At 62.8% G+C, this 55,095-nt stretch carries 57 protein-coding genes, 1 tRNA gene and 1 pseudogene; 11 read left to right on the top strand and 48 right to left on the bottom strand.

The genetic code is table 11. The features are described 5' to 3' along the window. Positions 1-885: 885 nt before the first annotated feature. The 11 genes and pseudogenes from ACIPZ8_RS14660 to ACIPZ8_RS14610 form a co-directional block, all read right to left on the bottom strand. Complete coding sequence (locus ACIPZ8_RS14660; protein WP_400724238.1) at positions 886-1,137, bottom strand: hypothetical protein; 252 nt, start codon at positions 1,135-1,137, stop codon at positions 886-888. Continuing rightward, the gene (locus ACIPZ8_RS14655; RefSeq protein ID WP_400724235.1) at positions 1,134-1,427 is read right to left on the bottom strand and encodes a hypothetical protein; all 294 of its coding nucleotides are present in this window, start codon (positions 1,425-1,427) and stop codon (positions 1,134-1,136) included. Before ACIPZ8_RS14655 ends, ACIPZ8_RS14660 begins: the two co-directional genes overlap by 4 nt. A gap of 54 nt (positions 1,428-1,481) precedes the next feature. Beyond that, a complete protein-coding gene (locus ACIPZ8_RS14650; RefSeq protein ID WP_400724232.1) occupies positions 1,482-1,760 on the bottom strand; it encodes a hypothetical protein in 279 nt (92 codons plus the stop codon). A gap of 171 nt (positions 1,761-1,931) precedes the next feature. Further along, positions 1,932-2,144, bottom strand: coding sequence for a hypothetical protein (locus tag ACIPZ8_RS14645; protein WP_400724229.1), 213 nt, complete (start codon positions 2,142-2,144; stop codon positions 1,932-1,934). A 119-nt stretch (positions 2,145-2,263) separates the two neighbouring features. Beyond that, positions 2,264-2,548 carry a helix-turn-helix domain-containing protein gene (locus tag ACIPZ8_RS14640; protein ID WP_207936971.1) on the bottom strand — a complete coding sequence of 95 codons (285 nt, stop codon included), beginning with the start codon at positions 2,546-2,548 and terminating at the stop codon, positions 2,264-2,266. A 131-nt stretch (positions 2,549-2,679) separates the two neighbouring features. Next, positions 2,680-3,006: a type II toxin-antitoxin system RelE/ParE family toxin gene (locus ACIPZ8_RS14635; RefSeq protein ID WP_400724227.1), complete on the bottom strand. Its 327-nt coding sequence runs from the start codon at positions 3,004-3,006 to the stop codon at positions 2,680-2,682. A gap of 655 nt (positions 3,007-3,661) precedes the next feature. Beyond that, positions 3,662-3,868, bottom strand: a complete 207-nt coding sequence (locus ACIPZ8_RS14630) for a hypothetical protein (protein ID WP_400724225.1) — start codon at positions 3,866-3,868, stop codon at positions 3,662-3,664. 124 nt (positions 3,869-3,992) lie between these two features. After that, positions 3,993-4,573 (bottom strand): annotated as a pseudogene (locus tag ACIPZ8_RS14625) (DNA adenine methylase); the annotation flags it as partial. A 315-nt stretch (positions 4,574-4,888) separates the two neighbouring features. Next, a complete protein-coding gene (locus tag ACIPZ8_RS14620; RefSeq protein ID WP_400724223.1) occupies positions 4,889-6,322 on the bottom strand; it encodes an efflux transporter outer membrane subunit in 1,434 nt (477 codons plus the stop codon). Further along, on the bottom strand, positions 6,306-7,472 hold the full coding sequence (locus tag ACIPZ8_RS14615; RefSeq protein ID WP_400724220.1) for an efflux RND transporter periplasmic adaptor subunit: 1,167 nt from the start codon (positions 7,470-7,472) through the stop codon (positions 6,306-6,308). The genes ACIPZ8_RS14620 and ACIPZ8_RS14615 overlap by 17 nt, the downstream gene beginning before the upstream one ends. After that, entirely contained in the window at positions 7,465-10,662 is a 3,198-nt protein-coding gene (locus tag ACIPZ8_RS14610) for an efflux RND transporter permease subunit (RefSeq protein WP_400724217.1), read from the bottom strand. The genes ACIPZ8_RS14615 and ACIPZ8_RS14610 overlap by 8 nt, the downstream gene beginning before the upstream one ends. A gap of 182 nt (positions 10,663-10,844) precedes the next feature. On the opposite strand from ACIPZ8_RS14610, the gene ACIPZ8_RS14605 reads away from it, so the two are divergent. Continuing rightward, positions 10,845-11,255 (top strand): hypothetical protein, encoded by a 411-nt coding sequence (locus ACIPZ8_RS14605; RefSeq protein WP_400724214.1) that lies wholly within the window; start codon positions 10,845-10,847, stop codon positions 11,253-11,255. 515 nt (positions 11,256-11,770) lie between these two features. Here ACIPZ8_RS14605 and ACIPZ8_RS14600 read toward each other — a convergent pair. From ACIPZ8_RS14600 to thrS, 9 genes are all read right to left on the bottom strand, one after another. Continuing rightward, positions 11,771-11,847 (bottom strand) — tRNA-Pro (locus ACIPZ8_RS14600). 115 nt (positions 11,848-11,962) lie between these two features. Further along, positions 11,963-12,319 carry a MerR family transcriptional regulator gene (locus ACIPZ8_RS14595; protein WP_008100384.1) on the bottom strand — a complete coding sequence of 119 codons (357 nt, stop codon included), beginning with the start codon at positions 12,317-12,319 and terminating at the stop codon, positions 11,963-11,965. Next, positions 12,300-12,602: an integration host factor subunit alpha gene (gene ihfA / locus ACIPZ8_RS14590; RefSeq protein ID WP_003250679.1), complete on the bottom strand. Its 303-nt coding sequence runs from the start codon at positions 12,600-12,602 to the stop codon at positions 12,300-12,302. The genes ACIPZ8_RS14595 and ihfA overlap by 20 nt, the downstream gene beginning before the upstream one ends. Positions 12,603-12,606: 4 nt before the next feature. Next, positions 12,607-15,000, bottom strand: coding sequence for a phenylalanine--tRNA ligase subunit beta (gene pheT, locus ACIPZ8_RS14585; RefSeq protein WP_400724211.1), 2,394 nt, complete (start codon positions 14,998-15,000; stop codon positions 12,607-12,609). A gap of 33 nt (positions 15,001-15,033) precedes the next feature. Continuing rightward, positions 15,034-16,050, bottom strand: a complete 1,017-nt coding sequence (gene pheS / locus ACIPZ8_RS14580; RefSeq protein WP_054887103.1) for a phenylalanine--tRNA ligase subunit alpha — start codon at positions 16,048-16,050, stop codon at positions 15,034-15,036. Positions 16,051-16,159: 109 nt separating this feature from the next. Then, positions 16,160-16,516 carry a 50S ribosomal protein L20 gene (gene rplT, locus ACIPZ8_RS14575; RefSeq protein WP_003250671.1) on the bottom strand — a complete coding sequence of 119 codons (357 nt, stop codon included), beginning with the start codon at positions 16,514-16,516 and terminating at the stop codon, positions 16,160-16,162. A 27-nt stretch (positions 16,517-16,543) separates the two neighbouring features. Further along, complete coding sequence (gene rpmI, locus ACIPZ8_RS14570; RefSeq protein WP_003250667.1) at positions 16,544-16,738, bottom strand: 50S ribosomal protein L35; 195 nt, start codon at positions 16,736-16,738, stop codon at positions 16,544-16,546. A 62-nt stretch (positions 16,739-16,800) separates the two neighbouring features. Beyond that, positions 16,801-17,352, bottom strand: a complete 552-nt coding sequence (gene infC / locus ACIPZ8_RS14565; protein WP_400724208.1) for a translation initiation factor IF-3 — start codon at positions 17,350-17,352, stop codon at positions 16,801-16,803. Then, positions 17,352-19,274: a threonine--tRNA ligase gene (gene thrS / locus ACIPZ8_RS14560; protein WP_400724205.1), complete on the bottom strand. Its 1,923-nt coding sequence runs from the start codon at positions 19,272-19,274 to the stop codon at positions 17,352-17,354. The genes infC and thrS overlap by 1 nt, the downstream gene beginning before the upstream one ends. 335 nt (positions 19,275-19,609) lie before the next feature. On the opposite strand from thrS, the gene ACIPZ8_RS14555 reads away from it, so the two are divergent. Then, a complete protein-coding gene (locus ACIPZ8_RS14555) occupies positions 19,610-19,915 on the top strand; it encodes a hypothetical protein (protein WP_152953859.1) in 306 nt (101 codons plus the stop codon). Positions 19,916-20,078: 163 nt separating this feature from the next. Then, positions 20,079-20,291, top strand: coding sequence for a cold-shock protein (locus ACIPZ8_RS14550; RefSeq protein ID WP_003250656.1), 213 nt, complete (start codon positions 20,079-20,081; stop codon positions 20,289-20,291). 100 nt (positions 20,292-20,391) lie between these two features. Here ACIPZ8_RS14550 and ACIPZ8_RS14545 read toward each other — a convergent pair whose 3' ends face one another. Then, positions 20,392-20,712 carry an I78 family peptidase inhibitor gene (locus tag ACIPZ8_RS14545; protein ID WP_400724202.1) on the bottom strand — a complete coding sequence of 107 codons (321 nt, stop codon included), beginning with the start codon at positions 20,710-20,712 and terminating at the stop codon, positions 20,392-20,394. Positions 20,713-20,972: 260 nt separating this feature from the next. Between ACIPZ8_RS14545 and ACIPZ8_RS14540 the strand changes: the two genes are divergently transcribed. Continuing rightward, positions 20,973-21,185: a hypothetical protein gene (locus ACIPZ8_RS14540; protein ID WP_103446789.1), complete on the top strand. Its 213-nt coding sequence runs from the start codon at positions 20,973-20,975 to the stop codon at positions 21,183-21,185. On the opposite strand, the gene ACIPZ8_RS14535 is transcribed toward ACIPZ8_RS14540, so the two are convergent. From ACIPZ8_RS14535 to ACIPZ8_RS14505, 7 genes are all read right to left on the bottom strand, one after another. Continuing rightward, positions 21,157-22,164, bottom strand: a complete 1,008-nt coding sequence (locus ACIPZ8_RS14535) for a nucleoside hydrolase (RefSeq protein WP_400724199.1) — start codon at positions 22,162-22,164, stop codon at positions 21,157-21,159. The two genes, ACIPZ8_RS14540 and ACIPZ8_RS14535, sit on opposite strands and share 29 nt — an antisense overlap. Before the next feature lie 154 nt (positions 22,165-22,318). Continuing rightward, complete coding sequence (rbsD, locus tag ACIPZ8_RS14530; protein WP_400724196.1) at positions 22,319-22,717, bottom strand: D-ribose pyranase; 399 nt, start codon at positions 22,715-22,717, stop codon at positions 22,319-22,321. After that, positions 22,714-23,622: a ribokinase gene (gene rbsK / locus ACIPZ8_RS14525; RefSeq protein WP_400724193.1), complete on the bottom strand. Its 909-nt coding sequence runs from the start codon at positions 23,620-23,622 to the stop codon at positions 22,714-22,716. Before rbsK ends, rbsD begins: the two co-directional genes overlap by 4 nt. Before the next feature lie 9 nt (positions 23,623-23,631). Next, on the bottom strand, positions 23,632-24,654 hold the full coding sequence (locus tag ACIPZ8_RS14520) for a LacI family DNA-binding transcriptional regulator (RefSeq protein WP_400724191.1): 1,023 nt from the start codon (positions 24,652-24,654) through the stop codon (positions 23,632-23,634). A gap of 4 nt (positions 24,655-24,658) precedes the next feature. Continuing rightward, positions 24,659-25,654, bottom strand: a complete 996-nt coding sequence (locus ACIPZ8_RS14515) for an ABC transporter permease (protein WP_400724188.1) — start codon at positions 25,652-25,654, stop codon at positions 24,659-24,661. Beyond that, positions 25,651-27,204 carry a sugar ABC transporter ATP-binding protein gene (locus tag ACIPZ8_RS14510; protein ID WP_400724185.1) on the bottom strand — a complete coding sequence of 518 codons (1,554 nt, stop codon included), beginning with the start codon at positions 27,202-27,204 and terminating at the stop codon, positions 25,651-25,653. Before ACIPZ8_RS14510 ends, ACIPZ8_RS14515 begins: the two co-directional genes overlap by 4 nt. Before the next feature lie 20 nt (positions 27,205-27,224). Next, positions 27,225-28,181, bottom strand: a complete 957-nt coding sequence (locus ACIPZ8_RS14505; RefSeq protein WP_400724182.1) for a sugar ABC transporter substrate-binding protein — start codon at positions 28,179-28,181, stop codon at positions 27,225-27,227. A 405-nt stretch (positions 28,182-28,586) separates the two neighbouring features. Here ACIPZ8_RS14505 and ACIPZ8_RS14500 point away from each other — a divergent pair, with 405 nt between their 5' ends. Then, positions 28,587-29,675, top strand: coding sequence for an asparaginase (locus ACIPZ8_RS14500; protein WP_400724179.1), 1,089 nt, complete (start codon positions 28,587-28,589; stop codon positions 29,673-29,675). Positions 29,676-29,803: 128 nt separating this feature from the next. Here ACIPZ8_RS14500 and ACIPZ8_RS14495 read toward each other — a convergent pair whose 3' ends face one another. Beyond that, the gene (locus ACIPZ8_RS14495) at positions 29,804-29,965 is read right to left on the bottom strand and encodes a hypothetical protein (RefSeq protein WP_400724177.1); all 162 of its coding nucleotides are present in this window, start codon (positions 29,963-29,965) and stop codon (positions 29,804-29,806) included. Here ACIPZ8_RS14495 and ACIPZ8_RS14490 point away from each other — a divergent pair. Next, positions 29,964-30,146: a hypothetical protein gene (locus ACIPZ8_RS14490; RefSeq protein ID WP_400724174.1), complete on the top strand. Its 183-nt coding sequence runs from the start codon at positions 29,964-29,966 to the stop codon at positions 30,144-30,146. The two genes, ACIPZ8_RS14495 and ACIPZ8_RS14490, sit on opposite strands and share 2 nt — an antisense overlap. 5 nt (positions 30,147-30,151) lie before the next feature. Here ACIPZ8_RS14490 and ACIPZ8_RS14485 read toward each other — a convergent pair whose 3' ends face one another. The 14 genes from ACIPZ8_RS14485 to ACIPZ8_RS14420 all read right to left on the bottom strand — a co-directional run bounded on the left by ACIPZ8_RS14485 (position 30,152) and on the right by ACIPZ8_RS14420 (position 45,954). Continuing rightward, positions 30,152-30,997, bottom strand: coding sequence for a sugar phosphate isomerase/epimerase family protein (locus ACIPZ8_RS14485; RefSeq protein WP_400724171.1), 846 nt, complete (start codon positions 30,995-30,997; stop codon positions 30,152-30,154). A 75-nt stretch (positions 30,998-31,072) separates the two neighbouring features. After that, a complete protein-coding gene (locus tag ACIPZ8_RS14480; RefSeq protein ID WP_400724169.1) occupies positions 31,073-32,194 on the bottom strand; it encodes a tyramine oxidase subunit B in 1,122 nt (373 codons plus the stop codon). A gap of 34 nt (positions 32,195-32,228) precedes the next feature. Continuing rightward, entirely contained in the window at positions 32,229-33,503 is a 1,275-nt protein-coding gene (locus ACIPZ8_RS14475; protein WP_400724166.1) for a phosphopyruvate hydratase, read from the bottom strand. A gap of 1 nt (position 33,504) precedes the next feature. After that, entirely contained in the window at positions 33,505-34,911 is a 1,407-nt protein-coding gene (locus tag ACIPZ8_RS14470) for a glycerate kinase (protein ID WP_400724163.1), read from the bottom strand. Between the two features lie 167 nt (positions 34,912-35,078). After that, positions 35,079-35,954: a shikimate dehydrogenase family protein gene (locus tag ACIPZ8_RS14465; RefSeq protein ID WP_400724160.1), complete on the bottom strand. Its 876-nt coding sequence runs from the start codon at positions 35,952-35,954 to the stop codon at positions 35,079-35,081. Between the two features lie 78 nt (positions 35,955-36,032). Beyond that, a complete protein-coding gene (locus ACIPZ8_RS14460) occupies positions 36,033-37,064 on the bottom strand; it encodes a proline racemase family protein (protein ID WP_400724157.1) in 1,032 nt (343 codons plus the stop codon). 6 nt (positions 37,065-37,070) lie between these two features. Further along, entirely contained in the window at positions 37,071-38,402 is a 1,332-nt protein-coding gene (locus ACIPZ8_RS14455) for an NAD(P)/FAD-dependent oxidoreductase (RefSeq protein ID WP_400724154.1), read from the bottom strand. 44 nt (positions 38,403-38,446) lie between these two features. Further along, positions 38,447-39,112 (bottom strand): amino acid ABC transporter permease, encoded by a 666-nt coding sequence (locus ACIPZ8_RS14450; RefSeq protein ID WP_400724151.1) that lies wholly within the window; start codon positions 39,110-39,112, stop codon positions 38,447-38,449. A 13-nt stretch (positions 39,113-39,125) separates the two neighbouring features. Continuing rightward, on the bottom strand, positions 39,126-39,797 hold the full coding sequence (locus ACIPZ8_RS14445) for an amino acid ABC transporter permease (protein WP_400724148.1): 672 nt from the start codon (positions 39,795-39,797) through the stop codon (positions 39,126-39,128). A gap of 8 nt (positions 39,798-39,805) precedes the next feature. Beyond that, the gene (locus ACIPZ8_RS14440) at positions 39,806-40,636 is read right to left on the bottom strand and encodes an amino acid ABC transporter ATP-binding protein (RefSeq protein WP_400724145.1); all 831 of its coding nucleotides are present in this window, start codon (positions 40,634-40,636) and stop codon (positions 39,806-39,808) included. Between the two features lie 44 nt (positions 40,637-40,680). Next, positions 40,681-41,514 carry a substrate-binding periplasmic protein gene (locus ACIPZ8_RS14435; RefSeq protein WP_400724142.1) on the bottom strand — a complete coding sequence of 278 codons (834 nt, stop codon included), beginning with the start codon at positions 41,512-41,514 and terminating at the stop codon, positions 40,681-40,683. Positions 41,515-41,581: 67 nt separating this feature from the next. Further along, positions 41,582-42,070: a RidA family protein gene (locus ACIPZ8_RS14430; protein WP_400724141.1), complete on the bottom strand. Its 489-nt coding sequence runs from the start codon at positions 42,068-42,070 to the stop codon at positions 41,582-41,584. 79 nt (positions 42,071-42,149) lie between these two features. Further along, the gene (locus tag ACIPZ8_RS14425; RefSeq protein WP_400724138.1) at positions 42,150-43,856 is read right to left on the bottom strand and encodes a hydantoinase B/oxoprolinase family protein; all 1,707 of its coding nucleotides are present in this window, start codon (positions 43,854-43,856) and stop codon (positions 42,150-42,152) included. 16 nt (positions 43,857-43,872) lie between these two features. Then, positions 43,873-45,954, bottom strand: coding sequence for a hydantoinase/oxoprolinase family protein (locus ACIPZ8_RS14420; RefSeq protein ID WP_400724135.1), 2,082 nt, complete (start codon positions 45,952-45,954; stop codon positions 43,873-43,875). A 368-nt stretch (positions 45,955-46,322) separates the two neighbouring features. Between ACIPZ8_RS14420 and ACIPZ8_RS14415 the strand changes: the two genes are divergently transcribed. Continuing rightward, positions 46,323-46,526: a 2-hydroxymuconate tautomerase gene (locus ACIPZ8_RS14415; RefSeq protein WP_400724133.1), complete on the top strand. Its 204-nt coding sequence runs from the start codon at positions 46,323-46,325 to the stop codon at positions 46,524-46,526. Positions 46,527-46,607: 81 nt separating this feature from the next. On the opposite strand, the gene ACIPZ8_RS14410 is transcribed toward ACIPZ8_RS14415, so the two are convergent. From ACIPZ8_RS14410 to ACIPZ8_RS14400, 3 genes are all read right to left on the bottom strand, one after another. After that, complete coding sequence (locus ACIPZ8_RS14410; RefSeq protein ID WP_400724130.1) at positions 46,608-47,339, bottom strand: GntR family transcriptional regulator; 732 nt, start codon at positions 47,337-47,339, stop codon at positions 46,608-46,610. 153 nt (positions 47,340-47,492) lie between these two features. Continuing rightward, positions 47,493-48,509 (bottom strand): 4-hydroxyproline epimerase, encoded by a 1,017-nt coding sequence (locus ACIPZ8_RS14405; RefSeq protein ID WP_400724127.1) that lies wholly within the window; start codon positions 48,507-48,509, stop codon positions 47,493-47,495. 67 nt (positions 48,510-48,576) lie between these two features. Next, positions 48,577-49,410: a substrate-binding periplasmic protein gene (locus ACIPZ8_RS14400; RefSeq protein ID WP_400724124.1), complete on the bottom strand. Its 834-nt coding sequence runs from the start codon at positions 49,408-49,410 to the stop codon at positions 48,577-48,579. A gap of 418 nt (positions 49,411-49,828) precedes the next feature. Between ACIPZ8_RS14400 and ACIPZ8_RS14395 the strand changes: the two genes are divergently transcribed. Further along, the gene (locus tag ACIPZ8_RS14395; protein ID WP_400724121.1) at positions 49,829-50,617 is read left to right on the top strand and encodes an SDR family NAD(P)-dependent oxidoreductase; all 789 of its coding nucleotides are present in this window, start codon (positions 49,829-49,831) and stop codon (positions 50,615-50,617) included. Positions 50,618-50,652: 35 nt separating this feature from the next. Here ACIPZ8_RS14395 and ACIPZ8_RS14390 read toward each other — a convergent pair whose 3' ends face one another. Further along, positions 50,653-51,423: an SDR family NAD(P)-dependent oxidoreductase gene (locus tag ACIPZ8_RS14390; protein WP_400724118.1), complete on the bottom strand. Its 771-nt coding sequence runs from the start codon at positions 51,421-51,423 to the stop codon at positions 50,653-50,655. A gap of 68 nt (positions 51,424-51,491) precedes the next feature. Further along, positions 51,492-52,325, bottom strand: coding sequence for a transporter substrate-binding domain-containing protein (locus ACIPZ8_RS14385; RefSeq protein ID WP_400724115.1), 834 nt, complete (start codon positions 52,323-52,325; stop codon positions 51,492-51,494). A gap of 290 nt (positions 52,326-52,615) precedes the next feature. Here ACIPZ8_RS14385 and ACIPZ8_RS14380 point away from each other — a divergent pair, with 290 nt between their 5' ends. From ACIPZ8_RS14380 to ACIPZ8_RS14370, 3 genes are all read left to right on the top strand, one after another. Next, a complete protein-coding gene (locus ACIPZ8_RS14380; RefSeq protein WP_400724112.1) occupies positions 52,616-53,128 on the top strand; it encodes a heme-degrading domain-containing protein in 513 nt (170 codons plus the stop codon). 101 nt (positions 53,129-53,229) lie between these two features. After that, complete coding sequence (gabP, locus tag ACIPZ8_RS14375; protein WP_400724110.1) at positions 53,230-54,621, top strand: GABA permease; 1,392 nt, start codon at positions 53,230-53,232, stop codon at positions 54,619-54,621. Positions 54,622-54,676: 55 nt separating this feature from the next. Further along, a partial coding sequence (locus ACIPZ8_RS14370; protein ID WP_400724107.1) for a PEP/pyruvate-binding domain-containing protein occupies positions 54,677-55,095 on the top strand: 419 nt, incomplete at its 3' end.

Here is a 55,095-nt window from a genome sequence, read left to right as displayed (position 1 = left end):
TTCTTGAAATACTTTTCACAACCCGACGAACGGTATGCAACTAAGCCCATACCCCCATCAACGACTACCGCGCCACCGAAGAAGTCATCAAAGAAGTTTACCGATAGCGGTTAACACCTCACAAAAGCCCCTGAATTCAAGGGTTTCGCATCGAACGTCGAAAAACGTCCGTTTCGCAGGCACATTCCGGCCGATTCGCAATGATTCCGCATGATTCATCGTAAAGTTCCTCGAATCAGCGTTATTCAAATTTGAATAAGCGTCAGCGGCCGGCCGCGCATATTGCGCGCAAACGGGTGCCACCTTATAGTCTTATCCGAGTGCTTCAGTACGCCGCCGGCCGGGCCTCTCATCCCGCCGGCCAGATAGCCGCCTTCTCAGGGCGGCTTTTTTGTGCCCGGCGTTTACCGCCACTGCCCGTCAGCATACCCGATCTTTCGCCAGAGCAAGCCCGGCGGAATCCTGGTCGGCCTCATTTTTCGGTCGATTTTGCGGTTATCCATCCCACGCCAGGATAACCGCCTTTCCGGTGCGCTGCTGACCGTGACCAGTGCATAAAATGAAATGCACCACAGGCGCCGATAAAACCGCCGAAGCCAACCGCCGAAAATCCCCGGCCGGCCGAGCCGGCACAGTGTCAGCCACGTCGGTGCCGACCCGCTCAATGTTGCGCGATACCGGGTAGAGAATACCACGGTGCCAATCACCACTCCGCGCAAGGTGTCAGCCCACTTCCACAAACACACCGCCGGCCCGCTCACCTGGGAATGGGTTACACGCAACTATACCCGCTGCAGGTCCGCCAAAATCTTCGCCGGCGGAGACTCTGCACGCTGGCCGGGCACGCCCGCCGGTCCGCGCCCACCCGCAACCTGCCGGCCGCAGCTAAAGCTCGATGCGCAGGCCGTCCAGGCCGCAGTCCTCGGCGAACTTGACCAAGGTTTCCAGGCTGGCCCAGGTCTTCACCGCCTCGCGCTTGGAACGCACCGGAATGAGCCACGCCGTGGGGCCGCCGATGCGCACGCCCAGCGTCCACTGGCTGCGGTCGTCCTCATGGCGGCCGGCCACGGCATCGCGCACCTGGCGGGTGCTGGCCAGCACCCGCCAGGTGCTGAGGTCGATGGCCTGGCCGATCATTTGCCTTGCCCTTGCCCTTGCCCTTGCCCTTGCCCTTGCCCTTGCCCCTGCCCCAGCTCCAGAAGGCGCGCCGTGGCCGCGTCGACCACCAACTGATACAGGCGCTCGATGCGCCCGCTGTCCAGCGCCTGGACCAGCTCCAGGGCTTCCACCATGCCCTCAGCGCGGGCCTGGGCGATCAGGCAATTGACCACCGTATCGGCGTTATCGACCTCGGTCAGGCGCTTGCGCAGCACGCCGTGATAGGCCGCCGGCAGGACCAGCCCGGGCAGATATTCATCGTTAGGCATAACGCTTCTCCTTGGGCGCCTGCGAACCAGCGCGGTTACGGTAACGGCGCACCACTACCAATCCTCCCGGGCCTGGGCGGCGGCATCGTGAAACAGCTGTTCAAGGTCGGTCTGCTGGTCGTCATCAATGACGTTGGCCATGTTAAGGCCCAGAGCCAAGCCGATACCCTTGCCTTCGCCATAGTCGATCATATTGAGATCGCCCGAGGCCAGCAGCTGGCTAAGCAAGTGCGCCACCATGGCCTGCACCGTGTCGGGCAAGTCGAGGGCCAGCAGTTGGTGGGTACTCGGGTGATTGGCGCCCAGGGTAATGCCGAGATCGGGGAGGCTCACTTGGTGTTCCTTGTGCTGAGGGTAAGGTGCGCGAAAAACACTCTAGCGCTTTTGGTTGCCCAGTTTGCTGGTTTTGGGTGACGGCCGGGCAAAAAGAAACCCCCGGTCCTGGCGGACTGGGGGTGTCGATTGAACATAGCACCACTTACGCGCAGGGCGCCGGTACCGCCGTCACGCCTTGGCGGCAGCCTCTTCCTCGGCGGTCGTGCTGCACCAGTCACAGGTATCGCCATAGCTCGGGTCATAGCTTTTCTGGGTCACGATCTGGCGATTCTCGCCGGCCTGGCTGTCCTCGGCCACGCAGTCGTCGCACAGCGGTACGGTCGGGTATTGCTCGGCGGCGCTGTCGGCCTGCATGTCACCGTATACGGTACAGGTTTTCATCGGTGCTGCTCTCCTTGCTTGGATGGTGGCCTAGTGTAATCGAGACCAAGACCTTACGGTCACGCACAAATGAAAAGGGCCAGCCCGAAGGCCAGCCCTTTGCTGTAAGCCGCCTATGGTCAGGCCGCTTTCTTCTTCACGGTGATATCAATCTCCAGATCGGCGCTGGCCAGCAGGTTCACCAGGGCATCCAGGGAAAACTTGTCGATTTTCCCATTTAGCAGCTCACTCAAGCGAGGCTGTGTCACGTGCAGCCGGCGGGCCGCATCCTTTTGTGGGAGATCCCAAGCCTTCACGGTCTTGGTCAATACCCTCATGAGCTGGGAGCGCAGCCGAAGGTTTTCGGCTTCTTCTGGCGAATCAACCAACGCATCCCACACGGAGGTAGAGCGTTCGTTTGCCATCATTAAATCCCTCTGTTACATCCTTTCTTAGAAAATATCGAGTCGGACTCGAATAAGCCGATCCCCGCACTGTCCGGTGTGGGATCGTCCTTTACCCCCTTACCGAGCGGTAAGGGGGATTTACTTCTGTTTCAGTCCAGCGACTTCAACCGATCTTTGGCCAAGTCGATGTCGCGCTTTTCCGTCTTTTCAGTGGTCTTGCGGAAGGCGTGCAGCACGTAGATTGCTTCCGGTCGGTTGACCACATAAAACACGCGAAAAGCCCCGTCTTTGCACTTGATGCGGATTTCCCGCACCCCCTGCCCGACACTTTCCATCGGTTTCCAGTCGGCGGGGTCTTCCCCATCCTGGATCAGCTCCAGCTGATACCCAGCACGCTGCCTGGCTACCGGCGGAAAATCCCGCAGGTCTTCCTTACTGCTGCCCAACCACTCGATGGGCTTGAGATCGTCTTGCATATTCCAGATTCCTTCTAAGTAGTAGAGATCTTTTCACGGTGCAGTTCATGGGGTGCTTCCTCTCTGTGGTGGGTTTTGCTGATGTACCCGCGGGCCTCACATCGGGCTTTTTTGACGGGGTTTACGACACCAACGGGGTAACAATATCTCGATATCGATATATCGTCAAGCGAATGACGAAAAATTATTTCGAAATCGATATGTGACAGAATATGGTTACTCAGCGCCTTTCTAAGGGCCACCGAGTTGGCTCTTGCCTTAGGTGCTCAGCAGTGCAGGCTGAGCTGTAATGTAGGGTCATGCTGCACCCTGACCTACAGCGTTACCCGTAACGCCGAAATCGACGGCAATCTCCTGCAGGCCGGCCTGCAAGCGCTGAATCTCGGCCTGTGCCTGCGCTACCTGCTGGGCGAGGTCGCGCTTCTCATCCGGGAGCCCAGGCAATCGCGATTCAGCTGCTCGCGCTCGGCCTTCTCGACCTCACACCAGCGGCGCAGGTCGTCGCGCTCATCGAACACCGATTGCCCGGCGGAGTGCCGCTCCAGCTATTCGGACACCTCCTCGGTGCAGAAGCCGCGCAACGGGGTCGGGTTCCAATACCTCTCCGCGCCCGTATGGCGCTACTTACGCGCAGGGCGCGGCCCTATGCCATCACTCAGCGCAGGGCGCCTGGGTTGATCGCCGGCGCCTTGACCCGCTCCAGACCCGGCAGCGGCTCGCTGCCCTTGGCCCGACCCAGCACGTAATCCGGGCCGCTTTCGCCGGCGACCACGGCTAGCAGGGTCCAGCCTTTGCCCAGCAGCTGGTTGGCGGCGGTGGTGGTGCGCGCCTGGATCACTTCGGTCACGTCTTCAAACTTCATGGGTACTCCTTGTAAGGGTGGGCGGAAGCCGCAGTGTACCGCCTTTACGCGCCCATGACGCCGCAACAGGAATTTAACAACAATTTTCGGTGGGGTTCAGTTCGTGACATCTGCAATCTCTCGCTTAGAACAAGCCACCCAACGAGTATGTCTGCCAGCCCATGATGACCAGCTCGCCAGTCATCCCAGCCTTAACCTGTCGCTGATTTGTAACGGTGTAGCGAATTATCCAGGTACTCGAAGTGGAAGCCGCCGAAGGCGCGCCGGATGTCCGGGTGATCGTTAATGCTGACCATCACCCTCCCCTTGCACCGCTGCATGAAGTCGGCCATCGCTCGTACTCTTCAAAAGGGAAATGCACGCCATAAACGGCTGTCTGCCATTAGGGCGGATCCATGTAGAAGAACGTGTGTGCTCGATCATAGCGCTCGGCGCAGGCGAGCCAGGACAGATTCTCGACATAGGTGCCTGCGAGGCGCTGCCACGATGCGGATAGGTTCTCCTCGATGCGCAGCAGGTTGACGGCCGGACCGGTTGCGGCGGTACCGAACGTCTGCCCGTGACCTTGCCACCGAAGGCGTGCTGCAGCAGGTAGAAGAAGCGTGCAGCACGCTGGATGTCGGTCAGGGTTTCAGGGCGCGTCATCTTCTGCCACTCGAAGATCTGCCGGGAGCTGAGCGCCCACCTGAACTGGCGCACGAGACCTCCCAGACAACGCTGCGAGTTTTCGGGGAGGCCAACTGAGCCAGCTTCCGCTTGAGAGGCTCCCCGAAAGCAATAAGACGCTCAGGGTGAAGGGTCGCCGTTCAGCGGAAAATCTGCAGAAATCCACCGAAAGCCAGAGGCCAAAGGATGGGCTGGAGGATGGGCTGAGATACTGAAGGCATAAAAAAGCCCTGAAATATCAGGGCTTTAATAAAAAATTGTGGCGGAAGCGTAGGAGTACTAACTCAGTGACATTTCGCTTGACTGCAGCTTAGCCTCCTGCTTCCGCCCCCTTACTGTGTGATAATGCAGCATTCATTGATCCTCGATGAAGTCGCCCTCTGGAATACTCCAACCGCCACCCAGCGACACCATCAACCCTATCCGCGCTTCCAACTGCTGGGTCTGCAGCTCCTGCCACTTCTGCTTCTCCTGCAACGCATCGATCTGCGCCGTCAGCACATCCAGCAAACTCACTGCCCCTTGCCGATAGCTTTCGAGCGCAATCTGCTCGGCACTCCCCGCAGCCTGCGCCGCCTGCCCCACATCCCCTGCCTCCTGCGCCAGGTCACGCACCTGTGCCAGGCTGTCCTCGACCTCGCGCACGGCCAGCAATACTTTGCCGTGATACTCCGCCGCCGCCGCCTCCAATTCGGCCCTGGCCCGGCGTTCGTCCGCCGAGCGGCGGCCGCCATCGAGCAGAGGCAGCTGCAACACCGGACCAACTGCCCAGTAGCGATTGGCCGCCGCCAGCAGGTTGCCGGCGCCCTGGGTCTGCCCGCCGAGAATCGCGCTCAGACTGAAGTCCGGGTACCAGGCGGCCCGCGCCACACCGATACTGGCGTTGGCGGCGAATACCCGGCGTTCGGCGGCCGTCACGTCCGGCCGCTGCAACAGCAGCTTGCCCGGCAGCTCATTCGGCACCTGCGGGGCACTGAGGGGGGCCGGATCCGGCGCCAACGCAAAATCGCTGGGCAAGGCGCCCACCAACTCGGCCATCGCATGCTGGGCCAAGTTGCGCTGGGCGACCACGTCATCCGCAGCCGCCTTCGCTTCCGACAGCCTAGCCTTGGCACGATCCAGGTCCAGCTCGGAGGCGATGTTGCCCTTGTAGCGGTCCTGGATCAGTGCCAGCAACCGCGCACGATCATTCACCGCGCTGTCGAGCAATTGCCGCTGAGCATCTAGCCCTCGGGCACGCACATACAGCAACGCCAACTGCCTTTGCAGGCTAAGGCGCGCGCCGGCCAGGTCATCCGCCGAGGCTTGCGCGGTGGCATCGCCGGCGGCCACCTGGTTGCGCAGCTTCCCCCACAAGTCGAGGTCGAAATTCAAGCTCAGCCCAGCGGTGTCGCTGTTGTAGACCGAGGGCTGGGTATCGCCGCGCAGAGGCCGATGGTCCGACTGGCGCTGGCGCAGCGGCACGGCACTGGCGCTGGCCTGCGGCCACAGCCCGCCGTGCAGGCCCTGGGCATAAGCCGCCGCTGCATCGTTGTGCGCGACTGCGGCAGCGAGGTTCGGGTTGGACGCCAGCAGCCGTGCCTGGAGCGCGTCGAGACGCGGGTCGGCAAACAGCGCCCACCACTGCGCAGGCAACCGCGCTTTCGCGTCGACGATCTGCCAATCGCCTACCCGCTCGCCGTAATGGGCCGGCAAGTCCACCACAGGCGCCTGGTAATGCGGCGCCAGCGAGCAGCCTTGCAACACCAGGCACAACGCCAGCCCGGCGCGCTTAGACCGACGGCGCATGGGCACCTCCCGGGGTCACGCTGCGCACCGCGTCATTGTCGCGCAGGGCGTCGGACGGGTTGTCCACCACCTGGTCCTTCAGGCCCAGGCCACGGTCGACAATCAGTTTGCTGCCCAGGTCCTGGGCGATATGGATGCTGCGCAGGTGCGCGCGGCTCTGGGCGTCGAGCACCGCCACCTGCGGCCCCTGGGCGCGGAAGATCAGCGCGCTGGACGGGATGCTCACCGCCGCAGCATCGCTGCGCAGGGTGATGCGGGCGCTGGCGTAGTCGCCTGGCAACAAGGCACCGCTGGCGTTCTCCACCGCATACTGGGCCAGCAGCGTGCCCGAGGCCTGGTCGACTGCCGTCGAGGTGCCCATCAAGGCTGCCAGGTAATGCTGGCCGGGTCGCTCCGGCACCGACAGTTGCACCTGCATGCCGGGCAAGATCTGGCTGGCGTAGTTCTGCGGCACCGGCACGTAGAGGCGCAGGCGGCGGGTGTCGGCGATGTCGAACAGCGAGCTGGCGCTGTCGCTGTCGGCCTTGATCAGCTGGCCGATCTGCGCGTGGCGGGCTGTGATGGTACCGGTGAACGGAGCGCGGATGACCTTGTACGCGGCCAGGTCCTCGAGCCGTGCGTAATCGGCTTGCGCCGCCTCGGCATCGGCACTGGCCACGGCGGCGGCAGCGACCTTTTCATCGACCTCCTGGCGCGACACCGAATGGCTGGCGAACAGGTGCTGCCAGCGGGCGGCGGTGCTCCGCGCCAGCGACGCGCTGGCCTGGTGCTGGGCCAGCCGCGCCTTGGCCTGAGCCAGTTGCTGGTCGAGCTCGGGGCTGTCGATCTCGGCCAGCGGCTGCCCGGCCTTGACCGTGGTGCCGATGTCCGCCTGCCAGCTTTTCAGGTAACCGCTGACCCGGGCGTTGACGCGCGCCATGTTCCAGGCCTGCAGGTGCGCGGGCAGGCTCAGGGTTTCGCCGGCGGCGTTCATCGATGGGTTGAAGGTCACCACCGCAGGCAGAGCCCGGCTTTCGGTCCAGGCCTGCACAGCAGCGGCTTGGTGCTGGCGGGCATACACCCCCAGCGCGACGACCAGGGCCGCCAGGCCCAGGCCGGCGCCCCCCATGAGCTTCAGGCGCCGACGATCAGCTACGGAACGGCTAGGCATGCAGGTTTTCTCCAACGACAGCGTGAGGGGTTGAGCGGCGGTGGGCCAGGCTGAACACGACGGGGACGAACAACAGAGTCGCGCAGGTGGCGACGATCAGGCCGCCGATCACCGCCCGGCCCAGCGGTGCGTTCTGCTCCTGGGACAGGGCCAGCGGCAGCATGCCGATGATCATCGCCAGGGCGGTCATCAGCACCGGCCGGAAGCGGGTGAAGCCAGCCTCCATGGCGGCCTTCACGGCATCGCCGTGCTCGGCCAGGCGCTCGCGGCAGAAGCTCACCACCAGCACCGAGTTGGCGGTGGCCACGCCCATGCACAGGATTGCCCCGGTCAGCGCCGGCACCGACAGCGTGGTGCCGGTGACGAACAGCATCCAGACGATCCCGGCCAGCGCGGCGGGCAAGGCGGTGATGATCACGAACGGGTCGACCCAGGACTGGAAGTTGACCACGATCAGCAAGTAGATCAGCACCACCGCGCCCAGCAGGCCGAGGCCCAGGCCGTGGAAGGCTTCGTGCAGCGCGGTGACCTGGCCGTGCAGGCTCACGGTTGCGCCTTTCGGGCGCAGGTGCGCGGTGTCGTCGATGACCTTCTGGATGTCTGCGGCGATGCCGCCCAGGTCACGGCCCTGGACGTTGGCATACAGGTCCAGGGTCGGGGTGATGTTGTAATGGCTGACCACGTCGGCGGTGTTGGTCCGCGCCAGGCTGGCGATGCCACCTAGCACGGCGGTGTGCCCGTTGCTGCCGGTGATCGGCAGTGCCTCCAGCTGGGCAATGCTGCTCATCTTGTACTGCGGGGTCGAGCCGACCACGGAATAGGACACACCATTGGCCGGGTTGAGCCAGTAAGTCGGCGCGGTCTGCGAGGTGCCGGCCAGCGAAGCGCCCAGGCTGGCGGTGACATCGCGCTCGGTGATGCCCAGCTCGGCGGCGCGCTTGCGGTCGACGTTGACCTGCAGCGACGGGTAGCTTTCCGACTGCTGCAGGCGCAGGTCTGCGATGCCTGCAACATGCTGCAGTCGGCGCATCACTTCGGCGGCGTAGGCACGGTTGGCGGCATCGTTGGGGCCGGAGATCTTCACGTCCAGCGGTGCCGGCGAGCCGAAGTTGAGGATCTGGCTGCTGATGTCCGCTGGCAGGAAGGCGAAGCTGGTGCCGGGGAAGCTGTCCGGCAGTACCTCGCGCAGGCGCTTCACGTCATCGGCGGTCGGGCCATGGCCGGCCTTGAGCGACACCTGGATGTCGCCATCCTGCGGACCGACCGTACCACTGGTGTTGTAGGCCATGTCGATGCCGCTGATGGGCAGGCCGATGTTGTCGATGATCGACTCCACCTCATCGGCCGGCAGCACTTCGCGGATACGGCTTTCGATCCGGTCGAAGGCCGCCGCGCTTTCTTCGATGCGCGTGCCCAGTGGCAGGCGCACATGCAGCGCCATTGCCCCGGCATCGGTCTCGGGGAAGAAGTCCTCACCCAGCGTCGGCAGCAGCGCGAAGCTGGCCAGCACGCAGCCCAGGAAGCCGAGCAGGAAGCGCTGGCGGTTGGCCAGGGCCAGTTCCAGCAAGCCCTGGTAGCCGTCGCGTAGCCGCGAGAAGCTCGCCTCGAAGCCGGCCTGCAGGCGCACCAGCGGGTTGGCCGCCTTGTCACCTTCGTGGTGGTTGAGGTACGCGTCCTCCGGGTGCCGCCCCTCGCCCTGCTCCAGCCGATGCGGCTTGAGCAGGAACATGGCCAGGGTCGGCACCAAGGTGCGCGACAGAATAAAAGAGCTCCCCATGGCGAACATCACTGCCAATGCCATGGGCCGGAACAGGTATCCGGCGATGCCCTGGAGCATGAACATCGGAACAAATACAACGCAGATGCACAACAGCGCCACGAACGCAGGGCCGACGATCTGTTTGGCGCCATCGAGGATCGCCGCCCTGACCGTCTTGCCTTGTTCGAGGTGCCAGTTGATGTTTTCGATGGTCACCGTCGCGTCGTCGACCAGGATGCCCACAGCCAGCGCCAGGCCGCCGAGGGTCATCACGTTGAGGGTCTGCCCGCTGACCGCCAGCAAGGCGATCGCCGACAGCACCGCCAGCGGGATCGAGGCGGCGATGATCAGTGTCGAGCGCCAGCTGCCGAGGAACAGCAGGATCATGGCGCTGGTCAGCAGCGCGGCGATGATGCCCTCGCGGGCGACGCTGCCGACCGACGCCTTGACCACCGTCGAGGCATCGCCGAGCAGCGAGGTCTTGAGCTCAGGCGGCAGGGTTTCGTTGATCCGCGGCAGCATGCTGCGAATGCCGTCGACGATCGACAGGGTCGAGATGTTGCCGTTCTTCAGTGCCGGCATCAGTACCGCGCGGCGGCCATCGACGCGCACGATGTTGGTTTGCGGCGGTGCGCCGTCACGCACGTGGGCCGCCTGGCCAATGGTGATCTGCGCGCCGTCGACCACCTTGACCGGCAGGTCGTTGAGTTCATCGATGGCGCTGGGGCTGTTGTTCAGCAGCACGGTGAACTCATTGCGGCCGATCTTCGCCGTGCCCACCGGGATGATCTGGTTCTGCGCGGCCAGTGCATTGGCCACGTCCTGGGCCGACAGGCCCTTGGCGGCCAGGGCCTGGGGGTCGAGGTCGAGGGTGATCTGGCGCTGCTTGCCGCCCATGGGGGTCGGCATCGACAGGCCAGGCACCGAGGTCAACGGCAGGCGGATGCTGTTCTGCACCAGGTCGCGGATGCGCGCCTCGGACAGCGTCGGGCTGGAGAACGCCATCTGCAGGATCGGCACGGTGGAGGCGCTGTAATTGAGGATCAGCGGCGGCGTGATACCGGCCGGCATCTGCTTGAGCACCGTCTGCGAAACGGCGGTGACCTGGGCGTTGGCGGTGCGGATGTCGACGCTGGGCTGGAAGAAGATCTTGACGATGCCCATGCCCGGCAAGGACTGCGACTCGATGTGTTCGATGTCGTTGACCGTGGTGCTCAAGGCCCTTTCGTAGGTGTAGATGACCCGGCCCGACATGGCATCCGGCGCCAGCCCTGCGTATTGCCACACCACAGCAATGACCGGTATGCCGATGTCCGGGAAAACATCACTTGGCGTGCGCACGGCCGCCAATGGACCGACGATGCAAATCACGATCGCCAGCACCAGGAAAGTGTATGGTTTGTGCAGTGCCGTTTTGACCAGCGCGAGCATGCTGTGCCCCTGAAAGTTGAACGGTGCGCAGTCTTCCACGGACTTACTAGGGGGTCGGTTAAACCTCCATTAAAGTATTTTAAGGAAAAGCATCTAGCGTCTTCACTTGCAGCCAAGCGGGTTGCTGGCATCCTATGCGAATCATTCACAGCTGCAATCAGAGATGTTTTATGCGGACTAATATGAGTACTAAATGGAAGGTGATGTTACCGCTTCTCGGAGTACTCGGAGTGCTTAGCGGCTGCGCCGGACCAATGCCAAAAGCCAGTTCGGACGCGGCCTGGGTAAGCCTGAAAGAGGAACCAACAACTACCTTGATGGCGGAAAGTCTGGATGGCAAGCGGCTCAACGACGGGCGCTACTTCGAAGTACCCACAGGAAAACATACGTTAGGTGCGGCGCTGTTCGTTGAAGGGGATGGTGACAGTAACGGATCTACATGCAACGCTAACATCAGCTACAACGATTTCAAACCAGGAAGACGCTATACGTTAGATGAAAGCAGTCTCGGTCACTCATATACACTGAACCTTTATAACGAAAACGAGAAGCTGCTAGCACATGTAGATAACATCAATTGCCCACTGGGATAAAAATTCGGAACTTTTCATAATTAGCCTCCACAATAATCATAAAAGGGGCGACCCCAAACGTTCAGCTCAACGAAGTTCAGACTATTGCCCCTATCCGCATCACAAAAAACTAAAACCTTAAATTCAGAACGCTTTTCACCTGGCTGTGACTGGCAGCTCAAAATCTTCCCATTCTCCCTACGGCTGAGTCTTGGCCAGATAAATTCAGCCGGCGGTGTCGCCGATCCGGATGCAGAGCTTCACCAAACAATTGCCAGCGCATGCTCAGCGTTGTGATGAGTTGATCGGAATTGCCACTCGCAGCCACCGACACTCAGGAGCAGCAGCTAACCGCAATCCAGCTTGATCAGAACGTCCACCCCAGAAAGATGCGGTTGGTAGCTCCTTGATCGGGCAACCGGGACATGAAAAATCGCGGTGGGGTAAAAAGTGGGGTAAAAAAGCCAAGGGAGAAGAATGCCTCAGCCATAAAAAAATCCAGTCACCTCTAAGTGACTGGATTCTTTGGAGTTATTTGGTCGGGACGGAGTGATTCGAACACTCGACCCCTTGCACCCCATGCAAGTGCGCTACCGGGCTGCGCTACGCCCCGACTGGGCTTGAAGCATGTTCTCAATCTTGCCGAGAACGTTGAAGAATGTACCCTAACCTCCTGATAAATGAAACCTTTTTCTCAAAAAATTTTCCATTCACCAAAACCGCAAAGGTCACTTCTTCAACACCACCAACACATCCTCCAATTCAACAATCATCTGCCGAATCAGCTGCTTGTACTGGCTCGATTCATCCTTCACCTCATCACTGGAGAGCCGCAACCGCGCCCCGCCAATGGTGAACCCCTGGTCATACAGCAGGGCCCGGATCTGGCGAATCATCAGCACGTCTTGCCGCTGATAATACCGCCGGTTCCCCCGCCGCTTCACAGGGTTGAGCTGAGGAAACTCCTGCTCCCAATACCGCAGCACGTGTGGCTTTACGGCACACAACTCGCTCACTTCACCGATGGTGAAGTAGCGTTTGCCCGGTATGGGGGGCAGTTCGTCGTTATGGCTTGGTTCCAGCATAGGCCTCAACCCGGGCCTTCAACTTCTGCCCTGGACGAAAGGTGACGACGCGCCGTGCAGTGATCGGGATCTCTTCCCCAGTCTTGGGGTTGCGGCCCGGCCGCTGGCGTTTGTCGCGAAGGTCGAAGTTGCCGAAACCGGACAACTTGACCTGCTCGTTCTCTTCAAGTGCGTGCCGAATTTCTTCAAAAAACAGCTCGACCAGCTCCTTGGCCTCACGCTTGTTAAGCCCCAGCTCCTCGTACAGCCTTTCGGCCATCTCAGCTTTCGTCAGAGCACCCATGCCGTTATTTCCTTAACGTGGTGTTCAACCTTTGTTCGAGCGAGGTGAGGATGTTTTGCAGGGTAGTGTTCACCTCATCGTCGTTAAGAGTGCGCGATGGATGCTGCCAGGTCAAGCCGACGGCAAGGCTTTTTCTATCAGGATCAATGCCTTTACCTTGGTAGACATCAAACAGCCTGAGGTCTGTGAGCCATTCGCCTGCATTGTCACGAATTACTTCAAGCACGTCTTGAGAAGCTACATCACGTCCTGCGATCAAGGCCAGGTCGCGACGGGTTTCCGGGAACTTGGAGAGTTCGCTGAATTTCGGCAGGCGGCCTTCGACCACATCACCCAGTACCAGCTCGAAGACGAACACCGGGCGGTCCAGGTCCAGGGCTTTGGCCAGCTCTGGGTGGATGGCGCCGAGGTAGCCGACGTCCTTGCCGTCGCGCTGGATCACAGCGGTCTGGCCAGGGTGCAGGGCTGGGTGTTTGCCGGCGGCGAAGGTGAAGTCGCTCAGGGCGCCGCTGTAGCCCAGCAGGGCTTCCACGTCGGCCTTGACGTCGAAGAAGTCGATGGTGTCGCGGCCGTTGGCCCAGCCTTCTGGCAGGCGGCTGCCGGTGACGACGCCGGCGATCATGGGCTGCTGCTGCAGGTTACCGAGCTGGCCGACGAAGCGCAGGCCGCTTTCGAACAGGCGCACGCGGTCTTGCTGGCGGTTGAGGTTGTGCTGCAGTGCCTTGACCAGGCCCGGCCACAACGAGGCGCGCATGGCGGCCATGTCGTTGGAGATCGGGTTGGCCAGCAGCAGCGGCTCGACGCCTGGGCTGAACAGCTCGAACAGTTTCGGGTCGATGAAGCTGTAGGTGATGGCTTCCTGGTAGCCGCGGGCGACCAGCAGGCGGCGCAGGTTTGGCAGCTCGCCGCGGGTTTCCGGGCGGGCTTGCGGCGCGAGGCGGGCTTGCGGGTAGCGCACTGGCAGGTTGTTGTAACCGTACAGGCGGGCCAGTTCTTCGATCAGGTCGACTTCCAGGCTGATGTCGAAGCGGTGGCTTGGGACGTTGACGGTCCACTGCACTACACCAGTAGAGCCGCCATTCGCCTTGGTGGCCAAACCGAGGTTGTTGAGCAACTGCTCGACCTGGGCCGGGTCCATCTCCATGCCGAGCATCTGGGTGATGCGGTCGGCGCGCAGGGTGACCGGGGCGACGTTTGGCAGGTGCTGCTGGCTGACGGCTTCAACCACCGGGCCGGCTTCGCCGCCGACGATGTCGAGGATCAGCTGGGTGGCTCGCTCCATGGCTTCGCGGGCCAGCTGCGAGTCGACGCCGCGCTCGTAGCGGTGCGAGGCATCGGTGTGCAGGCCGTAGGAACGGGCTTTGCCAGCGACGGAGATCGGCTCGAAGAAGGCGCTTTCGAGGAACAGGTCGCGGGTTTTTTCGGTGTTCACACCGCTGTGCTCGCCACCCATGACGCCGGCGATGGCCAGGGCGCGGGTGTGGTCGGCGATCACCAGGGTGTCGGCACGCAGGGCCACTTCCTGGCCGTCGAGCAGGACGAGTTTCTCGCCCTCTTCGGCCATGCGCACGCGGATGCCGCCGTTGATTTCGGCGAGGTCGAAGGCGTGCATCGGCTGGCCGAGTTCGAGCATCACGTAGTTGGTGATGTCGACGGCGGCGTCGATGCTGCGCACGTCGCTGCGGCGCAGGCGCTCGACCATCCACAGCGGGGTCGGCTTGCTCAGGTCGACGTTGCGGATGACGCGGCCCAGGTAGCGTGGGCAGGCAGCCGGGGCACTGACTTCGACCGGGCGCACTTCGTCATGGGCAGCGGCAACGGCTGGCACCACTGGGCGGGTGACCGGGGTGTCGTACAGGGCGCTGACGTCGCGGGCCAGGCCGGCGATGGACAGGCAGTCACCGCGGTTCGGCGTCAGGCCGATTTCGATGCTGGCGTCGTCCAGGCTCAGGTACTGGCGGATGTCGTCGCCCACCGGGGCGTCGGCAGCCAGTTCCAGCAGACCGTCGTTTTCTTCGCTGATCTGCAGCTCGGCGGCCGAGCAGAGCATGCCGAACGACTCAACGCCGCGTAGCTTGGCCTTCTTGATCTTGAAGTCGCCTGGCAGTTCGGCGCCGATCATGGCGAACGGGATCTTGATGCCTGGGCGGGCGTTAGGCGCGCCGCACACGACCTGGAAGGTTTCCTGGCCGTTGCTCACCTGGCACACGCGCAGCTTGTCGGCGTCCGGGTGCTGTTCGGTGGCGAGGATCTCGCCCACGACGATGCCGCTGAACTGGCCGGCAGCGGGGGTGACGCTGTCGACTTCGAGGCCGGCCATGGACAGGCGGGCGACCAGTTCGTCACGGGAGACTTGCGGGTTTACCCAACCGCGCAGCCACTGTTCACTGAATTTCATGCTGTTCTCCTGAAAGTTGCGTCGGGCATTGACCTAGCGGAATTGCGCGAGGAAGCGCAGGTCGTTGTCGAAGAACAGACGCAAATCGTTGACGCCATAGCGCAGCATGGCCAGGCGCTCGGCGCCCATGCCGAAGGCAAAGCCCTGGAATTCTTCAGGGTCGATGCCGGACATGCGCAGCACGTTCGGGTGCACCATGCCGCAGCCCATGACTTCCAGCCAGCCGGTCTGCTTGCACACGCGGCAGCCCTTGCCGGAACACATCACGCACTGGATGTCGACTTCGGCGGACGGCTCGGTGAACGGGAAGAACGACGGGCGGAAGCGCACGGCCAGTTCTTTTTCGAAGAACACGCGCAGGAATTCTTCGATGGTGCCCTTGAGGTCGGCGAAGTTGATGCCGCGGTCGATCAGCAGGCCTTCGACCTGGTGGAACATCGGCGAGTGGGTGATATCCGAGTCGCAGCGGTAGACGCGGCCCGGGCAGACAATGCGGATCGGCGGCTGGGTGGACTCCATGGTCCGCACCTGCACCGGCGAGGTGTGGGTGCGCAGCAGCATGTTGGCATTGAAGTAGAAGGTGTCGTGCATCGCCCGGGCCGGGTGGTGGCCAGGGATGTTGAGCGCTTCGAAGTTGTGGTAGTCGTCTTCGACCTCAGGGCCTTCGGCGATGCCGTAGCCGATGTGGGTGAAGAACTGCTCGATGCGCTCGAGAGTACGGGTGATCGGGTGCAGCCCGCCGGTGGTCTGGCCACGGCCTGGCAGGGTCACGTCGATGCATTCGGCGGCCAGGCGAGCGCTGAGCTCGGCTTCTTCGAAGGCTGCCTTGCGTGCGTTGAGCACGACGGTGACGCGCTCTTTGGCGTCGTTGATCAGCGCACCGACTTTCGGGCGCTCATCGGCTGGCAGGTTGCCCAGGGTCTTCATCACCTGGGTCAGTTCGCCCTTCTTGCCGAGGTACTGAACCCGGATCTGTTCCAGGGTATTGATGTCTTCAGCGCGCTCGACGGCCTCCAGGGCTTGTGAGACCAGCGCATCCAGGTTTTCCATGTACAGACTCCAGATACGAAAATAGGGGAAGAGCTTTGAAGGCTCTTCCCCTATCGATGACGTTCAATGCCCGGCGCCGCAAGCGCCGCCGGGTGATTGTCGCGGGTACTTAAGCCAGAACGGCTTTAGCTTTCTCGACAATCGCAGCAAACGCCGCTTTTTCGTTCACTGCCAGATCGGCCAGAACCTTACGGTCGATTTCGATCGAAGCCTTTTTCAGGCCAGCAATCAGACGGCTGTAGGACAGACCGTTGGTGCGGGCACCGGCGTTGATACGAGCGATCCAGAGTGCGCGGAACTGACGCTTCTTCTGACGACGGTCACGGTAGGCATATTGACCAGCCTTGATGACAGCCTGCTTGGCAACGCGGAATACGCGCGAGCGTGCACCGTAGTAGCCTTTAGCCAGTTTCAGAATTTTCTTGTGACGCTTACGAGCGATGACGCCACGCTTAACACGAGCCATGAGTAACTTCCTCTATCTAAACCAGAATTAACGTACGCGCAGCATGCGCTCGACTTTTGCCACGTCAGACGGGTGCAGCAGGCTGGCACCGCGCAGTTGACGCTTACGCTTGGTCGACATTTTGGTCAGGATGTGGCTCTTGAAAGCGTGCTTGTGCTTGAAGCCGGAAGCGGTCTTCAGGAAGCGCTTCGCAGCACCGCTCTTGGTTTTCATTTTTGGCATGTTGGAACTCCGCATTCGATAAAAATTACACAATAATCATCAGGCCTGCCGTGCCCGGGAGATTACTTCTTCTTTTTGGGGGCGATGACCATCATAAGCTGGCGTCCTTCCATCTTAGGATGCTGCTCAACGGTGCCGAATTCGGCGAGGTCGGTTTCGACCCGCTTCAACAGCTCCATGCCCAGCTCCTGGTGGGCCATCTCACGGCCGCGGAATCTCAGAGAGATCTTGGCCTTGTCCCCATCGGTAAGGAAACGTACCAGGTTGCGTAGTTTTACCTGGTAATCCCCTTCTTCCGTCCCTGGACGAAACTTGATTTCTTTGATCTGGATCTGCTTCTGGTTTTTCTTGGCTTCGTTGGCCTGCTTCTTCTTCTCGAAGAGGTGCTTGCCGTAGTCCATCACCTTGCAGACAGGCGGTACCGCGTCTGCAGAGATTTCCACCAGATCCAGCTTCGCTTCTTCAGCGATACGAAGCGCTTCATCAATCGAGACGATGCCAACCTGCTCGCCATCAGCGCCAATTAACCGAACCTCGCGGGCCGAGATATTCTCGTTGATCGGGGCCTTCGGTACAGCACGCTTATCGTTTCTCATTTCACGCTTAATAGTCATTACTCCGATTCTTGGCGACCACGCCGGGAAACCGCTTGTGTCAGAAGCTCAGCGAACTGGGCGACGGGCATGGAGCCCAGGTCTGCGCCTTCGCGAGTACGCACAGCGACGGTTTGCGTTTCGACTTCGCGATCCCCTATAACCAAAAGGTACGGGACCTTGAGCAAAGTATGCTCGCGGATTTTAAAGCCGATCTTCTCATTTCTCAAGTCCGACTTGGCACGGAAACCGCTACCGTTCAGGGCATTTTCCACTTCGAGGGCGAAATCGGCCTGTTTGTCGGTGATGTTCATGATCACCGCCTGGGTCGGTGCCAGCCACGCCGGGAACACGCCAGCGTAGTGCTCGATCAGCATGCCGATGAAGCGCTCGAACGAGCCGAGGATCGCACGGTGCAGCATGACTGGGCGAACCCGGCTGTTATCTTCGGCGATATAGCTGGCATCCAGACGCTCTGGCAGGTTCGGGTCGTACTGCAGGGTACCGCACTGCCAGTTACGGCCGAGGCAGTCGCGCAGGGTGAACTCGATCTTCGGACCGTAGAACGCGCCCTCGCCCGGCTGGTATTCCCACTCCAGGCCCGACTCGTTCAGGGCGTCGGCCAGTGCGCCTTCGGCACGGTCCCACAGCTCTTCGGAGCCGACACGCTTGGCCGGACGAGTGGACAGCTTCATGGCGATGTCGGTGAAGCCGAAGTCCTTGTACACATCCAGGGTCAGCTTGATGAAGTCGGCGGCTTCTTTCTTCACCTGTTCTTCGGTGCAGAAGATGTGCGCGTCGTCCTGCACGAAGCCACGCACGCGCATGATGCCGTGCAGGGCGCCGGATGGCTCGTTGCGGTGGCAGGCACCGAACTCGGCCAGGCGCAGCGGCAGGTCGCGGTAGCTCTTCAGGCCCTGGTTGAACACCTGCACGTGGCACGGGCAATTCATCGGCTTGACCGCGTAGTCACGGCTTTCCGACGACGTGGTGAACATGTTTTCGGCGTAGTTCGACCAGTGGCCGGAACGCTCCCAGAGGATGCGGTCGACGACCTGCGGGGTCTTGATTTCCAGGTAGCCGTTGACGCGCTGAACCTGACGCATGTACTGCTCGAGCACCTGGTACACGGTCCAGCCGTTGGCGTGCCAGAACACCATGCCCGGGGCTTCTTCCTGCAGGTGGAAGAGGTCGAGCTGCTTGCCGATCTTGCGGTGGTCGCGTTTTTCGGCTTCTTCGATGCGCTGGATGTAGGCGGCCAGCTGCTTCTTGTCAGCCCAGGCAGTGCCGTACACGCGCTGCAACTGTTCGTTCTTGGCATCGCCACGCCAGTAGGCGCCGGACAGCTTGGTCAGCTTGAATGCCTTGAGGAAACGCGTGTTCGGCACGTGCGGGCCACGGCACATGTCGACGTATTCTTCGTGGTAGTACAGGCCCATGGCCTGCTCGTCCGGCATGTCTTCGACCAGGCGCAGCTTGTAGTCTTCGCCACGGGCCTTGAACACGTCGATGACTTCGGCGCGCGGGGTGACCTTCTTGACCACGTCGTAGTCTTTTTCGATCAGCTCCATCATGCGCTTTTCGATGGCGGCCATGTCTTCAGGGGTGAAGGGGCGCTCGTAGGCGATGTCGTAATAGAAGCCTTCGTCGATCACCGGGCCGATCACCATCTTGGCGGTCGGGTACAGCTGTTTCACCGCGTGGCCAACCAGGTGGGCACACGAGTGACGAATGATCTCCAGTCCCTCTGCATCTTTAGGGGTGATGATCTGCAGGGTGGCGTCGTTGTGGATCAGGTCGCAGGCGTCGACCAGTTTGCCGTCGACCTTGCCGGCCACGGTGGCCTTGGCCAGGCCTGCGCCGATGGAAGCGGCGACGTCGGCGACGGATACGGCGTGATCAAACGAACGTTGACTGCCATCGGGAAGAGTAATAACGGGCATGGCGCCTCCTCTCCTAGTGGTGACCCCTACCAAAGGTCACGTGGGTTGGGATGAGCCAGTACAAGATCCGACCTGCCTTCCCTGCGGGGAAGCCTGCCTCACAGTGGCAGAAGCCTTTCGGCTTGCCAGGGACGAACCAGAGTGACTGGAAAATGAAAAAAGCTGCGAGCTGCAAGTGGCTAGCTGCAAGCCGAGCATGCTAGCACGCGGGTTGTGCGGCTCGTAGAAATATTTGGAAATTACGCAGCCCCGGTGAACTATCCCGGAAAAATTCCTATCAGACCTTGGGAAGCAACCTACTCTTGTTGAGACCTTAACCCAAGGAGTAACTGGTTATGCGAGTACCGTCTCTTCTGGCCCTGGCGGCCGCTGGCGCCCTGCTGCTGCCGATGGCTGCCAACGCTGGCAACTTCCCTGCCGGGAAGGAGGCCCACTACATGACCCAGTGCCAACAGGTGGCCAGCGGCCAGGGCGTTGATGCTGCGACTGCGAAAAAGCACTGCGACTGTGGTGCCCAGGCCATCAAGAAGAATTTCACCGACGCGGAGATTGCCGACCTGGACAGCACCGATGGTGTCGATGCCAAGTTGATGCAGAAGGCGCAAACCGTTGTGAAACAGACCTGCGCGCCAAAGAGCTGAAACCTTAAAGCCGGGGCTTGCCAGGCATTATTTGCCCTGGATCAATATCCTGCGAAGGTAAAAGGCGCTAGATGCGCAGAAATCGACTATGATGTCCCCCGTGCTCCGTAGCCTCGGCCGCATTGCACCACTGAAAAATCTAAATGTTCTGGAGATTCACCTCATGTCCAATCGCCAACAAGGCACCGTCAAATGGTTCAATGATGAGAAAGGCTACGGCTTCATCACCCCAGCAGGCGGCGGCGACGACCTGTTCGTACACTTCAAAGCCATCGAATCCGACGGCTTCAAGAGCCTGAAAGAAGGCCAGACTGTTTCCTTCGTCGCCGAGCGCGGCCAGAAGGGCATGCAGGCTGCGCAGGTTCGTCCGGAGTAATTCGGGCAGCTGTAAAAAAACCCGCCCTCGTGGCGGGTTTTTTATGGGCGCTTCTCAGGCCCACACGCTCGCTTTTTTGCAGGAGCGCGCTGCAGCAGGGTCAACCGCAGTTGACGCGGGTTACCACACCCTGCTCGTCCACATTCAGGTTCAGGCGCTCGGAACGGTACTCCAGGGTCACTACGTCGTGCGGCTTGAGAATGCGCGCCATCTGCGAACCACTGGCCTTGCGCGCCTGCTCCAGCAGGTCGGCGCTGCCCGGCTTGCCAATGGCGAAGTCGGCACCGCTGGCCTGGCAGCGGCCATCGTTGCCGGCCGACGCCTCAGGCGCCTTGCCAACCCCGGCGTTACCGCCAGTGCTGCAACCAGCCAGGACAGCAGCCACCGCCAGGGTTGCCAGGAAAGCACGGGTACGGAACATGAATCCTCCTAAAATCGATCTGGGAACTGTCTGATCCGACAGCTCCGCCAAGAGTTTGTTGCAAAACCGGGAAAGTCTGCCTGATCCGACCTGCAGGGGCCAAAGGCAATCGTGACCGAATTTTACCGCTCAACCGACGAGTCGCTTGGTTTGCGCCGCAAAGTCATGATTTACTTTAGGAAGTGAAGGCATAGTGCCTCCTTCGAACGCCAGGATCCGGTGTTCGCCCCTCCGCCCCGGGCCCGCAGCGAGAGCCTTTCATGAGCAGCCACAGCATCGACGCCGATATCAAGGTCAAATGGGCCGAAGGCCAGAGTGCCTACAGCCCCAGCACGCCCGAAGAGTTGCTGTTGATCGCCATCGACCTGCTGGTGCGCGACCGCGGCGGCGAGGCAGCGCGCAGCTTCATCGACCAGGTGTTCGAGCGCTACGCGCCGCACACCGCTATTGCAATCGAGCCAGGCGCGCGCTGAGCAGGTCGAAAAAGCCCTGGGCGTCACCCTCGTTCACCCACAGCACATTGGCCGGCTGCTCGAGCACGCCGTACCAGTCGGCAATGGTCTGGCCAAAGGTCGGGCCTTCGCGGCTGTCGACGCTCATGTGGATGCGCCGGCCGCTGAACAGCTCGGGTTTCAGCAGGTAGGCGATGACGCTGGCGTCATGCACCGGGCCACCGGGCATGCCGTATACGTCCATGTCGTGCTTGACGTAGGTTTCGAGGATATCAACCACTTTTTTGCTGGCGTGGTTGTTCACGGCGGCCAGCTGCTTGAAGCGCGTGTCGCTGGTGATGATCTTGTGGGTGACATCCAGCGGCAGGTAGGTCAGCTGCACCCCGCTGGCCAGCACCACTTCGGCGGCATGCGGGTCGGCGTAGAGATTGAACTCGGCCACCGGGGTCATGTTGCCGCCGTTGAAGTGGGCACCGCCCATGACCACCACTTCCTTGATACCGTTGGCGATCTCAGGCCGCTGGATCAGCGCCAGGGCCAGGTTGGTCTGCGGCCCGAGCATCGCCAGGGTGATGCTGTGGGGTTTGGCGCTACCCAAGGTGTCGACCAGGTATTGCACGGCGTTGCCCTGGGCCAGGGGCATTTTCGGTTCGTGCACCTGGATACCGGTCAAGCCTTCTTCGCCATGCACGTCGGCTGCGTAGATCGGCGCACGCACCAGCGGCCGCCCTGCCCCGGCGTATACCGGGATGTCTTCACGGTTGGCCCATTCGCGGGCCAGGCGGGCGTTGCGCGAGGTCTTTTCCAGGCGCACGTTGCCGGCGACGGTAGTGATCGCGCGGATGTTGAGCTCTTCGGGTGAGGCCATGGCCAGGAACAGCGCGACCACGTCGTCGGCGCCGGGGTCGGTGTCGATGATCAGGTCACGGGGTGCGGCCTGGAGGCTGGTGGTGGCGGCTGCGGCCATGAGGGTGAGTCCTTGTAGCAGGGGTTTGAGCATGGGGGCACTCCTGTTGCCTGGGTGGTGTTTTCTGGGGCCGCTTTGCGGCCCAATCGCAGGCAAGCCAGCTCCCACAGGTAATTCACAGGCCCCGAGGGCATCACAGCACTTGTGGGAGCTGGCTTGCCTGCGATCGAGGGCGCAGCCCTCGCCTTCAAAAGGTGACGCCGGAAATCAGGGCGATGTTGCTGTAGGGCTGGCATTCGCCGGTGCGCACAATCGCCCGCGCATTGCGCGACAATTCCTTGAAGGCTTCATGGCTCAGCCATTCGCGCTTGCCCAGCTTGCCCTTCAAGCGCTCGACCTCGACCAGCGCCGGCGGCACCACCTGCTGCATCTCTTCGGCCAGCACATGCCGCTCCACCTGCAGCTCGCTCAACACCGCGCGCAGCACACTGGCAAAATCCGGTATCCCCGCCGTCAACGCCAGGTCGATCAGTTCGACACCTGGCGGCACCGGCAACCCGGCATCGCCGATCACCAGGATGTCGCCATGGCCCATCCCGGCGATGGTCCGCGACAGCGCGACGTTGAGCAGCGTGGTCTTCTTCATGGGGTCAGCTCCGCCAGGTAAGGAATCGACGGCTGAGCACCGGCACGGGTGACGGACAAGGCCGCGGCGCGCTGGCCGAAAACGATGGCCTCGCCCTCCCCTTTACCCTGCACCAATGCAGCGGCAAAACCGCCGATGAACGTGTCGCCCGCCGCCGTGGTATCCAGCGGCTGCACCTGGGGCGCCGGGAAGTGCTGGCTGCCGTCGCGGCTGACGAACAATGCCCCCTGCGCACCCAAGGTGACGATTACCTTGCCTGCACCCAGCTGCAGCAAACGCTGGCCAGCACGGCGGGCGCTTTCCAGGTCATTGACCGGCTCGCCCGTCAACGCCTCGGCCTCGCTTTCATTGGGGGTGAGGTAGTCGATATGGGCGAACCAGCCCGCCGGCAGCGGGCCGGTGGCCGGCGCCGGGTTGAGGATCACTTGCTTGCCCAGCTCGCGCCCCCTGGCCAGGGTCCAGGCCACGGTCTCGGCCGGTACCTCGAGCTGGCAGATGATCACCTCGGCCGCCTGCAGCAAGGCATCGAAACGCTGCACCGACGCGGGCGTCAGCAGCCCGTTGCCACCGGGAATGATGACGATGCAGTTCTGGCTGGCAGCGTCCACGGTAATCAGCGCCACACCACTGGACACGCCCGGGCACACACTGACCGCCTGGCAATCGATGCCTTCCACTTCCAGCGCCTGGCGCAACTGCTGGCCGTAGGCGTCATCGCCGACATTGCCCACCATCGCCACACTGCCACCCAGGCGCGCCACCGCCACCGCCTGGTTGGCGCCCTTGCCACCGGGCACGGTGAAAAAACTGTCCCCGGCCAGCGTTTCGCCGGCCCGCGGCAGCCGCTGGGCGCGGGCCACCAGGTCCATGTTGAGGCTCCCGACCACCACTACCTTGGCATGCATGGCAATTCCTTAGCGGTAATCATTGAACAGGTCCGGGCGCGGCCCGGTGGATTCGCGCAGCACAATGCGCGGAGCGACAATGCGCTGCTCGGCCGCATCGCGACGTGGCGTGGCGATCCGCGACAGCAGCAAGGCGGCAGCATTCTCGCCCAGCTCGCGAATCGATTGGCCTACCGTGGTCAGCGGCGGATACACATAGCGGCTCAGTTCGATGTCGTCGAAGCCGATCACCGACAGCTCGCCTGGCACGTTGATGTTGCGCTCGGCAGCGGCGCGCAACACGCCAAAGCCAATCATGTCGTTGCCGGCGAAGATGGCGGTCGGCCGCTCGCCATCGAGCAGCTGCGCGGCGGCGGCATGGCCACCCGGGCTGGTGAAGTCGCAATGCAGCACACGGCCAGCCAGCACTTCGGCCTCGGCTTCGGCCATCGCCCGACGGTAGCCGCTCAGGCGCAACTGGGTAACGCCGGTTTCGGCCGGGCCACCGATGTAGGCGATATCGCGATGGCCCAGCTCCAGCAGATGGCGCGTCGCCAGGTAGGCACCGTGTTCGTGGTCGATGCGCACCAGGTCGGCATCGACGCCCTCCAGCTCGCGGTCGACGATAACCATCGGCGTGCGCACATGGGTCAGGCTCTGCAGCAGGTCGGCATCTTCGCCCACCGACGCCACCACCAGGCCATCGATGCGCTTTTCCAGCAGCACGCGCAGGTAGCTGCGCTGCTTCTGCGGGTTGTCGTCGGAGTTGCACAGGATCACGCAATAGCCGTTGCGCTCGCAGGCATCCTCGATGCCCCGGGCCAGCTCGGCGAAGTACGGGTTGACGCTGTTGGGCACCAGCAGGCCGATGGTGGCCGTGCTGCGCGCCTTGAGCGAGCGCGCCACGGCGCTGGGCACGTAGTCGAGCTCAAGGATGGCCGCTTCGACCTTGAGCCGTACCTGCTCGCTGACCGGGCGGGTCTTGTTCAGGACATGGGACACCGTGGTGTAGGAAATGCCCGCGAGGGCAGCGACGTCTTTGATGGTTGCCATGTTGTCAGTTCCGCCGGCCTGCACGCCGGCTGCGATAAGTGTCGAGCACCACGGCGATGACGATGACCGCCCCGGTGATGATGCGTTTGGTGGGTTCCGACGCGCCGATCTGCGCAAGGCCTGCGGCCAGCACGGAAATGATCAACACGCCGAAGAAGGTACTGATGACCGAGCCGCGCCCGCCCATCAGGCTGGTGCCGCCGATCACCACGGCAGCGATCACCTGCAGCTCCAGGCCGGACCCGGCATTGGGGTCGGCGGCTTCCAGGCGCGAAATCTGGAACAGCGCGGCCAGGCCGGCGAGCAGCCCCATCAGGGCGAACACCAGCACCTTGTAGGGGCGCGGGTCGATGCCGGCCAGGCGCACGGCCTCTTCGTTGGTGCCGATGCCGATCAGGTAACGGCCGAACACCGTGCGGGTCAGCACCAGCTGGGCCAGCACGATCACCAGCAAGGCAATGATGAAGGCCGGCGAGATGCCGAAGGCGACCGGGTTGGAGAACCAGGCGTAGGCATCGCCGATATAGGCGGTGCGCGAGTCGGTGAACTGGTAGGCCAGGCCGCGGGCCATCTCCAGCACGCCGAGCGAAACGATGAACGACGGGATGCGCCAGGCCACGGTGACGCCACCGGTGATGCTGCCAGCCAGGGCGGCGACGGCCATGCCGAGCAAGGCCGCTGGGAGCACGCCCCAGCCCCAGCCGAGGATCGCCACGCTGACCGTGGAAGCCGCCAGGGCCAGCACCGAGCCGACCGACAGGTCGATGCCGCCGATGATCAGCACGAAGGTCATGCCCACGGCCAGCACCATCAGGTCGGGGATCTGGTTGGCCAGGGTGCTGAAGGTGGCGTACGACCAGAAGTGGCTGCTCAGGAACGAGAACAGCACGATCATCGCCAGCAAGGCGCCGGCCAGGCCCAGGTAGGTGCCCAGGCCGAAGTAGCTACTGCTGCGGCGCACGGGCGCGCCGCTCGGGGTGTCGAGGGGTGTGGTCTTCATGCATCCATCCTGGGCGCTGCGTCATGCAGCAGGGCATCACGTTTCTGGTAGCCGGCGAAGGCCGCGGCCAGGAGCTGGTCCTGGCTCCAGCGCTCGCGGTCGAAGGTGTCGATCAGGCGGCCGGCGGAAAGCACCGCAATGCGGTCGCAGATCAGCATCAGTTCGCGCAGGTCGCTGGACACCACCACCAGGGCCTTGCCCTGGCGCGCCAGCTCGGCCAGCAGGCCATAGATGTCGAACTTGGCGCCGACGTCGATCCCGCGAGTGGGTTCGTCGAACAACAGCACCTGGCAGTCGCGCTCCAGCCAGCGGCCGATCACCACCTTCTGCTGGTTGCCGCCGGACAGCTCGCCGACCGCCTGCGCCGGGCCAGCGCTGCGAATGCGCATGGCGCTGATCTGGCGCTCGGCCAGGGCCTTCTCCGCCTCGCCGTCGAGCACCCCGGCGCGGGACACGGCGGGCAGGTTGCCCAGGGCAATGTTGGCGCTGATCGATTGGGTCAGCAGCAAGCCTTCACCCTTACGGTCTTCGGTGATCAGGGCGATACCAGCTTTGACCGCCGCCTTGGGCGAATCGATGGTGACCGGTTTGAGCGGTTGGCCGATCTCGATGCTGCCGCTGTCGGCGCGGTCGGCACCATAGATAAGGCGCAGCAGCTCGGTGCGCCCGGCGCCGATCAGCCCGGAGATGCCAAAGATCTCCCCGGCCCTGACCTGCAGCGATACCTCGCGCACCTTGTCGCCACGGCACAGCTTGTCTACCTTGAGCAACGGCGCGCCGATCGTGCGCCGGCCCAGGTCGATATGCTCGCCCAGTTCGCGGCCCACCATCAGGTTGACCAGCTCGGCGCTGCTGTAGCGCTGGATCGGCTCGTCGCACACCAACTGGCCGTCGCGCAGCACGACGATGCGCTGGGCCACGCGCTGCAACTCTTCTAGGCGGTGGGAGATGTAGACGATGGCTACTCCGCGCTGGCGCAACCGCTCGATCTGGGTGAACAGCAGTTCCACTTCGCGAGCGGTGAGCATCGCCGTGGGCTCGTCGAAGATCAGCACATGGCAGTCGCCGATCAGGTTGCGGGCGATCTCGACCATCTGCTGATGGCCGATGCCCAGCTCGCCGACCGGGGTGTCCGGGTCGATGGCATCCAGGCCGACCTGGGCCATGGCGGCCGTGGCCAGCTGGCGCAGGCGCTTTTGACTGATCCAGCCGAAGCGGCTGGGCAGGTTGTCGAGAAACAGGTTTTCCGCCACGGTCAGGGTCGGCAGCAGGTTCAGCTCCTGCATGACCATGCGCACGCCAAGGCGCTCGGCCTCGCTGCGGCTGCCCGGCGCGTAAGCCTGGCCGCGGTAGGTCATGTGCCCGGTGGTGGGCGCTTCCAGGCCGCAGATGAGCTTGGACAGCGTGCTCTTGCCCGCCCCGTTCTCACCGGTCAGCGCCAGCACTTCGCCAGCGCGCAGGGCCAGGCTGACCTCGGCCAGCACCGGCTGGGCGTAGCGCTTGCCCAGGCCGCTGGCGGCAAGCACGACTTCATTGGCCGATGCAGACATGGCCATCTCTCCTGCTGGGGTCAGGGCTTGGTGATCAGTTCGACCGGGGTCTGGATGACGTTGTCGGCATCCACGTCCGGCTTCTCGCCCTTGAGCACTTTCAGCGCAGCCTGAATGCCGTACACCGCCTGCTGGCTGGCGGCCTGGTCGAGGGTGGCGAGCACGCGGCCATCCTTGAGCATCGGCTTGATGGCGTTGATGTTGTCGTAGCCCACCACCTGCACCTGCCCCGTCTTGCCAGCGGCGCGCACGGCCGAGACGGCACCCAGGGCCATGCTGTCGTTACCGGCCAGCAGCGCCTTGAGGTCGGGGTATTCGTTGAGCATGGAGGCGGCAACGGCGTTGCCCTTGTCGATTTCCCAGTTGCCGGACTGCACCGAGACGATCTTCATCTTCGCGGCTTCCATGGCGTCCTTGAAGCCCGCGGTACGCTGCTGGGCATTGGTGGTGGTCGGCACGCCTTCGATGATGCCGACCTGGTCACCGGCCTTGAGCTTCTGGTTGGCCAGGTAATCACCGACCAGGCGGGCGCCCTTGCGGTTGTCAGGGCCGACGAAGGGCACGCTGATGCCTTTGCTCTTGAGCAGTTCAGGGTCCAGGCGGTTATCGATGTTGATGACGATGACGCCCTGGTCCATGGCCTTCTTCACCGCCGAGACCAGCGCCTTGGAGTCGGCCGGCGCGATCACCAGGGCCTTGGCACCTGAATTGGCCATCTGCTCGACGATGCGGATCTGTTCACCGGTATCGGTTTCGTTCTTGATGCCGTTGGCCACCAGGTCGAAATCGCCAGGGTGGGCTTTCTGGTAGTCCTTGGCGCCGTCTTCCATGGTGCGGAAGAATTCGTTGGCCAGCGACTTCATCACCAGTGCGACCTTGGGTTTTTCTTCCGCGTGGGCGGCAGACAGCGGCATGGCGAGGGACAGCGAGGACATGACGGCGAGCGCCAGCAGACGACCGGGGAACGGCAGTTTCATGGGGGATGACTCCGAATCTTGTGTTTTTTATCGGATCGCAAACGTTTGCGTTGGGTAACTATGGAAACAAGACCTGGTTTTGTCAAATCCGTTTCGCTGGCGGGGTCGGGACGCGGCTGGTGCTGATTATCCGGAATTTTTCCGAAAAACCGAACACCTTTTCCTATGCTTGTTCGGGGTTCCGAATGGAAGCCGCGCTTGTAGGAGCGGCCTTGTGTCGCGAAAGGGGTGCGAAGCGCCCCCGGGATTTCAGCTTCGCCGCCTGAATTGCCGGGGCCGCGCTGCGGCCCTTTCGCGACACAAGGCCGCTCCTACACACCTGACCGCGCAGGAATGGTACGGAATCTGCCTGTCGTCCTGTGCGACACAGCAACCATCTCATTAGGAAGAGAGAGAACAATAATTATGAATGCTGCACTGAAGTCATTCGCCCCCAGCGCCCTGGCGCTGCTGCTGATCCTGCCCGTCACCGCCTCGGCGAAGGAAGCCGAAACCCAGCAGAAACTGGCCAACGTGGTCATCCTCGCCACCGGCGGTACCATTGCCGGCGCCGGCGCCAGCGCCGCCAACAGCGCCACCTACCAGGCCGCCAAGCTCGGCGTCGACAAGCTGATTGCCGGCGTGCCGGAACTGGCCGACCTGGCCAACGTGCGCGGCGAGCAGGTGATGCAGATCGCCTCCGAAAGCATCACCAACGACGACTTGCTGAAACTGGCCAAGCGCGTCGCCGAGCTTGCCGACAGCAAGGACGTCGATGGCATCGTCATCACTCACGGCACCGACACCCTGGAAGAAACCGCCTACTTCCTCAACCTGGTCGAGAAGACCGACAAACCGATCGTGGTGGTTGGCTCCATGCGCCCGGGCACGGCGATGTCTGCCGACGGCATGCTCAACCTGTACAACGCCGTGGCGGTGGCCAGCGACAAGCAGTCGCGCGGCAAGGGCGTGCTGGTGACCATGAACGACGAGATCCAGTCCGGCCGCGACGTGAGCAAGTCGGTCAACATCAAGACCGAAGCGTTCAAGAGCGCCTGGGGCCCGATGGGCATGGTGGTGGAAGGCAAGTCGTACTGGTTCCGCCTGCCGGCCAAGCGCCATACCACCCAGTCGGAGTTCGACATCAAGCAGATCAGCAGCCTGCCGCAGGTGGACATTGCCTACAGCTACGGCAACGTGACCGACACGGCCTACAAGGCGCTGGCGCAAAGCGGCGCCAAGGCGATCATCCATGCTGGCACCGGCAATGGCTCGGTGTCGTCGCGGGTGGTGCCGGCGCTGCAGGAACTGCACAAGAACGGCGTACAGATCATTCGCTCGTCCCACGTCAACCAGGGTGGTTTCGTACTGCGCAATGCCGAGCAGCCGGATGACAAGTATGACTGGGTCGTGGCCCATGACCTGAACCCACAGAAGGCACGGATCCTGGCCATGGTGGCGATGACCAAGACCCAGGACAGCAAGGAGCTGCAACGCATCTTCTGGGAATACTGACAGCGACGCGCTGAAGACCGGTGCCTTCGTCGACACCGGCCTTCAGTGCTTCAATCAACCTGGCAGTCCACTGCAGCCTTCGGTGAACAAAGCCGCTTGCCCTGGATGAGCGCCAACGCACCGTCGGCCTATAGCGCAATCAGCAACGACATCAACGCACTGCCGGCGAACATCAGGCTGACCACGTGATTCTGTTCCCAGCGGTCCATCTTCAGCCCCACGCTGAAATCACCGACCGCCCCACCCAGCTGCAGCACCGCCCCGATGATCGCGGCCTGCGACAGGGTCATGCCCGCTGATTGCGCGGTGATCGGCAGCCATCATCGTGTCGAAGCCATCCAGCACCAGGATCAGCAGCCCCAGCACAATCACCCGCCATTGCTGCCGGCCTATGGGCCGGGCATCCAGAAACGCGTGCACATCCACTACATTCGACGGGGTCATGGCGTTGTCCTCAGCATGACGCAATGAGTGGGCTAGCGAACGCGCGGGCCAACGAAGGGCGCGCAGCGCTGGATTCCGGCCCGCACGGTTTCCTCCGGTGCACGCCGCCACCAGTCCAGCTCCGAGAACAGTTCAAGTTCGAACGGGCCGTCATAGCCGATCTCGTCGAGCACGCTGCGCAACCGGGCGAAATCGATCACGCCATCCCCCACCATGCCGCGGTCCCTGAGGTTGCGGGTTTCTGCCAGCCAGTCACACAGGTGGAAGGTGCTGAGCCGTTGCTTGCCGGTGCGGCGCAGCTCACTTTCAAAGTCGGGGTCCCACCAGCAGTGGTAGGCATCGGCGACGATACTGGCGTCGTCACCCAGCCAGTCGCATAGGTCGTTGGCATCTTTCATGCGGTTCAACACGCTGCGGCTTCCTGCGTACATCGGGTGCAGCGGCTCCAGGCCGAGCTTCACGCCTACCTCGCGGGCATGGGGCGCAAGCTCCCCCAACGCGTCGCGAATGCGCGCGCGGTGCCCGGCGATGTCCTTCTCGCCGTCCGGCATGGCACCGACCACCATGACCACGCAGGGGGCGCCAATCTGCGCCGCCTGGTCGAGTATCGTGCGATTGGCAGCGATGCCTTTGCTGATGCCGCCCGCCGCAGCCGCATCGTTGAACCAGGCACTGGTGCACAGCGAAGCGACCCACATGCCTGCATCTTTCAAGTGGCGGGCCGTCTGGGCGACCCCGTAGTCATCCATGAAATGCCGCCACACGGCGATGCCGCTTACGCCCTCGCGGGCGTACCCATCGATGGCCTGGGGCATCGACCAGGAAGGCGTGGTGATCTGATTGATGGCAAAACGCGATAGATCGAGCTGCTGGTTCATTCGAGCGGTCCCTTTTTGGCGTTCAAGTCCGGCACACGTGCAGATGCCGCAGCCTTGGCTGCGGCACCGGCCTGGTTATCCCTGATGCGGCACGTCCCACAAATTGAGCCTGGCGCCGATACCTTTGCCGTTGGCGGTCTGCAGCACTTCATAGCCCCAGCTGATATCGAACACCGCCATCCCGCAGGCAATGAACATCACCCGGTCGGCGGCATCCGTGCGGCCGGTCTTGTTGCCGTTGACGATGTCGCCCAGGCCGGTGGATTCGGTCAGCGCAGGCAGCTTGCCGGCGTCGATCAGGCGATACAGCGGGCCACCGATCACGCCACTGTAGTAACCGTCCTTGTTGCCAGAGGCGACCGCGTCTTCCACATAGGCCTCGTGCAACTGGGTGTGGTCATAGACGATGCGCGCGCTGGTGAGGAAGGATTCATCGGTGCTGACCGGCCCGGACACCAGCACCGTGGCGCCGGCCTTGATCCACTCATCCTTGAAGTACAGCGGCTTGAGCCGCGAGGCCGCCACGGTGATCACATCGGCGTCACGGAAGCCCGTCTCGGTGTCGTCGGTGCCGCGGGCCTTGATGCCATGGGTCTCGCTCACCCAGGCGGCGAACTCGTTGGCCTTGTCCAGGAACAGGTCGAAACACACCACCTCCTCCACGGCCTTGGTCTGGGTGATGATCGCCGAGAAGCAGGCCTTGTTGATCGGGCCACAGCCAACCACCGAGAGGCGTTTGCTGTCCGGGTTGGCCAGGTACCTGGCGCCTACCCCCGGCACGGCACCGGTGCGCGCGGCGCTCAACAGGTTGGCCGACATCAGCGCCAGCGGTGCGCCGGTGTCCTTGTCGTTGAGCATCATGGTCAGCACCGAGCGTGGCAGGCCTTTTTCCATGTTGGCGTGGTTGGAGCCGTACCATTTGTTGCCGCACACATCGAAGCGCCCGCCCAGGTAGCCTGGCATCGCGGCAAAGCGGCGGTCAGGACCGGCGACCGGCATGTTGGGGAAGCGGGTTTCCTTGGGAAACACAATGTTCAGGCCGTGGCTGTTGTGATTGGCGCCGCCCATCAGGTAGTCGCCTTTGCCGAGCAGGCTGAAGGTTTCTTCGCAGACAGCCACGCAACGCTCGGCATCGAGTACGCCGGCAGCGATCATGTCGGCTTCGGACAGGTAGGTGAAATCGATTTTCGGATACATGAGGTCTTCTCGCTGGTCAGGGAGGAATGGTCGGTCAGAAGCGCAACAGCGGCTGGATGTCGAACAGGCGGCAGCCTTCATTGCGTGCACTGGCCCGCATCAGGAAATTGAGCTTTTCAATGCGCTCGCCGGAGCGCGGTGCGCCGTTCTTCTGAAACGGCACCTGCAGGCCGACGGAAAGGTCCATCACCACGTCGTCGACAACGCCGCCGGAACGCCCCGACGGCACCGCGATCATTCCGTGCTGGGCGGCGAAGCGGTAGGCATCCAGCGCCTCGCTGATGGTCCCGACCTGGTTAGGCTTGAGGATGAAACCGTCGACTGCCTGCAGGTCGTAGGCTTTCTGCAGAAAGCCCAGGTTGGTGACCGTGAGGTCGTCCCCCAGAATCAAGGTGCGCGCCAGCTCGCGCTTGGCGCGCTGGTAGCCGTCCCAGTCGTTCTCATCCAGCAGGTCTTCGATAAAGACGAAGTCGAACTGCTCGGTCAGTTGGCGGGTGTACTCGATCAGCTCGGTCGACGTGACCCGCTGCCCTTTCAACAGGTAGGTGCCGCTGGCCTTGTCGTAGAACTCGCTCGATGCGCAATCCAGTGCGAATGCGATCGCGCCCCGGTGAGGGGTGCGCTCGATGGCCTGGCGCATCAGCCTCAGCACCACTTCGGGGTCGTCCGAGGGGGCGGCGTAGCCATACGAACTGGCCACGGCGGGTTTGTGCCCCAGGTACTCGGTGAGCACATCATTGAGCGCCTGGAACACGTCCACGGCCATCTCGACCGCATGGTCGATGCTGGCGGTCTTGTAGGGGACGATCAGGAACTCGTTGAACGACTGGGTGAAGTCGCTGTACTTGCCGCCGTTCACCACGTTGAAACAGGGCACCGGCACGGTCCCGATCGCGCCACCGGCGATATGGTTGTAGAGCGGAATGCGCTTGGCGTCGGCGGCCGCGCGGAACGCGGCGATCGAGGTGGAATAGATCGCGTTGCCACCCAGGACGTGTTTGTCCTCGGTGCCGTCCAGGTTGATCATCACCTGGTCGATCGCGCGCTGGTCATTGACGTCCAGCCCAATAATGGCCGGGGCGATCACCTTGGCCACGGCATCCACGGCCTTGTGTACGGTCAAACCACCGTAGGACGAGAAGTCGCCATCGCGCAGCACAAAGGCCTCGTGCATGCCCACGGACGTCCCGGTGGGCGCTGCACCACGGCCCACTGCGCCACTTTCGGTGCGAATCTCCACTTCCACGGCGGGCCGGCACTTGCAGTCGATGATCTGCTGGGCCATCACCGAAACGATCTTGTCAGCCATCTCATTCACCCCCCAGGGCAGGCACGTAGACGATGTTGAGGTCGCACAGGTTGGTTCCGGTGTTGCCGGTGAAGATCGCGCCGTTGATGGCTTCGAGCGCCTCGTAGGTGCTGTGCTCGCGCAGCGCCTGGTACAGGTTGATGCCCTGCGCCTTCGCTGCGCCAAGGCTTTGCGAGTCGGTGATGCCGCCGGCCACGCGGGTGGTGCCATCGGTGCCTTCGCTGTCGATCGACAGCAGGCAGGCACCGGGCGCCTTGGCCGCTGCAATGGCGAAGCCGACGGCCATTTCCTGCCCTGGCCCGCCGTGGCCCCTGATCACGGAACTGTCGAGGATCTGGGTGGTGACTTCGCCGGAGCTGAGCAGCACGCAAGGTGGCTTGATCGGGTTGCCGTAGGCCTGGATTTCCCGGACCATCGAGGCCATGAAGGTGCCGGCATCGCGGCTTTCACCCTCCAGGAACGACGACACGATCAAGGCCGGGATACCCATGGCCTCACACGCCTGTCTGGCGTAGATGCAGGAGTCCGGCAGGGTATTGAGCAGGTAGTAGGTGTTGTCCGGGAAGGCCTTGGGCGTCTCCCCTTCCGGGCCGACCGTGTTCAGGTAGTTGACGATGCTGCTGGGCAGCTTGTCGGCCAGGTTGAAATTGACGACGGTCGCCCGGGCATCCTCCAGCGTCGTGGCATCCGGCCCGATGGGGGTGCTTTTGTAGGCCTTGTAAGGCTGGCCGATATCGCCGGTAGCGGGCGTGCCGACAGCATCGCTGATGCCGATGCCGATCAGTTCGGCGCCGATGTCCTGAATGCGCTTGGCCAGCATGCCGCCATTGAGTGCGGAGATATGCCGTCGGACCGCATTGATCTCATAAATGCCGGCCCCCGACTTGAGCATGACATCGGTCGCATCGATCTCGTCCTGCAGGCTGATGCCCTCGCGCGGGCAGGACATCAGCGCAGAACTGCCACCGCTGATGACCGCGATGAACAGGTCGTCCTGGTTGGCCTGCTCGATGACCCGGATGATTTCCTGGGAGGCGCGGTAGCCCTCCTCGTTGGGCAGCGGATGACCGCCCACGTAGACCTCGGTCTTGTTGAAGCGGTCGGTGGGCTCGTGGATCTTGACGATGGCGATGCCACGGGTCAGGCGGTCACCCAGCACATGGTCGACGGCCATGGCCATGTGGTTGCAGGCCTTGCCGGCGCCGAACAGGTAGATGTTGCGTTTGTGCTTCAGGTTCCAGCTGCGAGCGCCCACATGCAGTACATCGCCCTCGAGCCGCATGATGCTGCGGATACGTTCGTACCCGTCCAGTCGAGTGAGTGTCTGGTCGGCGATATCCAGCACGATCTGGCGAGAGCGGATATCACCAACTTCCAGCAAATCCCTGAAATTACGAATCTTGTTCATTTCAATTCCTGAATTAAGTCTTGCGAGTACCGGTCGAGCGCGCACGCAGGCGCGGCGTGCCTGAAACGCTGCACGCGGTACTTGCTTTCAATTCACGCCACCGGCGAATGCCGAGTCGGGACTTCAGTGGAACTTCTTGTTTGCCAAATGCAATGGCCGACGGCTACTCAGGCCGGTTCAACCAACCGGTGCAGTTCTTTGGGGAACAACATCTCTCGCACGGCCGAATCATCGCTGCGCAAATAATTCGCTACGTGTTCAAGGCCGAAGAATTCAAAGAACAACGGTGTTTGCAGAATCAACATGTCGAAGCCGGGTTGTACTTGCAGGCCCTGCTTGATGGATGCCTGCAACAACGGCGTCGGCTGGTTCTTCATGAGGATGTCGCAAACTTGCGTGCCGGGTTGCAACGAACCCACCGGGATCGGCAACGGGTCATCGTGTTTCAGGCCCAACGGGGACGCATTGATCACCAGGTCGAAACCTGCGGGGTCGTTGCTCCTGGACGACACTGCCGGAACAGCGAAATGCTCGCGGATGGCGTCAGTCACCTGGCGGGCCTTGGCTTCATCGGGGTCGAACACCGAAATCTGCGCAGGGCCGCCTGCGGCAAGCGAAGTGGCGATGGCCGACCCGGCCCCGCCAGCACCGATGATCAGCACGCGCTTGCCCTCGTAAGGCATGCGGTAACGGTCGAGCGACTTGACGAACCCCAGGCCATCGAACAGTGCCCCTTCCAGGGTGCCGTCAGCGTTGCGCCGAATGGCATTCACCGCATTGGCGGTGGCGGCGATCTTGCTGCGTTTGTCCACCAGCCCGGCGGCGCAGGTCTTGTGCGGGATCGACAGCACCATGCCGGCCGTGGTGTTCGAACGGAACAGCGCGCGCACGGTATCGACCAGGTTTTCGGGGGCCACCTGTAGCGGCACCATCACAGCATCGATGCCACACAGCGGCAGGACCTTGTTGAAGATTTCTGGCGTGCGCACCTGTTCGATCGGGTCCGCCACCATGAAAAAGACGCGAGTGCTCCCAGTAGTCATTGAAGACTCCTTGAAAAAGATGTGATGAAGCCGCTGGAGCCGCCTCAGGCAGTGGCTGCCTGAGGCGCGCTCACCGGGTCAAGGCGCAGGGAAGCCTTCGCCCCAGGTGTCGCTGAGCATGAAACCGCCCGCCAGCGGATCGTCCGGGTCCACGCCGTGCTGTTCGATGCTGTAGATCCACGCGCGCCCCTGCACCCGCGGCAGCACCGCTGGCTTGCCGGCCACTTCACTGGTGCCGCGCATCTGCACCTTGAACTCGCTGCCAATGATCGAGTGCGAAGTCAGCTGGCAGCCGGTTTCGACCAGGCCGCGGGCGGCCAGGGTGGCAAGGTTGGCCGAGCTGCCGGTACCGCAAGGCGAGCGGTCGACGCGCCCCGGTGGCAACGTGGTGCAGGTCTGGTAAGCGGTATCGCTCACGCGGTTGCGGAACATCACGTAGGCCACCTTGTCGATCTGCGGATACAGCGGGTGCTGCACGCTGAACTGGCGGTTGATCTGGTCACGCAGGGCCACGCCCAGGTCGGCCAGCTGGCGCGCATGGCGCGGCTCGATGGTCAGGCCGGTCTGCTCGACATCCACCAGCGCGTAGTACACGCCACCGAACGCCAGGTCGGCCTTGATCACGCCGTGTTCAACAGTCTCAACCTCGACGTCCAGCTGCTCGACAAAGGCCGGCACCATGTCCAGCGACACGCTCAGGCAGCGCCCGTCCTTGCAGGTGGCCCGCGCCGTCACCAGGCCGGCCGGTGTATCGAGAACCACGGTGGTTTCCGGCTCCTGCATCGGCACCATGCCCATCTCCAGCAGCGTGGTCACCACACAGATCGAGTTGCTGCCCGACATCGGGTGGGCCTTGTCGGCCTGCAGCACGATGAAGCCGGCATGGGCGTCCGGGTGGGTCGGGGTCAGCAGCAGGTTGACCGACATCTGCAGGCAGCCACGGGGTTCGAGGACCACCAGTTTGCGCAAGCTGTCGTCGACCTCGTTGATGTAGTTCATCTTGTCGAGCATGGTCTTGCCGGGGATATCCACCACGCCGCCGGTGATGACCTTGCCGATCTCACCCTCGCAATGCACCCCGACGACCTGAAGCGATTTTTTCCAACGCATGCTGTTCTACCTCTGAAAGTTTTCGCTGAAGGGTTTGTGCTCAGGGTTGCCCTGGCCCGGATCACCGCCAAAGCGGTAGGCACTGAACGGTTTGAGGTCCAGCGCTGGCGCGCGGCCGGCCACCAGGTCGCCTATCAGGCGGCCGGTGGTCGCGCCGAGGGTGAGCCCCAACTGGCCGTGGCCGACCGCCATGAACACGTTCGGCAGTCGCCGGCAGCGGTCGATGATCGGCTTGGTATCGGGCAGTAGCGGCCGGTAGCCCACGCCGAACTCGACGTTGTCGGTGTGCAGCTGCGGCAGCAGGCGCCTGGCCTTGTCGAGAATGATCTGGGCGCGCTTGAAGTTCGGCTTGCTGCTGTTGCCGGCGAACTCGATGGTGCCGCCGATCTGCAGGCCGCGGGTCATCGGCGTGAAGCAGAAGCCGCCGTCACCGTAGATCACCGAATGGTTGAACGACACACCGGCGTCACGCACCAGGGCCTGGTAGCCCGCCACCGGCTGCAACGGCACGCTCACCCCCAGCGGGTCGAAGAACGCCCTGGCGCCCGCGCCTGCGGCCAGCACCAGGTGGTCGGCGGGGATGCGGTCGCCGCTTTCCAGGGTCACCCCGGTGGCACGCCCACCCGCCTCGTCCAGGCGCACCACCTTGCCGCGCACCCGGCGCCCGCCCTGGGCGATGAAGCGCTCGGTGAGCGCCACCATGAAGCCTTCGGTATCACTGACAAAACGCCATTGGGGCAACAGGATGCCGTGGTTGAACTTACCCGCCAGCACCGGCTCCAGGTCGCCGATCTCGGCGCCGCTGAGCACCTGGCTGTTGAAGCCCAGCGAACGGCGGATCTCATTGTGGCCGCGCTCGTGCTCCACGCCGGCCTTGCTGTCGAACACCTGCAGGACCGGGCGCTGGATCAGCAGGCCCTTGTCCTCCAGGCCTTCGAGCAAGCGGGAGTAATCCGCCAGCACATGGTGGGTCAGCGAGGCCATCGCCGTGGCAATCTCGACAATGCGCTCACGCCGGGCATTGCCCAGAAAGCGCAGGAACCAGGGCAACAACGCGGGCAATGCGGCCGGGCGCAGGGCCAGCGGCCCGGTCTGGTCGAGCAGCCAGCCCGGGATCTTCCTGAGGATGCCCGGCTTGGACAGCGGAATGATCTCGCCCAGCGAAATCTGCCCGCAGCTCCATTTGGCGGTGCTGTCGCCGGGTGCGGCGGGGTCCACCAGCGTGACCCTGTGGCCATCGCGCTGCAGCGACAATGCGCAGCAGATGCCGACGATGCCCCCACCCACCACGACAGCAGCGCCCTTTTCGGCGTCTTGCGAAGGTAATCCAGTATTCAACTCAAGCACTCCCATGCAGCGAAAGAGGTCGGTCAACGACATGATCAGTAGGCGTAGCGGCGCAACATGCGCTGTTCGACCAAGCCAACCAGGCGCGTCAGCGGGAAAGCGATGGCGAAGTAGATCAGCCCGGTGACCGTGAGGAACTCGATCGGCCGCGCCGTGCTGTTGGAGATGTTCTGGCCGACGAACATCAAGTCGGCAACGCCCACCGAGGAAATCAACGCGCTCTCCTTGAACAGGCTGACCACGTTCGACAGCAGCGGCGGTACGGCGCGCAGCAAGGTCTGCGGGAAGATCACGTAAAGTGTCTTCACGGAGCGGTTCAGGCCCAGCGCCACGCAGGCGTCGTGCTGCTCGCTGGCAATCGACTTCAGTGCGCCGCGGAACGTCTCGCAGGTGATCGCCGCCATGAACAGGGTCAGGGCGATGGCCACCGAGGCATAGGCCGGGATCGCCAGGCGGAACACCACCGGCAGGCAGAAGAAGATCCAGAACAGCTGGATCAGCAGCGGCGTACCGCGGAAGAACTCGACGTAGAGGGTCACCGGCCAGGTGACCCAGCGCGACGGCGACAGCTTCAGCAGGCTGAGGAAGAAGCCGATCAGGCTACCCAGCAGCGCGCAGCCGAAGGTGAACGCCACCGTCAGGCCGAGGCCTTCGAGCAGCACGCTCCAGAATGGCAGCACCGTGGAAAAATTCAGGTCCATGGTCTCTCCTCCTTCAGCGCTGCATCGCAGCGTCCTGGCGACGCTCGATCAGGTTGGCCAGTTTCGAGATCGGCAGCGACAGCGCGAAGTACACCAGCGCCACCACCGAATAGGTTTCCAGCGGGCGGTAGGCATCGGTCGCCAGCCCCTTGGCCACGTACATCAGGTCGGAGATGGCGACGATGGCCACCAGCGCGCTCTGTTGCAGCGAACCGATCCCGTTGGTCAGCAGCACCGGCAGGGCCGAGCGTAGCGCCTGCGGCAGCACCACGTAGAAGGTCCGGTGGAACGGTTTGAGGCCCAGCGCCGTGCAGGCATCCAGGTGCTCGCGCGGTACCGCCTGCACCCCGGCCCGATAGGCCTCGGCATTGAACGCGGTGAGGTTCAGGCCCAGGGCCAGGATGCCCATGACCAGCGGATCGATGAACACGTCGACCATCATCGGGATGCAGTAGAAGAACCAGACGATCTGCAGCAACGCCGGGGTGCAGCGGAAGAACTCGATGAACAGCTGCGCCGGCCAGCGCAGGATCGCCCAACGGCTCATCACCAGCAGGCACAGCAGAAAGCCCAGCACCAGCCCCATCAGGTTGGCGGCAAGCGCGAGCTGAAGGGTCACCTTCAGCCCTTCGAGCAATGCACCGACACTGTTCTGCAAGAACGCGAAATCAAATTCGTAATGCATGGCCTGTCTCACTCCAGGTGAAGGACTTTCTCCAGGAATTCCCGGGTCCGTGGCTGCTTGGGCGACTTGAACATCTGCGATGGCGGGCCCTGCTCGACCACCTTGCCGTTGGCACAGAACACCACCCGGGTGGCGATGTCGCGGGCGAAGTGCATGTCGTGGGTGACGATGATCATCGCCATCTTCTGTTCGGCCAGTTGCAGCATCACGTTCTGCACTTCAATGACCATTTCCGGGTCCAGCGCCGAGGTCACCTCGTCGAACAGCATCAGCTTGGGCTCGAGCATCAAGGCGCGGGCGATCGCCACGCGCTGCTTCTGGCCGCCGGACAGCTGGCTGGGATAGGCATTGAGCTTGCTCTCCAGGCCCAGGCGCGCCAGGTACTTGCGGGCGCGCTCGGTGGCCTCGGCCTTGGACAGCCCGGCAATCTTCACCGGCGCCAGGATCAGGTTGCTGAGCACCGACAGGTGGGGGAACAGCGTGTAGTGCTGGAACACCATGCCGATCTGTTTCTGCAGGCGGGTGTCGATACGTGGGCGGTCCTTGCCGGCACCGGTGATGTAGGGCTGGCCCTGGAAGTTGATCTGGCCACGCTGAATGTCATCCAGGCCCATCATCACCCGCAGCAGGGTGCTCTTGCCGCTGCCGCTGGGGCCGATGATCACCAGGCGGTCGTCGGCGCGCATGTCCAGGTTCAGGCCATCCATGACCACCAGGCTTTCACCGTACGATTTGTACACTTCACGGAACTGGACGAAGTCGCCAGTAGCCGTCAACGGGGTAACACCCTGGGCGGTAAGAGGTGAGGTAGTCACAGCTTTGATTTCCGTAGAGAACATGGGATTTTCCTCGCAGCGCAACGCGCCTGATGGAACCGACCGCTTCAGCGCGTCTGCGTCAGCGATGCCTCGATGCTGGCCTTGACCAGCCCATCGATGGCCCCGTCGGCCTTCTTGCGGGCAATGAATGCGTTGAATGCCTCGATATCCGCTGGCGGGGTTTCCTTGCGCAGGCCAAAGGCGATGCCCTGCTTGCCCAGCATCGGCACCGGCGTGAAGGTGGTGGCCCAGTCAGGATGCGTGGCGGTCAGCAGCTGATTGGTCATGTTGTCGTCGGCCAGCAGGTCGGCGCGCTTGGACATCAGCGCCAGGCGGGTCTCGTCGAAACCGGGCAGGCGCATGATCTTTGCCTGCTTGAACTCGGCGGTAATGGCCTTGTCGGCGGCCGTGCCTGACATCACCACAACGTTGGTGCCAGGTTTGTCGATGTCCGCCAGGCTGCTGATCTGCCTGGGCAGCTTCGGGTTGTGCTTGTTGTAGGTGAAGTTGATGCTGTAATCGACGGCAGGCGCGGTGAAGGCGATAGCCTGGCGCCGCTGCGGGGTATCGTTGAGCGACACCGACACATCCCACTTCTGCGACTGCAGACCGGCGACGATGCTGTCCCAGTTGCTGTCGACGAATTCGACCTTGACCTTGAGCACCTCTTCGCCGAACTGACGGCACAACTCGGGGAACACGCCGCTGTATTCGCCGCTTTTCGGGTCACGCATCACATAGGGTGGCGAAACGGCTGCACCGCAGCGCAACACGCCGGCCTGCCTGACCTCGGACCAGGTACCCTCCTGCGCCGCCTGGGCAGGCGCAGCAAGCACCAGGCTGCCAAGCACGGCAGCGCCAACCAGTGCATGACGCAAACGCTGAATGACGTGAATCATGGTTCGAACCTCTTGTCTTGTTCTTGTACTTGTCAATGCCCTGCTGTTGCTGCAGCAGGGCGGCCCATCACAGCGCTTGCCGTGCACTGCTGGCCAGTTCGAAGATCGCCTCGACTTCCACGGCGACATTGCGCGGCAGCGAGCTGCAGCCGACGGCCGCACGCGCATGCCGACCGGTCTCGCCGAGGACGCTGATGATCAGATCTGAAGCGCCGTTGAGCACCTTGGGATGGTCGGCGAACCCAGGCACCGCATTGACGAAACCGCCGAGCCGCACACAGCCCACGACCTTGGCGAAATCGCCGGCGACGAAACGATCCACCTGCACCAGGATGTTCAATGCGCACAGCTGTGCAGCCGCCTGGCCCTGCTCCAGCGTGAGATCGCTCCCCAGTTGCCCGACATAGCGATCGACCCCGCCGGCAACGGGCACCTGCCCGGACACATACAGCAGGTTGCCGACCTGACGAGTCGCAGCGAAATTGGCGCCTGGCTTGGGTGCATCGGGGTACTCATGCCCCAGCGCTGCCAGTCGTTGCTTCAATGTTTGAGCCATTTGCCCACCCTTGCTTGCCGTTCGTGTTTGCCTTCAATGGGCGCGGCAGCTGCCTGCCGCGCCGTGCCCCGACTGGCCGTCAGCGCGCCCGGGATTGCGCCCGGTCGAGCTTGCCGTTGGCGAACACCACGCCGTGATGACGCTCTGCATAGGCCTGGGAGATCTTGCCGTTGGCCAGGTCCTGCTCGATCAGCGCGAAGCTGCGCTTGAGCGGGTCGCCATAGCCGCCGCCACCGGCCTGTTCGTGGCGAATGATCGCGTCACGGCCCAGGTTCATGGTGAACTTGCTCGGCAGCGGCTGCAGTTCGTTGTTGACCCGCAGATAGTTCGCCGAACAGGCGCCCGGCTTGCCCCCGAACAGCCCGTAGGGGGCATGCACGGCGCGGTCGGAGCGAATCTGCGCGACCACGTCGCCGGTCAGGATGCGGTACTCGCGCACCAGGCCCAGACCACCGCGGTACTCGCCAGCACCACCGGAGTCGGTGGCGAAACCATAGGCTTCCATGACGATCGGATAGCGGGCTTCCAGCGTCTCGATCGGCATGTTCGACATGTTCTGCGAAGGGTTGGTGACCCCTTCGATGCCGTCCTTGTTGTGCCGGCCGCCCCAGGCGCCGTTGATCATGTCGACCAGGATGTAGGGCTCGATCGAGTTTTCCACGTAGCCACTGAGGGCGATCACGGTATTGCCGCCCTCACCGGCCGCCATCACCTTCTTCGGCGCGATCTGCGCCACCGCGCCGAGTACACAGTCCACCACCCGGTAGCCGGTCAGGGCCCGCGCAGCCACCGGGGCTGGCATGTTCGGATTGAGGATCGAGCCTTGCGGCGCGGTGATGTCGATGCAGCGATAGACACCGGCGTTGTTCGGCACGTCGGCGTCCAGCGCACAGCGGATGCTCAGGTAGGTGGCCGACTTGACGAACGACAGGGTCGAGTTGATCGCACCGCGAACCTGCTTCGATGAGCCTGCGAAGTCCACCGACAGGCGATCGCCTTTGACGGTGACAGCGCATTTGATCGGGATCGGCGTTTCGCAGAAACCGTCGTTGTCGATATGGTCGAGGAACTCGTAGGTGCCGTCCGGCCACGCCTCGATGGCCTTGCGGGTCAGGCGCTCGCCGTAGTCGAGCAGTTCGTCGAAGTAGTCGCGCAGGCCCTGCTCGCCGTAGCGGTCGAACAGCCGCACCAGTTCACGCTCGCCAATGTTGCAGGTGGCCAGCTGCGCGCCCAGGTCACCCAGCACCAGGTCGGGCAGGCGCACGTTCTTCTTGATGATCTCGAACAGGGTCTGGTTTTCTTCACCGGCCGTGTACAGCTTGGTCGGCGGAATGCGCAGGCCTTCCTGGTAGATCTCGGTGGAGTCGGCGGCGTTGGAACCCGGCACGCGCCCACCGACGTCACAGTGGTGGGCAATCACCACCGAGAACCCCTGAAGACGATCCTTGAAGAAGATCGGCTTGAACATGAAGATGTCCGGCAGGTGCATGCCGCCTTCATAAGGGTCGTTGAGAATGATCACATCGCCCGGCGCGACGTTGTCGGCGTACTTGGCAATGATCACGTCGATCGCATCAGGGACCGCACCCAGGTGCAGGGCCACGGTCTTGGCCTGGGCGAGGATGCGCCCGGAGGCATCACACATGGTGACCGAATAGTCGAGTACGTCGCGGATGATCGGCGAGCGTGCGGTGCGCATCACCGCAAAGGCCATGTCATCGACAATGGTGTCCAGCGCGTTCTTGACGACGGCGAAGGTGATGGGGTCAACGTTACGTTGGGTCATGGCTGCTCCGCAAATATCAGGCAAGGGTGGCGATTACGCTGCCGATCGAGTCGACGGTGGCGCGCCAGCGAGGTGGAATGACGATGGTGGTGTCGGTGCTTTCCAGGATCACCGGGCCGACGACCTCACCGGTCAGCGCTGCACGCGGCAGAATGGGCGTGTCGACCCAGCCGCTCTGGCGATCGAAATACACCTTGCGGGTACTGGCCTCGGCGGCCTGGGCCGCGCTCTTGCGGGTGCGCAGGTCGTTGAAGTCCAGGGTCTTGGTCGCCACGCCACGGGCCAGCAGGCGCAGGTTGGCGCACTCGATGGCGTCTTTGGAGGCATAGCCGTACATCGCGGTGTAGGCGGCCAGGAAGTCACCGCGCAGCTGCCCGCGGGCCGACTCGTCCAGCTTGGCCGGCACGCGCACCGGCAGTTCGTAGTCCTGGCCGCGGAAGCGCATGTCGAGGTCGAACACGTACTCGATACGGTCGGCGCTGTAGCCTTCGGCGGCCAGGGCTTGCTGGGCCTGGGCACGCATCCTGGCAATCTGCTGCTCGAGGGCCGCGAGGTCGAGGCTGTCCAGTTGCTGCAGCGACGGGTGCACGAAATAGCGCTCCACCGCACCGGCGAGCATGCCCATGGCGGTGAATACGCCAGGGGCCGCCGGGAACACCACGCGTTTCATGTCCAGGGCGCGGGCCAGGTCGCAGGCATGCACCGGGCCCGAACCGCCGAAGGCGGTCAGGGTGAAGTCACGCGGGTCGACACCGCGCTCGACGGTAACCGCCTTGATGGTCCGCGCCATGTTCACGTTGACCACCTCGCGGATACCCACCGCGGCCTCTTCGACGCTGATACCCAGCGGGCCCGCCAGCAAGGTTTCCACCGCGTCACGCGCCGCGCCGATGTTCAGTTGCATGGTGCCACTGGCCAGGCTCTGGGGCAGGAAGCCGAGGATGGCGTTGGCATCGGTTACGGTCGGTTTGTCGCCTCCGATGCCGTAACACACCGGGCCCGGGAAGGCGCCGGCAGACACCGGGCCGACATTGAGCAGGCCGCCGGCGTCGAGCCAGGCGATGGAGCCTGCGCCGCTGCCGACTTCGGCCACGTCGATGGTCGGTACGCGCATCATGTAGCCACCGGCCTTGATGAAGCGGCTCGGGGTGGAAATGCCGGCGCGGAATTCATACTCGTTGGTGCGGGCCAGTTCGCCGTTGTGGATCAGCGATGCCGAGGCCGTGGTGCCGCCCATGTCGAACACCACCAGGTCCTTGTCGTTGCGCGCCTGGCCAAGGCGGCCGGCACCGACCACACCGGCCGAGCGGCCGGAGGAAATGAAGAACACCGGGGTGTCCTGGGCGATGCTGGCGCTGGACAAGCCGCCGTTGGAGTTGCTCACCAGCAACGGCGCCTTCACACCGATGCGCTTGAGGCCCGACTCCAGCCGCTGCAGGTAGGTACGCAGGGCTGGCAGCACGTAGGCGTTGACCACCGTGGTCGAGGTGCGCTCGTACTCGCGCATTTCTGGCAGCACGGAAATCGACGCCGTGACGCTGATGTCCGGGAAGTGCTGCTGGAACGCTTCCAGGGCAGCGGCTTCGTTGGCCTTGTTCTTGTACGAGTTGATGAAACAGATGGCGACCGACTCGACCCCTTCGCGCTGGAAGAAACGGCCGGCCTGCAGCACTTCATCGACCGGGGTGGCGCGCAGCACTTCACCGCTGGCCAGCACGCGTTCGTCGATCTCGTAGCGGTAGCGGCGCTCGACCAGCGGGACCGGCTTGTCCCAGGACAGGTCGAACATGGTCGGGGTACGGACCCGGCCGATTTCCAGCACATCGCGGAAACCCTTGGTGGTGATCAGGCCGCACTTGGCACCGACCTTCTGCAGCATGGTGTTGGAACCCACGGTCGTGCCGTGCAACACCTCGGTCACATCGCTGGTGGCAAGCCCGGCTTGCTCCAGGATGCGCGCGATGCCTGTCAGCACGGCCTCCTCGGGGGCAGCGGGGGTGGACGAAACCTTCGTGAAGGTGACCTGACCTTCGTCATCGAGCAAAACCAGGTCGGTGAACGTGCCACCGATATCAACGCCAATGCGTGCGCTTGCCATATTCAGTCCATCCGTTCAGTGAGTGCGCGGTATGTCGTATCGCGAAAACTCGACAGGCAGTGGTTCGGCTGAATCCGAACTAGCGGGCCGTTCGAGCCGTTAGTGTCTGCCGTGTGCCGTTTCGTCTGGATCTATTTTGTCGACCTAATGCCGACATGTGTCAACCATGCCTGTCGCAAAAGCACATGATCAAATTCCTATCACATTGATTTTTAAGCATTAAAAAATTCAAAAATTTCAAAAACGACACATGCAGCAGGCTGGTTATTGACACAAAAACCGATCAGGAACAGGATTGTGTCGACATTTAGTCGACTCAAAGAACGCTAAAAATCAGCCACGCAAGTGATCAGAACGAGGGTTTTCAGATGCCGATAGTGAGAGTGGAACTGCTGAGTGGAAGGTCGCAGGAACAGAAAAACGAGCTGGCAGCAGCCCTGACGCGGGAAACGTCGAGAATCGCTCGATGCCCGGAAGCGCACATCCAGGTGATCATCAGCGAATACGACCGCTCGGATTGGGCGGTCGGGGGGGTGATGAATTCGGTGGCCAGCGAGACGGCCAAGCTTTAGTAAAGGCCGCCATGTGTCCGGCGGTGTTTATGCAGCGCCCATGAGATCGAGCGCCGCCCGCGCGGCGCTCACCGCTGCGGCCTAACCCTGCGGATAGGTCAGCGTCATGCTGGCCGTAATGTTCCGATCAAGAAACTGCATGAACCGCCCCTTGAACTGGGCCGCATGCTGGTGCGCCAGCTCCTCGGCCAGGTCGGCATCCTTCGCCGCGATCGCTTCGACGATTGCCGCATGATCGCGGCCGATTTCCTCGGCCGTCATGTGCTCGTCGAGGGTCTGGAACTCGAAGTGCAGGTGCAGCATGCGCCTGCCCTCTTCCAGCAAACGCCGGTACAGGTCGGCGAAATACACGTTATGCCCGCCCCTGGCGATGGCCATGTGGAAATCGTAGTTCTTCTCGATCATCGCCTGGCTGGTGCCAGTCTTGACGCAGTTGGCAATCGCCTTTTCATAGGCCTTCTGCGCGGTACGGATGTCGGCCAGTTCGAGCGTCGAGCGGTTCAAGGCGGCCAAGCGGGTGGTGACCCGCTGCAGCAGGTCGAGCGCATCGAGGAACTCGGGAATACGGCGAAAATCCATTTGCGAGACGATGGTGCTGCGGTTCGGCAGGATCGACACCAGGCCGTCGCCAGACAGGCGCACCAATGCCTCACGAATCGGCGAACGGGACAGGTCGAAGCGCTCGGACAGCCCTATTTCATCCAGTGGCGTGCCCGGCGCCAGCTTCATCGTGAGGATTTCATCGCGCAGGATGGCGTAGACGCGCGAGGCGCCGGTGGCTTTCTGAGCTTGCGGTTCTGTGACTTTGGCCATGTTCCGGGTTCCTAGAGGGCAGGCAACGCGTGTAGGCCTGACTGCAAAGAAGCACTATACCTCAGCGCCAGGGTGTCGACAAAGTGCCGACACCCATGCAATCAGGCTGCCAGGTAGGTTACAACCCCTGACCCCGCGACTCCACACCCATTGCTACGGCTGGAAGTCCTCAAGGCTGAAGCCGGTGGCGTAAGGGTCCGAGTCGTCCACGTAATGCTCGCTGCGGCCAGTGATCCAGGCCCGCCCCTCGATACTCGGGAACACGGCAGGCAAGCCTGAAACCAAGGCGGTTTCGGCTTCGACGCGGCCGATGAAGTAGCTGCCGATGATGCTTTCATGCCGGTACGGCTGCCCCACCTCGAGCAGGCCACGGGCGTGGCGCTGGGCAACCCTGGCCGAGGTACCGGTACCACAGGGCGAACGGTCGATGATGTGGTCACCGGCAATCACCACACCCCGCCCATCAGCCCCTTCGGCCTGCGCCGCCCCGGTCCACATGCAGTGCTTCACGCCACGGATCAGCGGGAAGTCGGGGTGGACCACCTCCACCGCCAGGTTGACCTGGTCGCGTACCTGCCGCCCCATCTCCAGCAGTTGCCCCGGGCTGTAGTGCTCGGCGCCGGGGAAGTTCGGCTGGACTTCGACAATCGGGTAGAAGTTGCCACCGTAGGCGACGTCCACGGTCAGCGCCCCGAGTGCGGGAATGCGCACCTGCAGATCCTTGTGCAACAGGAACGAGGCGACATTGGTGAAGCGCACGCCGGTCACCCGCTCGCCGTCGAATTCATAGCGGGCGGTCACCTGCCCAGCCGGAACGTCGATCACCACCACACCGGGGGTTCTGGGCTCGACCAGGCCAGCTTCGATGGCGAACGTCACCGACCCGACGGTGGCATGGCCACACATGGGCAGGCAACCCGAGGTTTCGATGAACAGCAGGCTGAAGTCGGCGTTGGCCGACAGTGGCGGGTAGAACAGCGTGCCCGACATGTTGGGGTGGCCTTTGGGTTCGAGCATCAAGGCGCGGCGCAGCCAGTCGAAGTGTTCGACGAAGTACAGCCGCCGCGCATTCATGTCGGCGCCTTGCAGCGCTGGCGCGCCGCTGATCACCATGCGCACCGGCATGCCGCCGGTGTGGCCTTCGATGCATTCATACAGGGAACGAGCCATGGAGTTCCTCGGTCAGTGCGTGATGGGAGTGACGGCGCGAGCAGCGACCGTGCAAGCGCCGTACGGATCAATTGCTGGTGGCCAGCGACACGTCCACCGCTTGCTGGGTCAGCGTGTCCATTTCGCCCGAGCTGATCTTCTCTTCGATGAAGGCGTCCAGCACGGCGATGTCCGCAGCCGGGGTGTTCTTGTTCACACCCAGGTTGATGCCCTGCTCTGCCAGCTTCGGTGTGGGCGTGAAGGTCTTGGCCCAGTCCGGATGGGCCGAAGTCAGCAAGGTGTTGGTCATGCTGTCGTCGGCGAGGAAGTCGGTGCGCTTGGACATCAGTGACAGGCGGGTTTCATCGAAGCCCGGCAAGCGAACGATCTTCGCCTGTTTGAGCACCGCCGAAACGGCCTTGTCCTGGGCGGTGCCCGACATCACCGCAACGCTGATGCCGGGCTTGTCGATATCGGCCATGGTGTTGACGCCCCCGCCCAGTTTCGGGTTCTTGCTGCTATAGGCGAAGTTGACGCTGTAGCCGATTGCCGGCTTGGAGAACGCGATTGCCTTGCGCCGCTCGGGCGTATCGTTGAGTGCCAGGGAAAGGTCCCATTTTTCGGACTGCAACCCCGCGACAATGTTGTCCCAACTGGTGTCAACGAACTGCACCTTGACCTTCAGCACCTGTTCGCCGAACTGCTTGCACAGCTCCGGGAACAGGCCCGAGTAGGAGCCAGTCCTGGGGTCGCGCATCACGTAGGGCGGCGAGGTGGCCGCACCGCAGCGAAGCACACCGGCCTCCCTGACCGCCTTCCAGCTATCGGACGCGTCGGCGGCCAGCGCCGAACCGGCTGGAAAAGCCGCCACCAGTGAGACGGCGGCCAGCGCTTTGACCCATTTCAAAGGTACCTGGAACATTTCATAGCCTCTCTATTATTCGAATTGGGAAACCACACAGTTTCAAGGCAGTGTCGTTGACGCTTCGCTTCAGTTTCTTGTTTCTTCCCTGCCCACCCTGCGCAGCCGCACAGGGTGCCGACCGCGACGTTGCAGCCCTGTCGCCAAGCCGGGCAACCCTCCTCATTGCCGGATTATTTTGTCGACCCTTTGCCGACATAAGTCAACGATTTTTCGCTAAGCCAAATTAAATTCTTATTTATATTATTGATTTATATGAACTTAAATTTTTTATATCAGCGTTTTATGCGCGCCTGATTGACAACAACGAGGCGCTGAACAACGATAATGTCGACATCCGATCGACAAAAAGCCTGGCGAAATCCGGCTGACGTCCTCGGCCAACCCACGCGTTGAACAACTACGAAACGAGGCGCACATGTCCGAACAACAATCAGTCATCGTGGTCACCGGCGGAGCGAGCGGCATCGGCGAGGCAACCGTGCGCCGTTTTGCCCAGGAACCAGGCCGTACCGTGGTCATCGGCGACATCAACATCGAGCGTGCCGAGCGACTGGCCAGCGAACTGCGCGATACTGGCGCGTCGGTACACGCGCACGCGCTCGATGTCTCTTCGCAACCTCAGATCAAGGCGTTCTGCAGGCAGCTGCTGGCTAGCTATGGCGTGCCGCAGGTGCTGGTCAATTCAGGGGGGCTGCTACAAAACGCGGTGCACCTGTTCGAGCTGGATATCGAAGAGTACGACCGCCTGCAGAACGTCAACGTACGCGGTACGTTGCTGGTTTCCCGGGAGTTGGCGCGGCCCATGTGCGAGGTAGGGGGCGGCAGCATCATCAACCTGTGCTCCCTGACCAGCTTCCGCCCTTCGGCGCAAATCGGCTACGCCGTCGGCAAGGCAGGGCTGCACATGCTGACCCAGGTGATGGCCGCGCAGTGGGGGCCACAAGGCGTGCGGGTGAACGCCGTGGCCCCGGGCTATACCCTCACCCCGGCCATGCAGGCCCGGATCGACAGCGGCGAGCGCGACCCCGCGGCCGTGATTGAAAAGTCCGCCCTGCGCCGCTTCGTTGACCCGGCGGAGGTGGCCGAGACCATCCACTTCCTGTGCTCGAAGGGGGCGTCTGCCATCACCGGGGCGATCCTGCCGGTGGATTGCGGCTGGCTGGTGACCTCAGCCTACGCGGCGTACGCATCGCAACCCTGCTGATCGATACGGGGCCGCCTGGCGGCCCCGCTGATGCATCAGCGGATATAGCTGCCGCCATTGACGTCGAGGGTGGCGCCATTGAGCGATGCCTGCGAGGGACGCAGGGTGAATGCCACCAGCTCGGCGATTTCCGCCGGGCTGGCCATGCGGCCAACCGGGATATCGGAAACCGCCGCCGCTTCGCCGTGCTGGGCGACGAATTGCTCTGCCATGTCGGTGCGTACCCAGCCAGGCGCGATCGCAACCGCCACCACGCCATCGCTTGCCACGCTGCGGGCCAGCGATTTGGTCAGGTTGATCAGGGCGGCCTTGCTCGAGCCATAAGGCAGCGCATCGGCAGCATAACCGCGTTGCGCGGCGCGGCTTGCCATGTTGATGATGCGCCCGCCGCCGTGGGTGCGGTAATGCGCAACGGCCTCACGGCACAGGTCGGCCGCCGCGAAGAAATTGACCTGGAACTCCCGGCGCCACGCTTCGCGCCATTGCGCGGACGGTGCGTCCAGCGCAATCTCGGTGCGAATCCCGGCATTGTTTACCAGACCGTCAATTCTGCCGCCACACAGCTCCAGCGCAGCTCGCCACAATTGCTCGGGGCCTGCCTCCTGGCTCAGGTCACCCTGCACGATCCAGCCTTGGCCACCGATGCGCTCCAGCAGCTGCTGCGCACCTTGCACATCGCGGCTGTAGTGAATCACCGGGCGGGCGCCTTCGGCGGCCAGCCGCTCGACAATCGCTGCACCGATGCCACCTGAAGCCCCGGTTACCAGAACGGTCTGCCCTGCCAGGGGACGTGTTGGGTCACTCATCTGTACTCACCTTCCATTGTTGAAAACATCGAAGGCCGCCCCGCTCGATGGGCGGCCGGGTCATCGTGTTACTTCGCCGTATTGGCCTGGACGGACGCCTTGTCCACCAGTTGCTGGATTTCACCGGTGTCGCGGCGCTGACGCAGGTAGATGTTCAGTACCTCGAGGTCCGCTGCGCTGATATCGCGACGCACCCCGAACGACACACCCTGCTTGGCCAACGCCGGCTTGGGCAGGATCTCCCGGGTCCAGTCGGGGTTCGCCAGGGCAAAGAGGTGGTTGGTGTCGCTTGCGTCGACCAGGACATCGGCACGCTTGGACATGACGGCCAGGCGCGCCTCATCCATACCGGGCAGGCGCATGATCTTGCCGTTGTGCACCACCGAGGAAATCGCCTTGTCCTGTGCGGTGCCCGACATCACGGCGAAGGTGACTTCAGGTTTGTCCAGGCTGGCGATGTCGTCTTTCACCTCAGCGACCTTGGGGTTGTTCCTGTTCACCAACAGCGACACCTGGTAGTCGGTTGCCGGCACGGTGAACGCGACCGCCAGTGCCCGCTCGGGCGTCTGGTTCAGCGCCATGGCCAGGTCCCACTTGCTGCTTTGCAGGCCGGCCACGAGGTTGTCCCAGTTGGTGTCGACGAAGGCAACCTTGACCTTGAGTACCTTCTCGCCAAAGTCCCTGCAGAGGTCGACGAAGTAACCGCTGTAGTCACCCGTCTTGGCATCGCGCATCACATAAGGTGCCGCCACGGCAGCACCGCAGCGCAGCACACCCGCCTTCTGCACGTCCTGCCACATCGAGGTTTCGGCGGCCTGGGCCGCAGGCTGAAACAGCAAGGCACTGCACAAGCCAGTGCCGATCAGAAGCGCTTTGAGCTTGGACGGGATAGGGAGAACCATTTGCAACCTCACTGATAGTCATTGTTGTTGGCAGGAAGGTACGGCACCGCAATGCATGCTATTTTGTGTGCATGCTTGCACTCACATTAAGAACGGTGCACAAGGCTGTCAACACCTACTGGCTCAAAATATTTTCAACGAAGCCAAGCAGTCGACACGATGAGTTTAACGACAGAAAAACAGTATCTGTACGTGAGAGAAAATGGATTTAACTCACCCTTCAATGGAGCGAAGCTGTTGAAGATTTTTGATTGCAGGCAGGCCTGCGCGCTGTCAGAAGGAGAACGCCGATGAACCTTGCAGACGAGTTGGCGGTACTGATTCGCCAAGAAGAAACACTCCAGTATTCGCGTTTCGATGAAACCACGGCCTGGCAATTGGGCAGCTACCTGTACGATCAAGCCACGACCGAATCGTGGCCGCTGGTGATCGCCATCAACCGCTTCGATCGCCCGCTGTTCCTTGCTGCACGGCCTGGCATCACCGCTGACAACCACGAGTGGGTCAGGCGCAAGCAACGCACCGTGCAGCGCTTCCTGCGCAGCTCCTACCGAATTCGCTACCAACTGGCCCTGGACAATCAGGACATCACTCAACGCTACCACTTGCCAGCGGCCGAATACGCCAGCGTGGGTGGTGGCTTCCCGATCATCGTCAAGGGTGCAGGCGTGATTGGCAGTGTGACGGTGTCGGGGCTGCCTGACCGCCAGGACCACCAGATCATCGTCAATGCACTTTGCGAGTTGCTCGGCCATGACCGCCGCGCACTCTCGCTCGCCGCGGATTGCCCGTTCGAGCGTTAGAACGAATGACATGCTGCCGCGGGATGCCGGTGAATGGCCTCCCGCGGCGCCATGTGCCTTACGGATTTAGAACGTTCCAAAAACAATTATCGAGTTCTTCCATGTCCAATACCTCACTTGCACCTGGCCTGAAACAGCGCCATGTCACCATGCTGTCGATCGCCGGGGTGATCGGCGCGGGGCTGTTCGTCTTTTCCGGTCACGCCATCGCCAAGGCAGGGCCCGCTGCCCTGCTCGCCTACATTTGTACCGGTGCCCTGGTGGTGCTGGTGATGCGCATGCTGGGCGAGATGGCAGTGGCCTCGCCGGACACCGGTTCGTTTTCCACCTATGCCGACCGCGCCATCGGGCGCTGGGCGGGGTTCAGCATCGGCTGGCTGTACTGGTGGTTCTGGGTGCTGGCCATCCCGCTCGAAGCGATCGCCGCCGCCAATATCCTCAATGCCTGGATGCCGGCGGTGGACACCTGGGTATTTGCCTCGGCGGTGATCGTGCTGGTGACCGCCTCGAATTTCTTCAGCGTCGCCCGCTATGGCGAGTTCGAGTTCTGGTTCGGCCTGCTGAAGATCCTGGCGATCATTGGCTTCATCGTCTTGTGCAGCGCCGCCTTGCTGGGCCTGCTGCCGGAGCGCCCGGTCAGCGGCCTGCAACGTTTGCTGGCCGAGCACGGCGGCTTTGCGCCCAATGGCATGCAGGCCATCGTCGGGGCCATGCTCACCACCATGTTCAGCTTTATCGGTGCCGAGGTGGTGACCATTGCGGCAGCAGAGTCCAAGAACCCTGCCAGGCAGATCACGCGCGCGACCAACTCGGTGGTATGGCGTATCTGCATTTTCTATCTGCTGTCCATCGCACTGATTCTGTCGATCGTGCCATGGAATGACCCGCGCTTGCCCGAGGTCGGCTCGTTCCAGCGCGTGCTGGAAATACTGCAGATCCCCAACGCCAAGCTGCTGATGGATATCGTCGTGCTGGTGGCGGTGGCCAGTTGCATGAACTCGCAGGTGTATACCGGCTCGCGGATGCTCTACTCGCTGGCCAAGCGTGGCGATGCACCGGCTTTCCTCGGCCGCACTACCCTGGCGAAAGTGCCCCGTGCCGCCGTGGCCTCGACCACGGTACTGGGCGTGGTGGCGACATTCATCAACTACTTCGCGCCGCAAAGCGTGTTCGCTTTCCTGCTGGCAACCTCGGGGGCCGTGGCGCTGTTGGTTTACCTGGTGATCGCCATTTCCCAGCTGTGCCTGAGGAAAAAACTGCTGGCCAGCGGGCAGCCGCTGGCGTTCCGCATGTGGCTGTTCCCATGGCTGACCTGGCTGGTGATCGCCTTCATCAGCGGCGCGTTGCTGAGCATGTTCTTCATCCCGGCCTACCGCACCGAGATCACGGCCACCGGCTTGCTGACCATCGTCATCATTTGCCTGGGCCTGATGACCGCAAGAAAAACCCACCGCACGGCCACGGCACCCCTCAAGAAACGTGTAACGGCCTGATACACCCCTGCGCACCGGCCTCGGCCGGTGCGCATCATTCCTGGAGAGCTTCAACGTGGTTGATTACGTAGTCCCCCTGGACGCACTGGGCGTCCACGATGTGGAGCATGTGGGGGGCAAGAACGCATCCCTGGGCGAGATGATCAGTAACCTCGCGGGTAAAGGCGTTTCGGTGCCGGGCGGCTTTGCCACTACGGCTCAGGCGTACCGTGACTTTCTCGAACAGAGTGGCCTGAACGACCAGATCCATGCGGCCCTCGACGCCCTCGACGTGGACGACGTCAACGCCCTGGCCAAGACCGGCGCGCAGATCCGTCAGTGGGTGATGGAGGCCGAATTCCCGGCCCGCCTGGATGCAGAAATCCGCACCGCCTTCGCTGAAATGTCCAAGGGCAACGACAACATGGCCGTGGCCGTGCGTTCCTCGGCCACCGCCGAAGACCTGCCGGATGCCTCGTTCGCCGGTCAGCAAGA

Source organism: Pseudomonas sp. NPDC089422 (assembly GCF_044749405.1).
Lineage (GTDB): Bacteria > Pseudomonadota > Gammaproteobacteria > Pseudomonadales > Pseudomonadaceae > Aquipseudomonas.
The sequence above is the reverse complement of the archived record's forward strand: the minus strand, read 5'-3'. Positions and strand labels throughout refer to the sequence as shown.

Coding starts and splice junctions, on each gene's coding strand:
- ACIPZ8_RS14555 (WP_152953859.1), top strand. CDS start 19,610: ATGCGAGTACCGTCTCTTCTGGCCCTGGCGGCCGCTGGCGCCCTGCTG.
- infC (WP_400724208.1), bottom strand. CDS start 17,352: ATGACTATTAAGCGTGAAATGAGAAACGATAAGCGTGCTGTACCGAAG.
- ihfA (WP_003250679.1), bottom strand. CDS start 12,602: ATGGGTGCTCTGACGAAAGCTGAGATGGCCGAAAGGCTGTACGAGGAG.
- ACIPZ8_RS14640 (WP_207936971.1), bottom strand. CDS start 2,548: ATGGCAAACGAACGCTCTACCTCCGTGTGGGATGCGTTGGTTGATTCG.
- ACIPZ8_RS14505 (WP_400724182.1), bottom strand. CDS start 28,181: ATGAAACTGCCGTTCCCCGGTCGTCTGCTGGCGCTCGCCGTCATGTCC.
- ACIPZ8_RS14510 (WP_400724185.1), bottom strand. CDS start 27,204: ATGTCTGCATCGGCCAATGAAGTCGTGCTTGCCGCCAGCGGCCTGGGC.
- rplT (WP_003250671.1), bottom strand. CDS start 16,516: ATGGCTCGTGTTAAGCGTGGCGTCATCGCTCGTAAGCGTCACAAGAAA.
- ACIPZ8_RS14390 (WP_400724118.1), bottom strand. CDS start 51,423: ATGAGTGACCCAACACGTCCCCTGGCAGGGCAGACCGTTCTGGTAACC.
- ACIPZ8_RS14655 (WP_400724235.1), bottom strand. CDS start 1,427: ATGCCTAACGATGAATATCTGCCCGGGCTGGTCCTGCCGGCGGCCTAT.
- ACIPZ8_RS14545 (WP_400724202.1), bottom strand. CDS start 20,712: ATGTTCCGTACCCGTGCTTTCCTGGCAACCCTGGCGGTGGCTGCTGTC.
- pheT (WP_400724211.1), bottom strand. CDS start 15,000: ATGAAATTCAGTGAACAGTGGCTGCGCGGTTGGGTAAACCCGCAAGTC.
- ACIPZ8_RS14435 (WP_400724142.1), bottom strand. CDS start 41,514: ATGATTCACGTCATTCAGCGTTTGCGTCATGCACTGGTTGGCGCTGCC.
- ACIPZ8_RS14460 (WP_400724157.1), bottom strand. CDS start 37,064: ATGCGTTGGAAAAAATCGCTTCAGGTCGTCGGGGTGCATTGCGAGGGT.
- thrS (WP_400724205.1), bottom strand. CDS start 19,274: ATGCCCGTTATTACTCTTCCCGATGGCAGTCAACGTTCGTTTGATCAC.
- ACIPZ8_RS14395 (WP_400724121.1), top strand. CDS start 49,829: ATGTCCGAACAACAATCAGTCATCGTGGTCACCGGCGGAGCGAGCGGC.
- ACIPZ8_RS14500 (WP_400724179.1), top strand. CDS start 28,587: ATGAATGCTGCACTGAAGTCATTCGCCCCCAGCGCCCTGGCGCTGCTG.
- ACIPZ8_RS14380 (WP_400724112.1), top strand. CDS start 52,616: ATGAACCTTGCAGACGAGTTGGCGGTACTGATTCGCCAAGAAGAAACA.
- ACIPZ8_RS14405 (WP_400724127.1), bottom strand. CDS start 48,509: ATGGCTCGTTCCCTGTATGAATGCATCGAAGGCCACACCGGCGGCATG.
- ACIPZ8_RS14540 (WP_103446789.1), top strand. CDS start 20,973: ATGAGCAGCCACAGCATCGACGCCGATATCAAGGTCAAATGGGCCGAA.
- ACIPZ8_RS14410 (WP_400724130.1), bottom strand. CDS start 47,339: ATGGCCAAAGTCACAGAACCGCAAGCTCAGAAAGCCACCGGCGCCTCG.
- ACIPZ8_RS14465 (WP_400724160.1), bottom strand. CDS start 35,954: ATGACTACTGGGAGCACTCGCGTCTTTTTCATGGTGGCGGACCCGATC.
- ACIPZ8_RS14520 (WP_400724191.1), bottom strand. CDS start 24,654: ATGGCAACCATCAAAGACGTCGCTGCCCTCGCGGGCATTTCCTACACC.
- ACIPZ8_RS14550 (WP_003250656.1), top strand. CDS start 20,079: ATGTCCAATCGCCAACAAGGCACCGTCAAATGGTTCAATGATGAGAAA.
- ACIPZ8_RS14645 (WP_400724229.1), bottom strand. CDS start 2,144: ATGAAAACCTGTACCGTATACGGTGACATGCAGGCCGACAGCGCCGCC.
- ACIPZ8_RS14430 (WP_400724141.1), bottom strand. CDS start 42,070: ATGGCTCAAACATTGAAGCAACGACTGGCAGCGCTGGGGCATGAGTAC.
- ACIPZ8_RS14615 (WP_400724220.1), bottom strand. CDS start 7,472: ATGCCTAGCCGTTCCGTAGCTGATCGTCGGCGCCTGAAGCTCATGGGG.
- ACIPZ8_RS14485 (WP_400724171.1), bottom strand. CDS start 30,997: ATGAACCAGCAGCTCGATCTATCGCGTTTTGCCATCAATCAGATCACC.
- ACIPZ8_RS14415 (WP_400724133.1), top strand. CDS start 46,323: ATGCCGATAGTGAGAGTGGAACTGCTGAGTGGAAGGTCGCAGGAACAG.
- ACIPZ8_RS14630 (WP_400724225.1), bottom strand. CDS start 3,868: ATGAAGTTTGAAGACGTGACCGAAGTGATCCAGGCGCGCACCACCACC.
- rbsD (WP_400724196.1), bottom strand. CDS start 22,717: ATGAAGAAGACCACGCTGCTCAACGTCGCGCTGTCGCGGACCATCGCC.
- ACIPZ8_RS14595 (WP_008100384.1), bottom strand. CDS start 12,319: ATGCTGGAACCAAGCCATAACGACGAACTGCCCCCCATACCGGGCAAA.
- ACIPZ8_RS14420 (WP_400724135.1), bottom strand. CDS start 45,954: ATGGCAAGCGCACGCATTGGCGTTGATATCGGTGGCACGTTCACCGAC.
- ACIPZ8_RS14490 (WP_400724174.1), top strand. CDS start 29,964: ATGCCCGCTGATTGCGCGGTGATCGGCAGCCATCATCGTGTCGAAGCC.
- ACIPZ8_RS14610 (WP_400724217.1), bottom strand. CDS start 10,662: ATGCTCGCGCTGGTCAAAACGGCACTGCACAAACCATACACTTTCCTG.
- ACIPZ8_RS14495 (WP_400724177.1), bottom strand. CDS start 29,965: ATGACCCTGTCGCAGGCCGCGATCATCGGGGCGGTGCTGCAGCTGGGT.
- rpmI (WP_003250667.1), bottom strand. CDS start 16,738: ATGCCAAAAATGAAAACCAAGAGCGGTGCTGCGAAGCGCTTCCTGAAG.
- ACIPZ8_RS14480 (WP_400724169.1), bottom strand. CDS start 32,194: ATGTATCCGAAAATCGATTTCACCTACCTGTCCGAAGCCGACATGATC.
- ACIPZ8_RS14425 (WP_400724138.1), bottom strand. CDS start 43,856: ATGACCCAACGTAACGTTGACCCCATCACCTTCGCCGTCGTCAAGAAC.
- ACIPZ8_RS14445 (WP_400724148.1), bottom strand. CDS start 39,797: ATGCATTACGAATTTGATTTCGCGTTCTTGCAGAACAGTGTCGGTGCA.
- ACIPZ8_RS14470 (WP_400724163.1), bottom strand. CDS start 34,911: ATGAACAAGATTCGTAATTTCAGGGATTTGCTGGAAGTTGGTGATATC.
- ACIPZ8_RS14475 (WP_400724166.1), bottom strand. CDS start 33,503: ATGGCTGACAAGATCGTTTCGGTGATGGCCCAGCAGATCATCGACTGC.
- ACIPZ8_RS14635 (WP_400724227.1), bottom strand. CDS start 3,006: ATGCAAGACGATCTCAAGCCCATCGAGTGGTTGGGCAGCAGTAAGGAA.
- pheS (WP_054887103.1), bottom strand. CDS start 16,050: ATGGAAAACCTGGATGCGCTGGTCTCACAAGCCCTGGAGGCCGTCGAG.
- ACIPZ8_RS14385 (WP_400724115.1), bottom strand. CDS start 52,325: ATGGTTCTCCCTATCCCGTCCAAGCTCAAAGCGCTTCTGATCGGCACT.
- ACIPZ8_RS14535 (WP_400724199.1), bottom strand. CDS start 22,164: ATGCTCAAACCCCTGCTACAAGGACTCACCCTCATGGCCGCAGCCGCC.
- ACIPZ8_RS14660 (WP_400724238.1), bottom strand. CDS start 1,137: ATGATCGGCCAGGCCATCGACCTCAGCACCTGGCGGGTGCTGGCCAGC.
- ACIPZ8_RS14515 (WP_400724188.1), bottom strand. CDS start 25,654: ATGAAGACCACACCCCTCGACACCCCGAGCGGCGCGCCCGTGCGCCGC.
- rbsK (WP_400724193.1), bottom strand. CDS start 23,622: ATGCATGCCAAGGTAGTGGTGGTCGGGAGCCTCAACATGGACCTGGTG.
- gabP (WP_400724110.1), top strand. CDS start 53,230: ATGTCCAATACCTCACTTGCACCTGGCCTGAAACAGCGCCATGTCACC.
- ACIPZ8_RS14605 (WP_400724214.1), top strand. CDS start 10,845: ATGAGTACTAAATGGAAGGTGATGTTACCGCTTCTCGGAGTACTCGGA.
- ACIPZ8_RS14400 (WP_400724124.1), bottom strand. CDS start 49,410: ATGTTCCAGGTACCTTTGAAATGGGTCAAAGCGCTGGCCGCCGTCTCA.
- ACIPZ8_RS14450 (WP_400724151.1), bottom strand. CDS start 39,112: ATGGACCTGAATTTTTCCACGGTGCTGCCATTCTGGAGCGTGCTGCTC.
- ACIPZ8_RS14620 (WP_400724223.1), bottom strand. CDS start 6,322: ATGCGCCGTCGGTCTAAGCGCGCCGGGCTGGCGTTGTGCCTGGTGTTG.
- ACIPZ8_RS14440 (WP_400724145.1), bottom strand. CDS start 40,636: ATGTTCTCTACGGAAATCAAAGCTGTGACTACCTCACCTCTTACCGCC.